Consider the following 54,283-nt stretch of genomic DNA (forward strand, 5'->3'; position numbering starts at 1 on the left):
CCGCCTCTACTTGCCTTCTACGTGGCCTTATTGCGCCGCGATTGCTCTGGCCTCATTGCGCCGCGAGTCCAGTGGCCTCATTACGCCGCCACCGAAATGGCCTTATAGCGGCGCGAATTAACACAAGAACGGGGTATGACTTTGTTCTGATAAGTTGAGAGCATTGGGGTCGGTGGAGGCGTGGAGGTATTGATGGGTTGCGGCGACGGCGAGTAAGGCGAGTAAGGCGAGTGATGCGGTGATTGCGATTGCGGTTAAGGGTCTATTCATGGGCGGTTCCTGGGTAGGGGATTGGGGATTAGCGGGAGAACAGGTTCCGGAATGCAGACGTGAAAAACCCCGCGAGCCTTTCGACTGGCGGGGTCAGAAGATCGGTATCAAGAAACGTCAGATGGCGTCGCTATTGGCTGGTACTGAGAATGGGAAACTGCGGTGCGTCCCTGGATGCATTCCGGACGCACTCCGGATGCATTCTTTCCAAACTGCTCACGTGATGACGAGAGAATCGCTTCCTACTTATCGCTGTGTAAGTCGCTTCTTCTTCAGGTTGGTGAGAAACGCCCCCTTGATTCGAGTCTTTTGGGGGCCACGATCCTCCGCAAGAACTAATGTGAGTGATTCCGCCAATAAGCCCTTGACTTTATGCTCCTCAGCGGGCCGTAGTCGCCCAAGCATGAAGATTTGGAAGAGCTTTGAGAAGACAAGCTCACAGACAAATCGGTTTTTATGGAACAGACGGAGAAAAGCCTCTAGGTTATGAGCCCAACCAGACAGTCGGAGGTCGACCATAAGAAAGACATCTAGTAGCCGTTCTACAGTGGTATCGGCAGTACTGTAGTGCTTCGCCATAACCTTCTGTAGCTTTGCGGTACCGATCGACTCCAACGCCAACGACATGATGACATTGGGGATGATTAATTTCTTTAAATATCGCGCCATTCCAAGATTGTCACCGGGCAATAGGCCCTCAAGAAGCCGCAGCACGGGGTCCTTTCTCTTCTCACCAATAGTTGGTGAAATTTCGGGGTCACCCTCGTCGTCTAATGCTGTCATAACTCTGATGAGAATGCGGCACCAACCGTCCGCAAACTCGCTATAGCTCTGCTCTTTCAGGGCTACATCTCTTACAAGTTCGGAATTCCGCAGAATTGATGACGCGATACGTAGTGCTTCAAGATAACGCCCAACCCCACTCTGCACGTACTCATTTCTATCTGAGGGCATCACAAAAGATTGCCTATGCACTTGCTCATCCACAGATTCCAGAAGGGCATTCCTTTGCTCTAGGTTTGGCCTCTGTGAAGCGGCATTTCGCAGATTCTGCGCAGATTCAATATCGATTGCTTTATCGTGAATGCGAATTGCATCAAACGCGCTGAGTTCAAAGCCAAGGTGTGCGTCCTGGAGAAATTCGCTAACCAAACCAACTACTGTTCTGAGAACTTGGTCTTGATCTCGGTGCCGGCCCGTGTAGTAATCAAGCTCTTCTCCAAGCTCTAAAAAATGCGCTTTTGAGAGCGCTTTATCCAACAGCGCTCGGTTTTCGTGAAGGCGTGTGGATAAAAAAAATGCGCGAATAGCCTCGAACATAAAGGTTACTTCATCGCCGATCTCCAACAGAATGCCTTTTGCCTTCAAGTCGACGAGGAAGGGTGCGGTCGAAGCCGGCAACCCCCTTGAATCAAAGTAATCGACCGTGAAACGCTCAAGTTCGAGCGCAGAGATCCTCTTCCTTCCCATCAGATGCAATTGCTCTGCCAACGCCGCTAGATAGTGACGCTTTATCGTCGAGTCGATATGGGACCTATCCTTCGTTTCAGATAGCTTTTCCATAACGCCATCTATGAGAACATCAAGGATTTCCGCCTGATTGACCGGAGAAAACTGCGTCCCCTTTTCTGAAATCCACAGCAACGCGGAGATCAGAAACGGCGAGCGTGGTACATTAAGCCGGACTAAAAGTGACAATATATCATCGACTTTACCAGCGCACTCCTCGGCTGACTCACCGAACCAGTTCTGCGTCAAGAGCCTAGTTTCTCGGCGGCCAAAGGGGTGGAGATAGAAAACCTCCGCATCTGCAACCAGCTTGGGGACCTGCGCCGGGGATAACGAGTAATCCACGTCCTCAAGCATCGTGAAATGGTAACGGCAGTGTTTGAACGTCTGGCAGAACTCTCTTACGGCCTTGAATTGCTTATGGCGTTGCTCATCTAAATTGTCAAAACAAACCGACACTGCGCCCTGATTGAGAAAGGTTATAATCTCACTTTTTCTATACTCTCCGCCACCAAAGGACACGACCGAGTCGACGAGCGATGCTTGGGTATCACCCGCTATACCAAGGTTGATATATGTACCAAATGGCGGCAGGCCTGCCGCACCGAACTCTAGGCTGAGCTGACAGATACGATGTAGTAGAGTCGTCTTTCCGATATCTCTATTGCCGAGAAACACCAAACTTCGTTCAAGCTGTAAGACCTCCTTGAGCGGCACGAATAGACCATCGCTTCCGTTTTTGCCACTAGCATCAATCTTTCGTTGAGACACTTTGCTTAAGAGAGGTTCGACGAATATCGATTTCAAGCTTTTCGGTGCAACGTCAGAAACAAGCGATGGTAACAGTCGTGAATTGACTGTTCTATTTATGGACTCAACGTATTCTTCAGAGGGAAGATCGGCTAGCGCTCCTGCAGTCCCGTCGCCTGTTCTGACGAAAGTTGCTTCTCCATTTGGTGCAAAACGAGGGGCGAGATCAAATTCCTGCCTGCTTTCAAAGTATTCACGAGCCTTGACAAGCCACCGCTTGTCACGTGGCATGTAGCTTATTGAACAATAGCCGTTAAAATAGTCACGGTGCTGGTACAAACACCCTGAATTGCTCAAAAAACACGCACTCGAACTACCCACCGATACCTGCGCGCTCGGCTCATGATTATGGCCGTGAAAGAGCCCATCAAAATGCAATAAAAGTTGGCGTTGAAGGTTCTGCGATTCTTTCGGTGTGAGCCAAGACACAGGATGGTGAACTAAGGCTAGCTTAAATTCGGCTGTTGAAACTGCCTCGACGACCTCATCCAGTTGCTTGCGGCTTACTCGCAATTTCCCATAGTCTCCGTCCGACTGTGCGCCAGTTGCATTCCAAGCTGAATTGAGAGCGCCAATCCCGACGTTGATTCCTTTAACATTCAAAAGATAAGCGCGATAGTGGTTATTATGCAAGACAACTGAATCATTAACGGATATTTGATCGAGAACAGAATTGAAACCTTCAAGACCAGTGGCCAGATTTGCCGTAAGAGCCGCATCCAAATACTTGCTGACGCTATCGTCGGAACCAAGCTGTTGCCGTGCCGGAGAAAGAATAGTTGACTGACTTTTCAAATCAACGTCGTGATTTCCCGGAACCAGGATTAACCTGTCTGGTTGGATTTCTGCTGCTTCAATGAGCGGCAAAATAAACTCTTTTACCAGCGCAGCTTTATTTGCGTCAGTGTATGCCCCCTTTAGTACTAAATCTCCGGTGAAAAACACCAGGTCATACGCACCCTGCGCCGCCACTGAAGCTCTTATGTCTCTAAATAGCGCGCCCAAGACCACTCGCTGGTCCCGCAGAGCCTCGTTATCAAGGTGCAAGTCTGATAGGTGAAGAATTCTTAGTATTTTGTCCATGCATTCGCCCCCTTTAAGGGTAGTCATTATGCATCACGACATTGCTCCAGGCCACAAAAATTGGTCATGTTACGCTGTGTTTGTTGGGGGGCAGGGGTGCTTGGAGGCACTAGGCAGAACCGCATTGGTGAGGTGACCAGACCTCGGGCCTGAAGTGTATGCCTAACATTGACGGCGTCGGCTATCCACGTGTAGTGCTCGTTCCAATAGGGGTCGGTGAGGCTAGCGAAGGCGGGAGCAATCGAGCGGGTAGATATAGCACACGCTGATAGCGCCCACCCAGTGAGAGCCCTCCATCGCTTGGCCTCACCGGCACGCCGCCATCAAGAGCCCTTCCCTTGCGCAATCCCCCTGCCCACACCGCCGACCCACCCCCAGGTCGGTATAGGCCCGGAAGCCCTCCCAGAACGCAAAAAGCCCAACCTCGGGGGCTGGGCTAAGCGCTTGTACTACAGGAAATTTTCTGTGGCTCCCCGACCTGGGCTCGAACCAGGGACCTACGGATTAACAGTCCGACGCTCTACCAACTGAGCTATCGAGGAACACGAGACGGCGGATTCTAGCCACTCGGTTGCTGTTCGTCAACCCTTGCGCACGGCGCGCGCGATTACCGGAAGACCACCGCAAGCACTGGCAGCGGCCTGTACTCGACACGGGCCAACCGCCGCATGGGTACGACACGGCATCCCGAGCCACCGCGACCCGGTCGGTGCTTGCGGACTCTTGCCGTCCGTGTCGAAAAGCCATCGGTGCAGGTGACGATGAGCCGAAACGATCAATACCGGGAGAAAACATCTTGCCGGCACCGCTGGCGGTGACCTGTCATCGATCAGGCCGCTTCGCCTGCCGCGATCCTTCCGGTTCCTGGCCCGACAGTGGCCATCCGAACAGCCAATTCCCAAGCGCAGCAAGTGGGACCATAGCCTGCACGGAAACAGCCGATCCGGCGTGAATCTGCAGTGGCGCAGGCCACAGCGGCTTTTCCCGCACCCCAACAAGGTGCACAATGCGATCTTGTCAAACCAAAAGCCGAACATCTCTACCCATTGTCGCCACGGCGCTGCTGAGAACATGGACCCTGAGCTGATTGACCCCGAGCTGATTTACGCAAAGACCGCGTCCGGCGAGGAGGCCATGCTGCAGAGGACGCGGGTGGTCCAGAGAAACGTGCGCATGGTACTGATCCTGGTTGACGGCAACGCCACCGTGGCCGAGCTGTGCAACAAGACCGGCAACGCACAGCTTACCGAACATGCGCTGCTCGAACTCGAAGACGACGGCTTCATCGAGCGACGTGCCGATGAGGACTCGGTGTGGATCCGTGGCCGAAAGCCTGGCCAGAAGGCCAAGGGCGGCTCGGCGCAGCCGGTGTCCGAGTTCTCCGTCTTCGGCGACAGACAGACGCCGGAATCAGGCGCTTCATCGCTGTCTGGCGAAGACGTGACGAGGATCATTCCGTTCCCGGAAGGCCGTACGGGCCGGCCCTCGACGGAGCCGCTGTCATCCAGTTCCATGCCACCGAGCGCGCTTACGCCGCCGCATTACCCGGTCGGCCCCCAGTCCGGCACGGTCTTCCTGCCGAAAGCAGAGGCCATGTCGGAGGGACCCGCCGCGGCGGGCGGGACACCGCCGGTTCCTTCACTTCGGGGTCGTCTGCGGGACTGGCTGTCGGAAGTCGGCTCGGATCTCAAGCCGATACGACGTGGTCAAGTGCGTTTGCACCTCACCTGGCCGGTGGTGATGGTCCTCGGCGTATTGTCCTTGAGCGCCCTGCTCGCGCTGCTCGTGCTGATCGCCTGGGTCTTTCCGTACGGCCGCTATCTGCCCGAGGTGGAAGCAGCGTTGGCGAGGAGCACCGGGCAGAGCGCAAGGGTCGACCAGATGCACGTCACCCTGTACCCGATGCCGGGTTTGCTGCTTACCGATGTTCGCCTTGGCGACCAGGGCAAGGGCGACGCGGTGCGCATTGCCGAACTGCGCCTGCAGCCCGTGCTTGGGACCCTCTTGTCGTCGAAGGTGCTGTTCCGGGAAATGGCACTGAGCGGCATCAGCTTGTCGGCAAAGGACGTCGACAGCCTGGCACGGATCTTCGAGTCGGCCGCGCGCCAGCTGGCCGACGCCGGCCTGCAACGCGTGGCCATCGCCCAGGCGAACGTGACCTTTGCCGGGCTTGGCTTCGACGACCTGAGCGGCGAGTTCGAACTTTCCGCGGACGGGCTCCTGCAGGCGGTGTCGCTGCATTCGCCAGACCGCAGCCTGCAGCTCGATGCCAGACCAACGGCCAACGGGCTGGCGGTCAGTGTTGACGGTCTGGGCTGGCGCCCCTCGCCTCGCTCACGATATCGCTTTGACTCGTTCAGCCTGAAGGGCACCATCGACGGTTCCGTCCTGGTCATCGACAGTATGGACATGCGAGTCTTCGACGGCCGCGTCAGCGGGGCATTGATCCTGCGCGGCGACGGGCCGCCGGCGATGGCTGGCGAGATCACCTTCGAGCGAATCAATAGCAAACGCTTCAGCGAGGCCTTGGGAATCGGTGAGCAGTTCGAAGGTGACGCCGCCGGCAAGCTGAAGTTCTCGGCGATGTCGCCCAAGTGGTCAACAGTTTTCTCCGCTGTCCATGCCGATGGCGAGTTCACGATGAGCCGGGGCAGCCTGGGCGGCATCGACCTTCCCGAAGCCGTCCGCCGGGCCTCGGCGACGCCGGCGACGCTGGGTGGCGCAACGCGCTTCGAGCAATTGTCCGGCGCGATCAGGCTGACGCCGGACAGCTATCGCTTCTCGCGTCTGGTGCTGCACGCGGGCACGATGCAATCGACCGGTCAGCTCGAAGTCAGTCGCGATTTGCAGCTGCGCGGCCGGATGGACATCCAGATGCGCGCCCGCACCGATCAGTCGGCGACTCCGGTGTCGATCAGCGGTTCGCTCAAGACCCCGCAACTGCAGATCAGGTAACAGCTTCTGCTACGCGGATGGCGAGCGTGGGCAGCGACACGCCTTGTCCGCCGCGCACCGACTGCACACCCCGCAACTGGAACACCCCTAGAGAACAGCCGCGATCGCGTCGGCGACGTAGTCGATGTTGTTCGTATTCAGCGCCGCCAGGCAGATCCGCCCGGTACTCACCGCGTAGATGCCGAGCTCGTCACGCATCCGGTCGACCTGTCCGGCGCCCAGCCCGGTGTAGGAGAACATGCCTCGCTGCCGGGTGACGAATGAAAAGTCGATGCCGACTCCCCTGCCCTGGAGCTTGTCGACCAGGCTGACGCGCATGGCGAGGATGCGCTGACGCATTTGACCAAGCTCTTCTTCCCACATCTGGCGCAGTTCGGGACTGCCCAGCACGGCGGCGACCACCGCCCCGCCATGGGTCGGCGGACTGGAGTAGTTGGCCCGGATGACGCGCTTGACCTGCGACATCACCCGCGCCGCTTCGTCCTTGCTGGCGGCAACCACCGACAGCGCGCCGACGCGCTCGCCGTACAGCGAGAACGATTTCGAGAACGAGCTGGCGACCAGGAACTGCACGCCGGAAGCGGCAAACAACTGCAGCACCTGCGCGTCCTCGTTGATGCCATCGGCAAACCCCTGATAGGCCATGTCGATGAACGGCACCAGGCCGCGCGCGCTGATCGTATCGACCACCTCCTGCCACTGCGCGCCATCGAGGTCGGCACCGGTCGGATTGTGGCAACAGGCGTGCAGGACGACTATCGACCCCGCCGGCAAGGCATCCAGTCCGGCCTTCATGGCGGTGAAGTCGACGCCGCGGCTGGCGGCATCGTAGTAGGGGTATGACTCGACCTGGAAGCCCGCAAACTCGAACAGCGCGCGGTGATTCTCCCAACTCGGATCGCTGATGTAGACCGTGGCGCCGGGCAGCAGTCGGCGCAGGTAATCGGCGCCGACCTTCAGCGCGCCCGTACCACCCAGGGCTTCGATGGTGAGCACCCGGCCCGCCTCGAGCAGTGCCGACTCCTTGCCGAACAGCAAGTTCTGAACGGCCTGGTTGTAGGCTCCAAGGCCGTCGATCGGCTGGTAACCGCGCGGCGGCATCGCTTCCAGGCGAGCCCTCTCGGCGAGTTTGACGGCAGCGAGCAGCGGAATTCTGCCGCTCTCGTCGAAATACACGCCAACGCCGAGGTTGACCTTGGTCGAACGGGCGTCGGCGTTGAACGACTCGGTGAGACCGAGGATCGGGTCACGGGGAGCCATTTCAACGGCGGCGAAGATGGAAGCGGTCATGGATCATTCCTAAGTTGGGCAGCAATCGAACACGGCGACATCCCAGACCGCCCGCTCAATTTCTTCTCGCGGCGACGGCCTGCCTGGAAACAACGTAAAATTCTAGCATGCCAGATCCCGCCCCACCGTCTGAAAAGACACCTTCGGTCAGCTTTGCCGGCAGCCCGTTTCGCCTTTATCAGCCTTTCCTGCCGGCCGGTGACCAGCCGGCGGCGATCGACAAACTGCTTGAAGGACTTGCCGACGGGTTATCGTTCCAGACCCTGCTCGGGGTCACCGGCTCGGGCAAGACCTACACCATGGCCAACGTCATCGCCCGCAGCGGCCGGCCGGCGCTGGTGCTGGCGCCGAACAAGACGCTCGCCGCGCAGCTTTATTCAGAATTCCGCGAGTTCTTTCCCGACCATGCCGTCGAGTATTTTGTTTCCTACTACGATTACTATCAGCCCGAGGCTTACGTTCCGGCGCGCGACCTGTTCATCGAGAAGGACTCGTCGATCAACGAGCACATCGAGCAGATGCGCCTCTCGGCGACCAAGAGCCTGCTCGAACGTCGCGATTGCGTGATCGTCGCCACCGTCTCGTGCATCTACGGCATCGGCGACCGCGACGCGTACCACAAGATGATCCTGACCATGCGGGTCGGCGATCGTATCGGTCAACGCGAAGTGATCAAGCGCCTGGTCGACATGCAGTACGAGCGCAACGAGACCGATTTTCGGCGCGGCACTTTCCGCGTTCGCGGCGACATCATCGACGTCTTTCCTGCCGAGCACGCCGAACAGGCGGTCCGCATCTCGCTGTTCGACGATGAAATCGATGGCCTGCAGCTGTTCGACCCATTGACCGGACATCTGCAGAGCCGCTTGCTGCGGTTCACGGTATTTCCCTCATCGCATTACGTGACTCCTCGGGAGACCGTCCTGCGCGCGATTGAAGCGATCAAGCGGGAACTGACCGAACGCACCGCTTTCTTCCACGCCGAAGGGCGCCTGGTGGAAGCGCAGCGGATCGAGCAGCGCACCCGCTTCGACCTCGAAATGCTCGATCAACTCGGCTTCTGCAAGGGGATTGAAAACTATTCGAGGCACTTTTCCGGCCGCCAGCCCGGCCAGCCACCACCAACGCTGATCGACTATCTGCCGCCTGACGCGCTGATGTTCATCGACGAGTCGCACGTTTCGATCCCGCAGGTCGGCGGCATGTACAAGGGCGACCGATCGCGCAAGGAGAATCTGGTCAATTACGGCTTCCGGCTGGCGTCGGCGCTCGACAACCGGCCGCTGAAGTTCGAGGAATACGAGGCACTGCTGCGGCAGACCATTTTCGTTTCGGCGACGCCGGCCGATTATGAACAGACGCACCAGGGGCAGGTCGTCGAGCAGGTCGTTCGCCCGACCGGCCTGGTCGACCCGCTGCTGATCGTCCGCCCGGCGTCCACCCAGATCGACGACCTGCTGTCCGAGATCAGACTCCGTGTCGGCCTTGGCGAGCGCGTGCTGGTGACCACGCTGACCAAGCGCATGTCCGAAGATCTGACCGAGTACCTCGGCGAACACGAAGTGCGCGTGCGCTACCTGCATTCGGACATCGACACCGTCGAGCGCGTCGAGATCATTCGCGACCTGCGCCTCGGCAGGTTCGACGTGCTGGTCGGCATCAACCTGCTGCGTGAAGGACTCGACATCCCGGAAGTCTCGCTGGTAGCCATCCTCGACGCCGACAAGGAAGGCTTTCTGCGCTCCGAGCGATCGCTGATCCAGACCATCGGTCGTGCCGCCCGCCATCTCAACGGCACCGCCATCCTCTACGCCGATCGCGTCACCGGTTCGATGAGCCGGGCGATTGCCGAGACCGAAAGGCGCCGGATCAAGCAGCTCGCATTCAACGAAACGCATGGCATCGTCCCGAAAGGCGTCAGCAAGCGGATCACGGATATCATCGATGGCGTCTATGATGTCGACGACGCCCGCCGCGAACTCAAGGCCGCCCAGCAACAGGCCAATTACCAGGCGATGAGCGAGAAACAACTGGCGCGCGAGATCAAGCGACTCGAGAAAGAGATGCTCGAGTACGCGAAGAACCTCGAATTCGAGAAGGCCGCCGCCGCCCGCGACGAGTTGTTCCGCATTCGCCAGCAGGTCTTCGGAATCAGTGGCGCACACTCCAGCATCGCATCTTCGTAACCGTGAACTGCCCTACCAAAGACCGCCATGCCGGTATACTTGGTCGTGACGGCATGTTCCTTCGAGCACTGAAAACAGAACCGGCAACGCAGCGGCGCCCGCCGTGCAGACAGTTCTCGCATCGCGAAGGAAGTGCACGGGGGCGCTGCGATTACTAATGAGGAGTTCGAAGATGACGGAGCAGACGTGGTGGCTGGTAGGCGTCGGCGCCGTGCTTGCCGCCGCGGTGATCGGATTCCTTTTGGGCCGCAGCAAGCTCGGCGGAGCAAACCAACGCGTCGACGCGCTTGAGGCAGAAATTTCGCGCCAGAAGGAAGCACTCGCTGGCTACAAGCGCGAGGTCGAGACCCACTTCGACAAGACGGCGAGCCTCGTTGCCTCGATGGCGGGCTCCTACAGGGAACTGTTCGAGCATCTTTCGTCAGGTCAAGAACAACTCTCCAGCGGCGCTGCGCGCCAGTTGGTCGGGGATCGTGCGGTCGGCCTGCTGGTGGGCGCGCCTGCCGCGGACGAAGCCAAGGATAGCTTGGCGGATACCCCCGAACCGCCTCAACCATCCCCCAGCAACGCGCTTGATCCTGAGGACTTGACGCCTTCATCCGTCGCCGGCCAGCCGGAGCCCGGGAACGTCGCTGCCAAGGCGAACGCGGCGACGCCGGAGTCCGACACCGGCATCGCCAACGCATCTTCGCCGCTGCCAAACGAATTGACACCCGGCGACCAGAGCAAGCCGATAGCCGACAGGCAGGGCTCGCCGGTCGAAAAAGCCGGGGTGACAGCATCGAGCGGTCGCTGATCGCATTTGCCGCCAAGTGATCGGCAGCGCCGTCTTGCGCTTGCGCGTCTGCGCTTTCCGACACCAGACGGCGTCATGGCGGGTCAAGAAAGAAACCACGCGGGCGGTGAAATACAGGGGCGTGGCGCTTCGAGCCCCACCGGCAGCGGTTCGACCGGCAGCAGACTTGCACCGACGGCCATCTCCACCGACTGTCCAGTGCATCTTCGTCACGGCTCCGGATTCCGCACGCCGATTTCGAGCACCTCACCCTCGATCGCGCGAGCGTCAACAACCCGATGCAGCAAGGCATAGGCAACTCGCCAGCGTAGCCCCCCGCACAGCAGCGTCACGGTCTTGTCGTTGAGCCGGACGACCTTGCCGCTGCGTTCCCGCTGCTCGCGGTCAAGGAAACCGAGCACCTCACCGACCGCGACCTCGTTGCGGCCAAGTCCACGGCGCACCTGTTCGCGGATCTGGACATCGGCGCCGTCGAGGTTGATCGAGGCATAGGAAATCAACCAGCGCGTCTGCGTCGCGATGTCCAGCACCAGCGCCTGCTTGCGGCGCAACTCGATAATCGTCGCCTGGCAGGCGGCATTGGCCTGACTGTCGAAATACTCGACGACCTGACCGACGCGCAGCCGCCCGCTGACGGCGTCGACCCACTGCGGCTGGTCGAGGACCCGGTTGATCGCCGCCCGCATGCGGAACAGTTCGAAGGCCGAAGCCTGATTCAGCGCTTTGAGTACATCGGAGAAATTCATCCTCGCATCCCTCGCTAACAGCCCGGTAGCGGCTCCCGGAACAACCTGCCACCGCTCACGCGATCGCGGCCTGTAACACGTAGCCCAGAACCGAGCAGCCGGCGATGACCTCGATCACGTTGCGCTTGTAGCGGAACAGCGCCAGCGCCGCCAGGAGCGCGACCAGGGCTGAAAGCCCATCGAAGCTACCCGCGAAGCCACTCGGCCACAACACGTGGTAGCCGAGGAAGATCGCCAGGTTGAAGATCACGCCGACGACCGCCGCGGCGATCGCGGTCAGCGGCGCGGTGAATTTCAGGTCGTCGTGCGTAGACTCGACCAGGGGCCCGCCGGCGAGAATGAACACGAAGGAGGGCAGGAAGGTGAACCAGCTGACCAGCGCGGCGGCGGCTGCCCCGGCCAGGAAGAGGTTTTCGGGGCCGAAAACCGCCTTGACGTGGCCACCGACGAAACCGACGAAGGCCACCACCATGATCAGCGGCCCGGGCGTCGTTTCGCCGAGCGCCAGCCCGTCGATCATCTGGGTCGCGGTAAGCCAGCCGTACTCGCCGACCGCGCCCTGGTAGACATAGGGCAGCACCGCGTAAGCGCCGCCGAAGGTGAGCAGCGCGGCTTTGGTGAAGAACCACGCCATTTGCGGCAGCGTGTGCTGCCAGCCGAAGACGGCGATCAACAGGGTCATCGGCAGCAGCCAGAGCAGGACACCGACGAGGGCGACGCGCGCCAGCCGTGGCCACCGGAATACGGCATGCGGTGGCGGTGGCGTGTCGTCGTCGATCAGCGCCGTGGCGAAAGACCGTGCCGCCTTGCCGTGACCACCGCCCGCCGTGAACTTGTCGGGGGCGATCCTGCCGCCTAAGAAGCCAATCAGTGCGGCAGCGGCGACGATCGCCGGGAACGGCAGGTCCAGCACGAAGATGGCGATGAAGGAGGCCACGGCCACCGCCCACAGGAACTCGTTCTTCAGGGCGCGCGAACCGATGCGTTGAGCCGCGTGCACGACGATCGCGGTCACCGCTGGCTTGATGCCGTAGAACAGACCGGCGACCATTGGGGTCGCGCCAAAAGTGAGGTAGATCCACGACAGGGCAATCAGGATGAACAGCGAAGGCAGCACGAACAAGGCGCCGGCGACAATGCCGCCCGCGGTACGGTGCAGCAGCCAGCCGATATAGGTGGCCAGTTGCTGGGCTTCTGGTCCTGGCAACAGCATGCAGTAGTTGAGGGCATGCAGGAAACGCCGCTCGGAAATCCAGCGGCGCTTCTCGACCAACTCCTGATGCATGATCGCGATCTGCCCGGCAGGCCCCCCGAAGCTGACAAAACCGAGCTTGAGCCAAAACAGCAAGGCTTCCCGAAAACCGGCTGGCGCGGGACCAGCGTCGTGGCCTTCGGAGCGGGCGACTTGCCTGACTTTCGGGTTGTCCATCGCGCGAGCGGCGTCTTCGAGAAGAAGGACAGCAGTGTAGCGAACCTATGGTCGCCCGGGGTTGGAAATTGGTTCTCGTCGACCACGGCGGCCATCGTCCCGCCGTGCCCTGCATCGAAGACTCCAGCCCGGTCGTATTGACATATCCTATCCTGGTGGATAGGATAAAGCGCATGACTGCACACCCGTCGCATCCGGAAATCGTCAAGCGGCTGAAGCGCGCTGAAGGCCACCTCAGGAGCATCGTGACGATGCTCGAGGATGATCGCGACTGCCTGGCGATTGCGCAGCAACTGCAGGCGGTCGAGCGCGCCGTCGCCAGCGCCAAGAAGGCGCTGGTGCACGATCACATCGATCATTGCCTGGAGCACGCGGTGCGCGAGGGTTCGCGCAGCGCAGACGATGCGATCCACGAGTTCAAGGAACTCACCAAGTACCTGTAACCATCTGGCAAGGACCTGACATGCGCAGCACCGACCTCTCACCCTGGACCCACACGCACGTCTTCGACGAAGGCAATCTCGCGGCCGAGAAGGGCACCCGTCTGGTAATGCTGATCACCGCGCTGACGATGGTCGTCGAAATCACCGCCGGCTGGTGGTTCAACTCGATGGCCTTGCTTGCGGACGGTTGGCACATGAGCTCACACGCCGTCGCGATCGGTCTTTCCGCCCTCGCTTACGCGACCGCGCGACGCTATGCGCACGACCATCGCTTTACTTTTGGCACCTGGAAAATCGAGGTTCTGGCCGGATTCGCCAGCGCCATATTTCTGCTCGGCGTCGCGGCGGTGATGGTCGCCGCGTCGGTCGAGCGCATCATTTCGCCGCAGGCGATTCAGTTTACCGAAGCGATCGTCGTCGCGGCGCTCGGTCTGGCGGTGAATGTGGCGTGCGCGCTGATTCTCAACGGCGCACACGACCATGGCCATGCACACGGACACGATCACGGGCATCACCATGCGCAGCGCGATGATCACGCCAGCCACGCCGACCAACACGGGCATGCGAGTCACGACCTCAATCTGCGGGCAGCCTACCTGCATGTGGTGGCCGACGCGGCGACCTCGGTGCTGGCCATCGTCGCACTGCTCGGCGGCATGCTCTACGGCTGGGACTGGCTGGACCCGGTGATGGGAGTCGTCGGAGCGATCCTCGTCGCACGCTGGGCGATCGGGCTGATCCGCGATACCAGCCGGGTGCTGCTCGACTGCGAGATGGATCACCCGGTGGTCGAGGAAGTTCGCCAGGCCATCGCCGAACACCCCGTCTGGCCGACCAGCCCTCAGATCGTCGATCTGCACGTCTGGCGAGTCGGCCGTGAGAAGTTTTCGGTAATCGTCAGCCTGACCACCGCCGATGCCAGCGTAACGCCGACAGCAGTCAGGCGGGTTCTCGCTCAGCACGACGAACTGGCACACGTCTCGGTGGAGGTCAATCGCGTCTGAAGCCGCGGCGAAGGAGGCTGCTGCCCGGCCATCGCCGCGTAGCGCCCCACCCGGCTGATCAACCGGCCAGCGACGAAGGCAAGCCGCGCCCGGCCCGGAAAGGCCCGCCCTACCCCACCACTGCGCGCCCGGTCGGCTTACTCGGCTGGAAACCCTGCCCGCAACTGGGCGACGATCCATTGCGCCTCGGCCTCCGTAAGGAAGCGATGCCAGGGCGGCATTGGCGTACCCGGCCGCCCCCCATGAATGGTGGCGACCATCGAGTCGACCGGCTTGTCGCGCAGCGCCTCGGGCGTTAAGGCGGGGCCAAGGCCGCCCTGCAACGTCATTCCGTGGCACGAACCGCAATCCTGGCGAACGAGGTGGACGAGCTGTTTCTGTCGTTCCGGAGACGGTTCGGCCGGCGCCAGGACGGCTTCGGCAAGCGCCACGGGAGAGGCGACCAGCAGCAACAGGGCAAACACAGAGGGCATGGCGAGAAACTCGATCGGGTGGCTGCTGCGACAGAAAATCGCATGCAGGGAAGCTGGCAAGCTGACCGGCGATCGGTGGACTCGGCAGCCGCTCAGCTCGAGCCAATTCTATCCGAAGAAGCGAGAGCCGCGCCTGCCTGCGCCAGCCGATCATCGACGACACGGACCAGGAACCCGGTGAAGACCGTCGATTGCCAGAGTCACTGGCTCGCACACAGCGATCTCCCGAGCCGCGGGTCGAAGTCGAACCTAGTGGAAACGTGGCACGCAGGAGCAAGCAATGGCGCTGCTCCCTGTATCATGTCGCCTTCGCCATGCAGCGAATCATTAGCCACCGCGGGTAATGCGACAGCGGAAAACGAGCCACCCGCTGCTCATGAAACCGGTACACTCCCGACGTCGCGTCACTGCCCGGCAAACGGCAGGCTGCCGGGGTATCCGCGCAAGCTGTGAGGAACGGTACAGGATCAGCACCCGACAACCCGCCCGGCCTGCTTGCCGAACTCGCAGCTGGCTTGTCGGGAAGTGCCTCGGTGGTCGACAGCGCGCGCTAGCCGAAAAGGATTTTCTTGCAATGACAATTTTGGGAACTCTCCGACGACTTGTCGGATTCGGCCAGGCCGACCAATCCAAACCCTCTCTTCCAGAGACCGCCGCCTCCCCCGGCATCGATTTGGGCGCTGAGCACAGAAAATGGATTGCTCTCGGCGATGAGGGACGGTTTTTCGAAGCCATCAATCTATGCCTGGCGACGGTCAGCGATCCCGACGAAAACTTTCTCGCCTCGTCGTTTCTCGGTTATGCCTATTTCCAGACAACAAGATACGATCTGGCGATCAAACACCTGGAAATCGCCCTCAAGAAGAACCCCGGTGATTATTACGCGGCTTTTTTTCTTGCCAACGGCCTGAAGGCAGTGGGAAGAAAGCAGGAGTCGCTGGCGTGGTTTACCGCTTGCTTCAGGAACCATCCCAGCCATGCGGAGGAAATATGTGATGCCGCCATGCAGACCGCTCTGGAAATCCCGGAAACGGAAGAAAGCACAAGCTTTTTCAGAGAGTTCCAGGCGGCGGCAGAAGCCGATCTCGTTTCGTCACAGCAGGTCGAGAGGTTCCTTTTTTTCCAGGGGCGGGACGCCGAGTTGCTGGAAAAGCTCAATGATGATGCAAATATCGACAGCACTCGCGTGGAGTTTCGGCGCATCCGCTCGGTAGCGGACTGGGCCGCCAGAGGACACGGCCTGATTCGCCCGCTTGGCGCGGCCGAAGTGATTCATTTCGTGACCCCTCCGGCCAACGGACAAACAGCACACCAGCAAATATTGGTTGAAGCCAACGAGCCGTATGTTGCCGAAATACCCGATGCATCGATCGTCGGCGGTTCGAGCCTGATCTTTGCCGAGCAGGATGTCGTTCTGTCCGACCTGTTGGCCGACAAGCGATACGGACGTTATGCCAGCCTCCAGTACGACAAGTCCGTGGCTGCGCAACGCCGCGATGCGCTCCTGACAAGGTCGGTTGATGCCGGGGAACGAATCGCTGAGGGGATCATGTTGTCCGGACTTGCCAGCGAATGCTATGGCCACTGGTTTGCCGAATTCCTGCCCAGATTGCTCCATCTGGAACAACATCCCCGGTTCGCCGAAATTCCGATCATCGTCGACGAGGCGATGCCGGCGTCGCATTACGACTTTCTGCGGGCGCTGGTGGCCAACCCCTTGCACATTGTCGCGCGAGGGGCGGCGCTGGAGGTTGGAACCCTGATCGTCGCACCGACCATGACTTTCTTTCCGGTGGAGTTGTTTGCCGACCATGCCGTCCCGGCAGAACACCAGGCATCATGGACTGTCGGCGCGCTGCGTTATATCGGCGACCGGATAAGGGCTCGCTTCGGCGAATGCGCCAACGCCTCCGGGCGAATTTTCCTGTCGCGCAAGAACAGCACCTGGCGCCGCTTGCTCAATGAACAGGAAATCCTCGACGATTTGCAGTTGCTTGGCTTCCGGGCGGTATATCTTGAAGAGTGCAGCTTCGAAGAGCAGGTGCGAATCTTTCAGGGCGCCGGATTTGTCGTGGCACCGAACGGTTCCGCGCTGAACAGTCTCGTTTTTGCGCGTCCCGATGTGAAGTCACTGATCATTGGCCAGAGGAATCATTTCAATTGGGGGGGCTGGCTGGGACCGATGATGGATCTGGGCTACTCGCCCGTCTTTCTCTCGGGGGAACCGGTAGGGGATGAAGGAAACAAGCATTCGGACTATGAAATCCCCGTAGCCGAAGTGCGTCAGACCATTCTGAAAATGCTCGAGAGATAGCCACCGTCATGGACAGGCCTATTTTCGTAACGCAACCCTATCTTCCCCCGCTGGAAGAATTCATTCCCTACCTGGAGCAGATCTGGAGCAACAAGATACTGACCAATTGCGGGCCGTTCCATCAGCAACTTGAGCAGGCGCTGTGCGAACACCTTGGCGTTAACCATATCTGCCTGTTTACCAACGGCACCATTGCCCTGGTCACGGCCCTGCAGGCGCTGCGGATCACCGGTGAAGTGATTACGACGCCCTACTCCTTCGTCGCCACCTCACATTCCCTGCTCTGGAACGGCATCAAACCGGTGTTCGTCGACATTGAGCCGAGCACCCTCAACCTTGATCCGACGATGATCGAAGCAGCAATCACGCCGCAGACCACGGCCATCATGCCGGTGCATTGCTACGGACACCCGTGTGACGTGGAGGCCATCCAGAAGATCGCCGACAACTACAATCTGAAGGTGATTTACGACGCGGCGCACGCTTTTGGCGTGCAATGCGATTGCGGCAGCGTTCTCATGCACGGCGATTTGTCGGTCTTGAGCTTCCATGCCACCAAGGTATTCAATACCTTCGAAGGCGGCGCCATTGTCTGCCCCGATGCCAAGACCAAGGTGCGCATCGACCAACTCAAGAACTTCGGCCACGTCGGCGAAGTCACCGTCGTCGCGCCGGGCATCAACGGCAAAATGAGCGAATTCAATGCCGCACTCGGTCTGTTGCAGCTCAAGTACATCGACCGCGCGCTGGCGCGGCGCCAAGAGATCGACGCCGCCTACCGCGAGCGGCTGCATGGTGTGAAGGGGATTTCCTGCCTGGGTGATTCCGGCGAGAAGGTCGCCAATCATGCGTATTTTCCGATTCTGGTCGATAGCCACTACCCGATCAGTCGCGACGAGCTGTACCAGAGGCTGAAGGACAACGGAATCCATCCTCGTCGCTATTTCTACCCGTTGATATCGGAGTTTTCCATGTATCGTGGGCTTCCATCCGCGCACCGAGACCATCTTCCGGTGGCTACCGCGGCGGCGCAGGCAGTCCTTTGCCTGCCGATCTATCCGGACCTGGAGATGGCGGTAGTCGATACCATTACCCGCTTCATAGCGGATCAGTGAGCGTGAGCACAGGGCAAGCGATTGGCCGTCCTGGCCTGACGGGCGCGAGACGATGAGGCTGGCGATCATGCAGCCGTATTTCCTCCCGTATATCGGCTACTTCCAGTTGATCTCGGCGGTCGATCAGTTCGTCGTGTACGACAATATCAAGTACACCAAGAAGGGATGGATCAATCGCAACCGGCTGCTGCAGAACGGGACCGACGTGATCTTCTCGCTGCCTCTGAAGAGCGGTTCGGATTCTCTTGACGTCCGCGAGCGCGAACTCGCTGCCGATTTCAGGCGCGACAGGTTGCTCAACCAGTTCACGGCAGCGTATCGACGCGCGCCGTATTTCGAGCAGACCTACTTCCTGCTCGACCAGATCGTTCGCTACGACCAAATCAACCTGTTTCGCTATCTTCACCATTCGCTCGTCCGGACCTGCGAGCACATGGGGATCGGCACCTCGATCAGGGTCTCTTCCGAAATTGCCATCGATCATCGCCTGAGGGGTCAGGACAAGGTGCTTGCGCTGTGTACGGCGCTTGGCGCCAGCACCTATGTAAACGCCATCGGCGGCATCGATCTCTATTCCCGCGAGGCATTTCGCGAGCGCGACCTGGACCTCAAGTTCATCAGGTCGAAGCCCTTCGAATACCCACAGTTGGGTGACGCCTTCGTACCCTGGCTGTCGATCATCGACGTGCTGATGTTCAATCCGCTCGACGCCGTTCAGGCTTGCGTCGCGAGCAACCATGAGTTGATTTGAAGCATGTTCAAGTGGAAGAAGTTGGGCAAGGTGTTCACCCCGCAGGAAGTGGCCGGCCGCAGCTGGCTGCAGGAGTTTGCGCAGGCCCCGGCAAGCCTGCTTTTTGACGATTTCGTGCGCATCTACTTCTCCTGCCGTCCGCCGGCAGATGCCAACGGGCAGTACGTGAGTTACTCGGCCTTTGTCGATCTGGATCGCGCCGATCTGTTCAAGCTGCGCCGTGTCGCCGAGCAGCCGATCCTCGGCCTGGGCGGCCTCGGCGAGTTTGATGAATTCGGCACCTACCCGGTTTCGCCCATCCGCGACGGTGACGAGCTGCGGGTCTACTACGCCGGCTGGACGCGTTGCGAATCGGTCCCGTTCAACGTCGCCATCGGCGTAGCCAGCAGCCGCGACGGCGGCGAGACTTTCAGAAAACACGGCAGTGGCCCGGTGCTGTCGTATTCGCCGGACGAACCCTTCGTGTTGAGCGGCCCGAAGATCCGTCGTTTCGACGATGTCTGGTACCTGTGGTACATCGCCGGCCGCAAGTGGAAGGTGGTCGACGGGCGTCCGGAACCGGTCTACAAGATTCGCATGGCGAGTTCCAACGACGGCATTCACTGGCACAAACTGAACAAGGACCTGATCGAGAGCCGCATCGAAGAAGATGAGGCACAGGCCAGCCCGGACGTTTTTTTTGCCAACGGCCGGTATCATATGTTCTTCTGCTACCGCTACAGCAGTCACTACCGCGGCAAGGAGAACGGCTATCGCATCGGCTATGCCTCCAGCAGCAACCTGACCGATTGGCTGCGCGACGATACCAGGGCCGGTATCGACGTTTCGGACGAAGGCTGGGATTCCGAAATGATCAGCTATCCGCACGTTTTTGAAGTCGATGGCCAGACCTATCTGGCCTACCTCGGCAATCAGGTCGGCCGGCATGGTTTCGGTCTGGCCGTTCTCGATGGCAAGCTGGAGTAAGCGATGGGCGCCATGCGGTGGAACAAACTCGGCAAGATATTCGATCCGACGCACTACAAGCTGCCGAACGATTGCGTGCAATTCGCCCAGGCGCCGCAGGCGCTGGTATTCGACGACTTCGTGCGGGTCTATTTCTCGACCCGCGCGGTGGACCCGGGCAACGGCAAGTACCTCAGCCATATCGCCTTTGTCGACCTGCGGAAGAATCTGCGCGAGGTGATCCGGGTCTCCGACAAGACGGTGATCCCGCTCGGCGGCCTGGGCTGTTTCGACGAACACGGCATCTTTCCGATGAGCGTCATGCGCCACGGTGACGCAGTGTACGCCTACACCTGCGGCTGGAACCGCAGAGTCTCGGTGTCGGTGGATACGGCCATCGGGTTGGCGATCAGTCGCGATGACGGCCTCACTTTCGAGCGCATCGGCGACGGGCCGGTGCTGGCAGCGTCGCTGCACGAGCCCTGCCTGGTCGGCGATGGTTTTGTGAAGCTGATCGGCGGCGTCTTTCATATGTGGTACATCTTCGGTACCGGCTGGAAGAAGTTCGCGGCGGACGAAGCGCCGGATCGGACCTACAAGATCGGCCATGCGGTTTCCAGCGATGGCGTCGAGTGGGTCAAGGAAGAGGCGCGCCAGATCATCGCCAACCGCCTCGGTGCCGACGAAAGCCAGGCGCTGCCGACGGTGGTCGAAATCGATGGTCGGCAGCACATGTTCTTTTGCTACCGCCACTCTTCCGACTTCCGGAAGAACAAGGAGCGCGCCTATCGTATCGGCCACGCCTGGTCGGACGATCTGTTGAACTGGACGCGCGACGACGAGGAGCCGCTGATCGACGTCACCCCCGGCGACTGGGATGCGGAGATGCTGTGCTATCCGCACGCGTTTGAATGCGACGGCGCGGTGTACCTGCTCTATAACGGCAACGAATTCGGACGCCACGGTTTTGGCCTGGCCGTCTTGGAACGATGAACGCCGTGGTCGACTTTCGACGCAACACCGCGTCGGCAGCGCAGATCGCCGAACACCTGGGCCGCTGCGATGCCGACTTCGTGCCGCCCCTGAGCGCCCGCGTCGACATCGGCTCGTATGCGGAAAAGATTGCCAGCAAGGCAACCCGGTTCGAGGCGTGGGCGGACAGCGTGCTGCTCGGGTTGGTGGCGGCGTACTGCAACGACCGGGAACACGGCATCGCCTACATCACCAGCGTCAGCGTGCTGAGAGCGTGGACCGGCCAGGGCGTCGCCGCACGCCTGCTCGATCAGTGCGTCGAACACGCGCTGGCATCGGGTCTGCGGCAGGTCAGTCTCGAGGTGGCGAGCGACAATACGCCGGCCATCAACTTGTACGAAAAGACCGGTTTCGTCGCCGGCCGGACCGGCACGCCTTTTCTGGGTATGGATATCTACTTGAACTACGGGCCAGAGCATGAACAGCAAGCGTGACTACAACGTCGAGATCAAGGACACGAACGACCACAGATACGCCTACGGATTCGACTTCGAGGTGATGCACCCGTACATGATCCGGTCGTTCGAGCCATTCTTCAGGGACGGAAGCCTGCTCGAACTGGGGAGCTTCAAGGGCGATTTCACGAGGCGATTCCTGCCCTATTTTGACGACGTCACCTGCGTCGAAGCGTCGGACGTGGCGGTTGCCGAAGCCCGAGGCAAACTGGGCGACCAGGTGACTTTCGTCAATTCGCTGTTCGAGAATGCCGTACTGCCCAGACGTTACGACAATATCGTTCTGACGCACGTCCTGGAACACCTCGACGATCCGGTAGCGGTGCTGAAGCGGATCAACGACGAATGGCTGGCGGAAGACGGCCGCTTCTTCCTGGTCTGCCCCAACGCCAACGCGCCTTCCCGACAGATTGCCGTGAAGATGGGACTGATCACGCATAACGCCGCGGTCACCCCGGCCGAGGCCGAACACGGCCACCGCTGCACCTACACCCTGGATACCCTTGAGCGCGATGCCGTTGCCGCCGGGCTGCGGGTCCAGCACCGTTCCGGGGTTTTCTTCAAGGCGCTGGCCAACTTTCAGTGGGATCGCCTGCTGCAGACCGACATCATTTCCAGGGAATATCTCGACGGCTGCTACAAGCTTGGCCAGCAATACCCGGATCTCTGTTCGAGTATCTTCCTGATGTGCGAACGCGGGGAGATCGAATGAAGATCTCGTTTGTTGTCGCCGTCTATCACAACGAGGGTGCTCTGGCCAAGACGCACGAAAAGATCCGTTCGGTGTTTGCCGGCGACCTCGCCGAGCACGAGTACGAAATCGTCTTCGTCGATGACGGCTCGAAAGATGGATCGCTGCAGGAGATCCTGAGCCTGAGAGAGCAGGATCCCTGCGTCAAGGTGATCACCTTCACCCGCAACTTCGGTCAGATGGCGGCGATGCTGGCTGGTTTCCAGGAAGCCACCGGTGACGCCGTGATCAACATCTCGGCCGACCTCCAGGACCCGGTCGAACTGATTCCCCAGGTGGTCGAGAAGTGGCAGGGAGGCGCCGAGATCGTCATCTGCTACCGGACCGATCGCGCCGATACGCTGGCGGCAAAGCTGTTCTCCCGATTCGCCTATGCCGTGCTGCGCATGTCCCTGCCGCAAATTCCGCCTGGCGGTTTCGACTTCGTGCTGATGGACAGGAAGGTGATGGACGCCTTCAATGCGATCGACGTCAGGCATCGCTTCTTCCAGGGCGACCTGTTGTGGACCGGCTACCGCACCTGCTTCATCCCCTACGTTCGTCTGAAGAGGACCATCGGCAAATCGCAGTACAACTTCGGGAAGAAACTGAAGAACTTCCTTGACGCCGTTCTTGACGCGTCGTACCTGCCGATCCGGTTCATCTCGTTGGTCGGCGTAATCACTTCGCTGCTCGGCGTCCTGTACAGCGTCAGCATCGTCATCAGCTGGTTGCGCGGAGAAACACCGTTCGCGGGGTGGGCGCCGATCATGATCGCCGTCCTGCTGGTCGGCGGACTGATCATGGTCATGCTCGGGGTAATCGGCGAATACGTCTGGCGGATCAACGAGGAAGTGAGGAAGCGGCCGAACTACGTCGTCAGGAACAAGTTCCTGTGAGCGAAACGCTAAAGTACACGATGATCGACGGGATCAAGTGCTTCAGTCCCGACGTCGCCAAGGATTACACCGACTATCCTGACGGTGGTTTCGACCTGACCGACAGCAACGCTGAGAACAGCTTCTGGGTGAGCTCCAGAAACCGGCTGTTCAAGAGCATCGTCCACCGCTACCGGTCGCCAAACGGAAAGACGAAATTCCTCGAAATCGGCTGTGGTACCGGCGACTTTATCCGGCAGATCGTCGAACACGACAATTTCGAGATCACCGGCTCGGAGGTCTACCTGAAGGGTCTGGTCTACGCCAGGAAGAATCTTCCCGGCGTAGACTTCGTCCAGTTCGACGTGACGCAAGGACGGATTGGCGAGCAGTTCGACATGATCGTGGCGTTCGATGTCCTCGAGCACATTGACAACGACCTTGCCGCCATTGCGAACATCAGCCAGATGCTCCGCAAGGATGGTGTATTGGTGATCTCGGTTCCGCAGCATATGTTCATGTGGGGAGAACTCGACGAGATCGTCAAGCACAAGCGCAGGTACTCCAGAAACGAACTGGTCGGCAAGCTCGAACAGAATGGTCTCGATATCGCGCGCTGCACGTCATTTGTATTTACCTTGTTTCCGGTGATGTACATCTCGCGATTGCTCGACAAGGGGCGCGACAAATCACAGTCGGACGAGGCGGCACTGGCCAAGAGAGTCACCTTCCCGCGGGTCTTGAACTGGCTCCTTGATCGCTTCATGCGCCTGGATGAGGCGCTGATCAGGCTCGGACTCTCGCTCCCTTTTGGGGGAACATTGCTGGTTGTTGCCCGGAAAAAGTGAGTTCCAGCTTCAATTGACTCTTTGCTTTTGAATCCAGCTCTTCAAACATGCCGGTCGACGAAATATGGACTACTGCCTGGCGGCACGGTGCCACGGCGCCAACCGGGCGTGACCAACAATAGACGATGAACCAACTCCGAATAGAAGTCACCAAATTCACGCTGGTCGGCGCGGCAAACTTTGTACTCACGTTCATCGTCTTTTCGGTGATGTTGAAGGTGATGGCGATAAACCACCTGATGTCGCTGGCCACCGCCTGGTTTTTCGGCATGATTTTTTCCTACGTGGCAAATTTTGTCTGGGTGTTCAAACCGGAAAAGACGATTCAGTTTCGCAGCAGATTTATCAAATTCCTGTCAACCGGTTTGCTGTCATTGGCGCTGAACATGCTGGCCCTGGACTACCTGGTCAAGAGCACTCTTCTCGATCCATTTTACCTCCAGCTCTTGCTGATTCCCCTGGTGGTAATCTTCAATTTCACTGCCACAAAATTCTGGTCCCTGCGTTGACTCGCCGCTCCGCGCAGGCCCACTTCTACTTATCATGAATCCTGCAGACCAGCACAAGGTAGTTTCCGGGAAATGGCTTTCCAGTATCGATCGTGCAGCCCGGGGCGCGATTCTTGTCAGCGCCGGGCTGGTAATCGCATTTTGCCTCTGGTCCCTCGATCGGGGGCTGGAAATCACCGACGAGGCATATTACCTCCTTCTCGCCATGCATCCGCAGGCGGTAAAGCTCTACATCAGCGCACAGCAGTGGATAACGGGCGGTCTGTGGCAACTCACGGGAAGCGTGCCGAGCTTCCGGGCAGCCGGGATGGCACTGCTGGTGGCTGGCGCGACACTGCTGGCACTTGGGGCCATCTCGGCCTTGTCGCGGACCAGCTTGAAATTTCCGGAAAGCTTTGGCGCGCGGGTCCAGGTGGTCGCCGCTTCGCTTGTCGGCGCGCTGCTATATGCCGCAACAATCAATCTCTCCCCTTGCTACAATTTGCTGGCTTCTGCCGGAGCGTACGCCGCTGCCGGCCTGCTTTTCGTGTCGTTTCGCGAGTCTGGCAACTGGCGCCGAACGGCTATGCTGTTCCTGGTCGGTGGCGCTTTGAGCGTGGAATTCATCAGTAAGCCGTCTTCCGGGATTGCTTCGATGGGCCTCCTGACCGTCTGTCTGTTTGTTTCTGGTCAAGCACTGCGGGACAAGGTCATTGGTTTACTGGCGATGCTCGGTGGCCTGGTCTCTTGTGTTTTCGCTCTGGTCGTAAGCCAAACGACCGTCGCGGATGCCGAGGCCGCCCTGAGTCTGGGCATGGAGTTGTTCAGAATGGTTCAGGTTGAACCCGTTGGTGCCAGGCTGACCAGATATCTGGTCGAGTTTTCTCGCTATGCAGTCGAGGCCTTCCACGCTTTTCTGTTCGTAATTCTGGCAGTTTCGATGTACTTGCTGACTCGCTGCCCGATCTTTGCTGGCGTCGCTATTTTGTCGCTCGCCTATACGTTAGTGACCGGTGGGTACCTGCTTGGCGGCGTCGATCAATATGTTCTGCAGATCCAGGCTGCTTTCGTATTGTTTCTGTTGGCGCTGCTGGTTTCGTTGCCGGCCTGGAGGAAAGACCGGCACGCCGTCGCGCTGGTGGCCGGACTGGCTGTTCTGCCCTACACGGTTGCCGTCGGAACGGGCAACGCGATTTTTACGCAGATCATCGTTTCTCTGGCGCCGTGGGGAGTGGCGCTGGGCGTGGTGGTCAATGGCGATTTCCATAGAAACACCGACAGGACGCTGGCCCTGACCTTGTGCGCGGCTTTTGTCCTGACTATTTCTGCGCAAATCATTAGCAGTGGTTTCAGGATGCCTTACCACTTGCAGACACCGCTTGTCTCCCAATCTCAACCGGTGATTGTCGGCGATCTGGGAACGATACGGGTAGATGCCGAGACGGCGCAGTTTGTCGGCGACCTCAAAGCGGCGGAAAGAACCTGCAACATTGTTCGCGGCACACCATTCCTCGGCCTGTACAACATCCCCGGCGTGGCGCTGATTCTTGAGGCGGTGCCGGTGCTGACTCCCTGGCTGAACAATGTTGCGCAGGCGGACGCCGTGGTGCACCACGCACCGCCCGGTGTTCTCGCTTCAAGCATCGTAGCCATCCTGTTGAACGCCGACGGCAGCAAGCCGCAGTTCCCCAAAATGCTTTCCGGATTCCCGGTCGGTTTCCGCTATTGCGGCGAGGCGACCTACCCCTTCGGTCGTCAAAGGATCCAGATCTGGCTGTCCCGGGAGGTGTGAGAGAGCATCTCGCGCACCGTGGTGGCCGAGTTGCCGTAGCGACGCTCTGCCCGAACGCGCCAGCTGCGCCAGCATCGATGTGCGCTGGCGGTCGAGCAGCCAAGCCTTCGTGTTCCGGCGCCGTCGCGCCTCGCTGCCAACGCTCGCGGTGCGGTTTGCGCGTCGCCAGCCGACAGGCCATAATGCGCGCTTTGGCCGGCACTTGCAGCGTCGGCGAGACAGGGAGGCAGTGGATGGACCTTTGGGCGTGTCCGGCGGTGGTCACCGGGGCGGCATCGGGTTTGGGCGCCGAGACGGCACGCTATCTTGCCGAGGCGGGAGCCAAGGTGGCGGTGATCGACATCGACACTGCGGGTGTGCAGAAGGTCGCCGACGAGATCGGCGCGCTGGCCATTCCGTGCGACGTCGCCGATTCGCTGTCCGCGGAGAATGCCCTGGGCATGGCACGCGACGCGCATGGGGCAGCCCGCGTGCTGGTGCACTGCGTTGGCCGCGGCCACTCCGAGCCGACCTTGGGCGCCAATGGCCCGATGCCGCTGGAGGACTTCCGCCAGCTCGTCGAAGTCAACCTGATCTCGACCTTCAACATGATGCGCCTGGCGGCTGCCGACATGGCCCGCCTGAAGCCACGCTCCAACGGCGAACGCGGGGTGATCCTGTCGACGGCGTCGGTCGCCGCCTATGACGGGCAGAGCGGCGAAGCCGCCTATTCCGCATCCAAGGGAGGTGTGGTCAGCATGATTCTGCCCGCCGCGCGTGAGCTCGGCCCGCTGGGGATACGGGTCGTCGGTATTGCACCAGGCCTGTTTGGCACGCAAACGCTGTTCGCCATGGAAAAGAACCTAGACTCCCGGCTGGCTCACCAGATCCCCTTCCCGCACCGCTTCGGCGACCCCGCCGAGTTCGCCATGCTGGTCCTGCACGTTCTCAAGAACGTGATGATCAACGGCACCGTGTTGCGGCTTGACGGTGGTTACCATCGCTGACTCGGCGCCGCCGGGCGTGATCGCCGCTTCGCCCGGCACGGCGACCAAGGCGATCGACAAGACGCTCGTGCTGCATCTGGTTTCGCATGCCTCGGGCGAGCTGGTCGAACTGCTGGCACGCAACGCTATCGCCCAACTCGCAGGCGTTCAGGTCGAGCGTCGGCTGTGGAAGATGGTCCGCCATCTCGGCCAGATTCCCGAAATCCTGGGCGCGGTGGCGCAAGCGCCGGGTTACGTCCTGCACAGCGTCAGTCACTCCGACCTTCGCCAGGCGCTGGAAGAAGGCTGTGGCCGCTTGCTGGTCCCTTGTCAATTTGCCCTCGAACCGCTGATCGGCCGTCTGGCCGAGTACTCGGGTGCCGCCGTGCAGTTCCACAACAGTTCGCGCGACGCCTTCGACGAGGATTACTACCGTCGCATCGAGGCCATGAAGTATACCCTGGCGCACGACGACGGCATCGCCAGCGACGACCTCGACGGCGCCGACGTGATCATTGTCGGCGTTTCGCGGGCGACCAAGACGCCGACCTGCATGTATCTGGCGTCGCGTGGCATCAAGGCCGCCAACGTTCCCTTGGTCCCCGGCGCGCCGCCGCCGGTCGGACTCCTGCTTGCGACAGGTCCGCTGGTCGTCGGGCTGACCGTCGACCCCGCTCGCCTCGCCAGGATTCGCTCTGCCCGTCTTAAGGCGCTTAACGAATCGGAGACCAGCGATTACACGGACTTCGCCGAACTGCGCAAGGAGGTGCTAGGAGCGCGGCGCCTGTTCGTCGCACGCGGCTGGCCGATCATCGACGTCACGCACCGCTCGATCGAACAGACGTCAGCGATGATCATCGACCTGCTCAGGGCACGTGCCAACGGCGCATCGTAGCCGACCTTCCAGCAGCGGACCGCAGCTGACGCGGCAACCGGGCGGCAGCGCGCCGCGGAACTCGATGACAGCGCGAGTCACCGCCTCGCCATCACCGCAACGACGATCAGGAGTCGGGCAGCGCAAGGATCCAGCGCACCAGGATGCGAATATTGTCCATCCCGGCACGCTTGTTGGCCGACATGTAGTCGTTGCCCCAGGCGCCACCGCCGCCATCGTGCACCTTGATGACCAGCGCCTCCTCGACCTCCGGCTTGCCGCGATAACGTTTGGCAACGTCGCGCCAGGCAGGACCGCGTACCGTGATATCGACGTCGTGGCAGAGCAGGCAACGGCTCTGGTCGGCCAGTTCGAGCATCGCCGGATCAACGGCTGGAGGCGCGGCGAAGGCCAGTTGCGAACACATCACGGCCGACAGCAGCAGGGTCTGCATCTTCATTGCTTCTTCCTTCCGGCAGATAGAGTCGCGCCGATTATGCCGGCAAACGGGACAAAAAAAAACCGGGGGGCTTGTGGAGCCCCCCGGCATCACTTCCGACGACTGCGACAGATCAGTAGATGTCGTGCTGGGTGTTGTAGACGTTGAACTTGCCGGTCGGCGTGACCAGACGCGGGTCCTTGATCACTTTCGTGACCTTCCGGGTCTTGTCGTCGAGGACCACGATCGCTGACGGCTCGGTCTTGTTGCCGGTCCAGACGGAGAACCAGATCTCGTCACCCTTTTCGCTGTACTCGCCATGCACCACGCGCTGGATACCTTTGGTCTTGCCCAGATTGGCCGCACCGGCGATATCGATCACTTGCGACTTGGCCTCGGGATTGCCCAGTTCGTCGATGTTGTAGACGCTGACCGAGCCGGCAAGCTGCGGATCCGGGTTCAGTGGTGCATCAGCCCACAGGTTCTTGGACTTCGGATGCGTCTTGACGAACAAGGAGTTGGCGCCGTGATTCTTCAGTTCCTGAACGACCTTCCAGGCGTGCTGCGGGTTCTTCGCCGGGTCGGTGCCAATCACGGTGATCACGTCGGCACCAAGGTGCGAAGTTGCCCAGACCGGACCGTACTTTGGGTGAGTGAAGTTGGCACCGCGACCCGGGTGCGGGATCTTGGCGGTGTCGACCAGGGCTGCCAGCTTGCCTTCCTTGGTATCCACCACCGCAACCTTGTTCGAGGCGTTGGCGGCGACCAGGAAGTAGCGCTTGGTCGAATCCCAGCCGCCATCGTGCAGGAACTTGGCGGAGTTGATCGTGACTTCCTTGAGGTTGGCGATGTCGGAGTAGTCCACCAGCTTGATCATGCCGGTTTCCTTGACGTTGATCACCCACTCCGGCTTGTCGTGCGAGGAAACGATCGAAGCCACCCGCGGCTCCGGATGGTACTCGCCGTCGACCGTAACGCCGCGCGTCGAGATCAGCTTCAAGGGCTCGAGCGTTTCGCCATCGAGGATCGCATACTGCGGCGGCCAGTAGGCACCGACCACCGCGTACTTGTCTTCGTAGCCCTTGTACTTCGAGGTATCGATCGAGCGTGCTTCGTAGCCGGCCTTCATGGTGGCGACGATGGTCGGCTTCTCGTACCACATGTCGATCAGGTCGTAACGACCGTCACGGCCGATCACGTGCACATAACGTCCAGACGCCGAAATACGCGAGATGTGTACCGCGTAGCCGGTCTTGACGATACCCCAGATCTCCTTGGTGTCGCCGTCGATCAAGGCAACTTCACCGGAGTCACGCAGGGTCACCGCGAAGACGTTGTTCAGGTTGACCTTGTTCATCTGCTTGGTCGGACGCTGGGCGACCGGCACATGCAGCTTCCAGCTCTCCTTCATGTCCTTCATCCCCCACTCGGGTGGGACATCGGCCGGCATCTGAACGTACTGCGCCATGTGGGCAATTTCCTTCTTCGACAGAATGTCGTCAAAGTTGGGCATGCCGCCTTCAGTCCCGTAGGACATGATCTTTTCCAGGCGCGACGAGCCGAGCTTGGCGGTGTTTGCCGGCTCGAGGTTCTTGCCGGTAGCGCCCTTGCGCAGCATTCCGTGACAGCCGGCGCAACGTTCGAAGTAGGTCTTGCCCGCGGCCGCCTTGTCCTCGGCTGAAAGCGCCGGCGTTGCCGCCGCTGCCGGTGCTGCGGCGGGGGCTGGTGCAGCAGCCTTTTCGGCCTTCGCTGCAAATGCCACGTTCATAGCGAACGGCAGCGCAGCCAGCATCAATACGTTACGAATTACCTTCTGCATGCTTGTTTCCTCTCCTCTTGAAGTTTCTCGACTGTCGCCCGGGTAACATCCGTGTCAGACTCGCCGCAGGATGACATGTCTGCAGGGCTCCGTTCCTTGACCTCCATCAAATATCCTTGCTCGCAGAATACATAAGGTGGCGTTCGAGTTGAAATAACCTGCGAGAGGCGATTATGCTTGCACCTCAGCAAGAATCGGAAGAAAAATGAGTCAACAGCCCCCTGCGCCGTCAACCGGAACCGTGTACCTCGTCGGCAGCGGCCCTGGCGACCTTGATCTGCTGACCCTGCGCGCCGCGCGGCTGATCGGCGAAGCGGAGGCCATCGTCTACGACCATCTGATTGCGGAAGGAGTGCTGGCACTGGCGCGTCCCGATGCCGAAAAGATCTACGTCGGCAAGAAGAGTTCAAATCACACCGTACCGCAAGGTGAGCTCAATCGGCTGCTGGTGACCCTGGCGCGCGCCGGCAGAACCGTAGTCCGCCTCAAGGGGGGTGACCCTTTCATCTTTGGGCGCGGCGGCGAAGAGATCGAGACTCTGGTCGAGTCGGGGATCCCCTTCGAGGTCGTACCGGGAGTGACCGCGGCTGCCGGCTGCGCGGCCTACGCCGGCATCCCGCTGACCCATCGGGATCACGCCCAAGCAGTGGCTTTCGCTACCGGCCACCTCAAGGACGGAACGATCAATCTCGACTGGCCGGCTCTGGCGCGTCCGCGGCTGACCGTCGTCTTCTACATGGGAGTCGGTGGCCTCGCCGAAATCTGCCGCCAGATGATCGCGCACGGCTTGCCAGCAGACCACCCGGCCGCGATCATCGAGAACGGTACTACCCGGCGGCAGCGGGTGGTGACCGCCAACCTGGCGACGCTGCCGGAGAAAGTGGAAGCGGCGGGCATCGCTTCGCCGGCCTTGATCATCGTCGGCACGGTCGTCCGTCTGCAAGAGAAGCTGGCCTGGTTCCGGTCCTGACACGCGTGCAAGCGCAGGCAACCACCGCTTACGCGACCAGCGCCAGGCTCAGCAGGATTCCGAAGATGAACTGCAGCCGGGCAGTACGGGCCAGCAGTTCGTTGAAAACAGGCCCCGCCAGCGCTCCGCCGAAGCGCTTGAGCAACAACAGCGCCGGTGGCAGCGCCAGCAAGGGCAACGCCATCGACCAGCCGCGTCCGGCGAGCGCGGCCAGCCAGGGCAGCAGCGCAAAGGGAAGCAGCATTTCCGCTCCATAAATCCACGCTGTCGCGCGCCGACCAAGGACCACGGCCAGGGTCCGCTTGCCGACGCGGGAATCCGTTTCGCGGTCGCGCGCATTGTTGACGGTGATCACCGCTGCCGCGAACAAGCCCAGCATCGCGCCGGCCAGCAGCGCGGTCGGGCTGATCGAAAGGTTCTGCAGGTAGTAGCTGCCGCCCACCGCCGCCAGACCGAAGAACAGCAGGACAAACAGTTCGCCGAGCGGCGTATAGGCGATCGGGCGCGAACCGCCGGTGTACGCCCACCCGGCCAGCAGTGACGCCAGGCCGATGGCCGCGATTGGCCAGCCGCCCTGGTACGCCAGGTAGATTCCCAGATTGAAGGCGAGCGCAAAAGCAACCCAAGCCCCGCGCCGTACGGCAGCGGCTGGCAGCCAGCCCATGGCGGTGGCGCGCGGCGGTCCCAGACGTTCCGGCGGGTCCGCGCCACGCTCGAAATCGGCGACGTCATTGTGCAGGTTGGTTCCGATCTGGATCAGCAACGCCGCCAGCAAGGCGACCAGCGCCACCGGCCAGTGCAGGCTTCCCGCCTGAGCCCATGCCAGGACATGACCAAGGACCACCGGAACAACGGCCACCGTCAGCGTCTTCGGTCGAATGGCCAGCCACCAGGCGCCGAAGGCGGATGGCTGCGCAGCGCAATCGTTCACCGCAAAGTAGCCTCCCGCGCGCCGGTCACCCGGTCAGCTGCTCCGGGTGGCCCGAACGCGGCGTGTTATGATGCGCGCCCTTGCAGGCGAGTGCTGTTGTGGGTGGTGCCGAGAGGGGGAATCGAACCCCCACGATGTCACCATCGGCGGATTTTGAGTCCGCTGCGTCTACCGATTCCGCCATCTCGGCTTTGGCTCGAAGTTCCCGAGCCGGAAGAGCTGCGGATTATCGCCGATTCCCTGGCCGTCGACAAGCCGCAAGACGGCCAAAATCACCCGCTTCCGCCCGCCTCGGGCCAATTCCGGCTAACATCGGCCCTTGTAGCGCCGGCGGCCATCCCTCGACAAACCATCGCTGGCAAACCCTTTCATGCTGACCCTCGACGACTTCGACTTCGACCTTCCCGACCAGCTGATCGCCCAGCACCCGAGCGGCGAACGGACCGCCAGCCGGCTGCTGCAGGTCGACGATTTCGCTCTCTGCGACCGTCGCTTCAGCACTCTTCCGGATCTGCTCGATGCCGGCGACCTGCTGGTGTTCAACGACACGCGCGTGATCCGCGCGCGGCTCTTCGGCCACAAGGAAAGCGGCGGTCAAATTGAAGTCCTGATCGAGCGCATCGTCGACGCCCGCCACGCTGTGGCGCAAATCCGGGCCAGCAAGTCGCCCAGGCCCGGTAGCCGGATCGTCCTCGAAAACGCGATCAGCCTGGTGGTTCGCGGCCGCAGCGGCGAACAAGGCGAATTCTTCGACCTGGAGCTCGAGCCGCCAATGGCGCCGGAAGCAAATCCGGAAGCGGAGCCCGCCGGCGGTCGCGACCTGTGGACCTTGATCGACGCGCACGGCCGGCTGCCGCTGCCACCCTACATCACGCACCCCGCGGGTGCCGACGATGAAGCACGCTACCAGACGGTCTATGCCCGCCACCCCGGCGCCGTCGCGGCGCCGACCGCCGGTCTGCATTTCGACGACGCACTGCTCGCCAGACTCGCGCAGCGCGGCGTCGAAGTAGCCTGGCTGACGCTGCACGTCGGCGCCGGCACCTTTCAGCCGGTACGCGCGCATCGGGTCGCCGAGCACCGGATGCACGCCGAACGCTTCGTCATTCCGGCGGCGACGGTCACCGCCATCGGCCGCACCCGCGCCCGCGGCGGCAAGATCGTCGCCGTCGGGACGACCAGCCTGCGCGCCCTCGAAGCCGCCGCGCAGGGCGGTGCGCTGTGTGCTGGCGCGGCCGAGACCGACATCTTCATCACCCCGGGCTACCGTTTCCAGGTCGTCGACCGGCTGATCACCAACTTCCACCTGCCGAAATCGACGCTGCTGATGCTGGTCTCGGCGTTCGCCGGACTCGAACCGATCCGTGCCGCCTACCGGCACGCGATCGCCCAGCGCTACCGCTTCTTCAGCTACGGCGACGCCATGCTGCTGACCAGAAGATGAGTCTCGCCCCCCGTCCGGCCGCCTGTTCCCACCGTCCTGCCTTCCGGCATCCCCACCTCTCAGCCCTCGCCCGTCAATGAACAAGCCATCCTTGAATCGCAGCGCCATCGAGCAACTCGACAAACTCGGACTAGCGCCAGACACGCATCAGGTTGCGCTGGCCTGCGCGCTGCTGTGGACCTTTCGCACCAACACCGACGTCCACCGCCTGCTGGCCTTGACCGGGCTGGCGAGCAGTGCCGGCAAGGCGTTCACCGCCAGCGACGTCAAGTCGGCAACGCAGAAACTCCGCGATAGCGGCCTGCTGGTCGACGAGCCCTCGCGCGCCACCACCTTTCACCTGGTGGACGCGCTACGCGCGCCGCTGTACCGCCAGTTGCTCGAAACCCATCCCGGCAGCACGCTGGCGCAGCTGATCGCCGACCTGGATCATTTCGATCCATCGCGATCGACCTACTACTGGCCCACCGCGAGCGTACCGACGACCATCGCCTACGTCCGTGCACGCTTCTATTCGGGCGCGCCCAGCGAGGAGCTGTCGCACCTCAAGAACGTCCTGAGCCGATCGATGGAATGGTCGCAGATCATGGTCAAAGCCATTCTGCTGCCCTTTGACGGGCCAAGTTTCGAACGCATCGAGCCACTCTGGCAATCACGCCTCGCTTACCAGGCGGTCGCCACCCTTTGCCTGTACTGGGCCCCGGAGTACCTGTCGATCGCCGAATGGGCCGGCAACCAGCTGCGACGCCACCCTGAGGACCTGTCCGACGACCTGTGCCTGACCCTCGGTGACCTGGCCGTGCAACGCGGCGACAGCGATCTGCTGCACGCTGCGCTACCCGAGCTCGAAGACGGTCTGGCGGCGGGCCTGCGCGCTGCGGCGCTGGTCGCTGAAGGCCGGTGGGCGGACGGGCAGGCGGCGTTCGAAGCGGCGTTGAAACAACGCAAGGGCGAAATCGGTGGTACCAAGAATCTGCTGCCGCTCAGTTTCGCCTGGCTCTATCCGCTGTCGCTGCTCGCCCAGTCGACCCCCAGACACCTCGAACTGGCACGCAGGTTTTGCGCTGGCGAGGCCGGCAAGCGCGACCCCAGCCCCCACGACAGCTGGGGACGCTGGGTGCACGCGATCGATGTGCGGCTCGGCAAGACGTCGATCAACCGCACGGTTTTCACTCCCGTCGGCGAACCGCAGGCGCGGTGGACGCTCGACGCGTTGTGGGCGATTCTGCTCGCCGCCTGGCTTGGCCGCGAAATGATCGCCGAAGCCGATCCGCGAGTACCGGCCACCGAGTGGCGGCCGACGATCCACTTTCTGCGCCAGCGCCTGCAGAGCTGTCGGCTGCAGACGCCGCTGCGCCTGCTCGATGGCTGCGAAGCGGTGCTCGACGGCGGCGAACCGCCCGCCGGCTTCTTTGTCGCTGGCGCTGCCGAGAAGTGGCGCGAGGTCCTGATCGCCCTGCAAGCGCTGGGCGGCAACCAACCGGCCAGCGCCGGTGGCGAGTCGTCGCGGCTGCTGTGGGAACTCGACATCGGCCGGCACGGGGATCTGCTCGGCGTCAGGCCGCTCGAACAGAAGCGCGGCCAGCGCGCCGCCTGGGGCCGGCCGCGAGCGCTGAGCCTGGCGAGAATCGCCGGCAACGAGCAGTTGGCTTCTTGCGACGCCAAGGTCGCGCGCGCGCTGCGCCCCGAGCGCGGCTACCGCAATCGCTACTACGTCGACCTGGCGGCGGCGATCGTCGCGCTGGTCGGCCACCCGTGCATCGTCCTGGCCAACGCACCCGAGCAGTTCGTCGAATTGTCCGAAGCGGCGCCGGAACTTGAACTGCTTCGGCAGGGCGAACGCTTCGTGATGCGCGTCGAGCCACCCCTGCGGCCAGTCGGCGACCAGAACGGCTATTACGCGATGGACGCCGATCAGCGTCGCGAAGCCGAGGCGCTGCGTCTGCTGACGCTCGTTCAGGACGGCCCGCAGCGCCTGCGCCTGGTGCGCTTCACGCCAGCTCAGCAGCAAGCCATTCAGCTGGTCTCGGGTCGCTTTTCGGTCCCCGCCGACGCCGCCGACGCGGCGGCCGAACTGGCCAAGACCTTGCACGCGCTGACCGCGCACTTCCAGGTCCATGCCGATTCGGCACAGGCGACCCGGCAGGTCGCCAGCGACTCGCGGCTGCGCGCCGAGCTTTCGCCGGTTGGCGACGACCTGGCGCTACGTCTGGTGGTGGCACCGCTCGGAGCCGATGGACCGCGGCTGCCGGCAGCCGCCGGCAGACTTCGCCTGATGGCCGTCCTCGGCGGCGAGACGGTCGGCACCGAACGCGACCTGACCGCCGAGCGCCGGCATCTCGAAGCGGTGCTCGACGCGCTGCCCTTCCTCGACAGCAGCGACGGCGTCAGCGAGTGGCTGATCGAAGACCCGGAACACGCGCTGGCGGCGGTCGAAGCGCTGCCGGCGCTGGCCGCGGTGGCCGCGGTCGAGTGGCCCAAGGGCAAGAGCGTGCGCGTGCTGACCCTCGACAGCCGCCAGCTCGGCGTCAGGGTAAGCCGCGAGCGCGACTGGTTCCGGCTGTCCGGCAGCGCGACGCTCGACGAAGGGCTGGTGCTGCAGCTCGAAACGCTGCTCGGCGCGGCGCGCGACAAGAGCCGTTTCATCCCCATGGGCAATGGCGTCTATGCCGCGCTGACCCGCTCGCTGAAGCAGAAGTTGAGCGACCTGGCGGCGGTGCTCGAAACCGACAAGGACGGCGGCAAGGTGCCGACCATCGCCGCCGCCTGGCTCGACGAGATTCTCGACGGAACCGAACTCGAAGCCGGCAAGGATTTTCGCCAGGCGATCGACCGCCTGCGGCAGGCGCAGGCCACCCAGCCGAAGCTGCCGAGCCTGCTGCAGGCCAGCCTGCGGCCGTATCAGGAGGACGGTTACCAGTGGGCGATTCGCCTGGCGACCGCCGGCATGGGTGGCTGCCTGGCCGACGACATGGGCCTCGGCAAAACCCTGCAAGCGCTCGGCGTGCTCCTCGAACGCGCCGCCGGCCCGGCGCTGGTCATCGCGCCGACCTCGGTGTGCGGCAACTGGCTGGCCGAAGCACAGCGCTTTGCGCCCAGCCTGAATGTCCGAATCTACAGCGAAGCGAGCGATGGCGACCGCGAGGATCTGGTCAACAGGGCCGGCCCGCAGGACCTGCTGATCGTCTCCTACACGCTGCTGCAACTGGCGCAGGAGCGCTTCGCCGGGCGCAGCTGGCACACCGTGATCGCCGATGAGGCACAGGCGATCAAGAACGCCGCCGCCAAGCGCTCGCAGGCGGTGTTCGCGCTGAATGCCGATTTTCGCCTGGCGCTGACCGGCACGCCAGTGGAAAACCGGCTGGCCGACCTCTGGTCGATCATGCGCTTCGCCAACCCCGGCCTGCTCGGCACCCTCAACCGCTTCAACGAACGCTTCGCCGGGCCGATCGAACGTAACCGCGACCGCGAGGCGCAGCACGTCCTCAAGCGCCTGGTCGGGCCTTTCGTCCTGCGCCGCAGCAAGTCGGAAGTGCTGCAGGAACTGCCGCCGCGCACCGAACTGATCCTGACCGTGACCCCGGAGGCCGCCGAAGCCGCGCACTACGAAGCACTGCGCCGCGAAGCGGCGAGCGAGATCGACGCCGGCTTCGATAGTGCGCCGCAGGCGCAGGCGCGCTTCAACATCCTCGCGCAACTGACGCGCCTGCGCCGCGCCGCCTGCGATCCGCGCCTCAGCAGTCCCGAATTCGGGATCACCGGCGCCAAGGTGCAGGCCTTCGCCGAACTCGCCGCCGAACTCGTCGAAAACGGTCACAAAGCACTTGTTTTCAGCCAGTTCGTTGATTTCCTGCAAGTCTTGCGTGAACCTCTGGACCAGGCCGGAATCACCTATCAGTACCTCGACGGGGCGACCCCGGCGGCCGAGCGCACGCGCCGCGTCGCCGCTTTCCAGGCTGGCGACGGCGACCTCTTCCTGATCAGCCTCAAGGCCGGCGGTTTCGGTCTCAACCTGACCGCCGCCGATTACGTGGTGATCACCGACCCGTGGTGGAACCCGGCTGCCGAAGACCAGGCGATGGGTCGCGCGCACCGCATCGGACAGCTGCGGCCGGTGACCGTCTACCGGCTGGTCACCAAGGGCACGGTGGAAGAGCGCATCGTCGACCTGCACCACGAGAAGCGCGCGCTCGCCGAGAGCATCCTCGCCGAAGGCGAAGCCAGCGCCTTGCCCTCGACCGAGGATCTTGTGGCACTGATCCGCGGGCGATGAGGCGGCGCTACGGCCGCGCGTCTGGCGGCACAAAGCGGCCCCCTGAGTCAAGACAAATATCAACCCAGTTGGGAGCTGTGCGTTTGACTTCGCTGCCGGCTGGCCGGCGCCGCACCCGCCTGCACGGGGCCGTCAGCCATCAGCAGCCCCTGCAACGCGCAGGCCTCGAGTTCCTGGTTCGGCGCCGTGCCGTCTGGCCAGAAGGCACAGCGCCCGCTCGATAAACGCTTCTTGCACAGCCGGAAACCCTGGCCGTCGTAGACGAGGATTTGACGGCGGTACGGGCGCTGTTGCGGACGACGAACACGCCGCCGCTGAACGGATCGGCTTCCAGACGCTGTCGACGGGCCCCTGGCCACTAGGTTCCACCCGCATGCGCACGCCGCGCATGTTCTCGAATTCAATCGCGCACTCGCAGAGAACCCGAGCGGGTGGCTCACGGTTGGGCGCATGTGGCAACTCGACGAACTGCTCTCCTCCTCTGCTGGCTGGCAATGCGCCACCTGCCGCCTCCTGCTCCTGCTGGCCCCTCTTCAAGTGATCGAAGTCAACCTGCAGCGCCCGTGCGGCGATGTTCGGCCCCGGTTCACGTGCAATCGCCACCGCCCCCACCCTTGACTCGCGATGGATGAGCTCACCGCGCCCACGGCCTACTCGCCAACACTTGAATCGCTGACGTACCTCTTCGAGGCTGTCGCCGTGGCTTGCGTGTGTCGTGTTCACGATCTCGTCCATTAGCTGCTCTCCTCGTCCGGTTGGCCTGGAAGTTAACGTTACCAAGGAAGTCAGCGATTTCACGCAGGACTGCCGGAAGGACGCGAAGTAAGACGCCAGACGCGACGGCTCAGCGACCGCTAGCCCGAAGCTGCCGTGGTCAGGGACGACTGCGCAGCGTGGCGACGCCGTATCGTCTCGAAAAGGCAGATCGCAGCGGCGGCCGCGACGTTTAGTGACTCGCTGGTGCCGGGCATCGGAATGCGCAGTTGCAGCTGCGTCGCGGCGACGACGTCCGGCCTGACGCCCAGCCCTTCGCTGCCGAATACCCAGGCCAACGGCTGACGGAGATCAGCCGAATAGAGGCTGCTCGACCCGCCCGGCACTGTCGCCACCGACTGCCCGCGATAGGCGGCGAGAAAACGGGCCAGGTCGCCGTGTTCATGGATGTCGAGCTGGAAATGCGCGCCCATCGCCGCACGCAGGGTCTTCGGCGACCAGGCCTGCGCGCAATCGACCGATAGCACGACCTGCCGAAAACCGGCGGCAGCGGCGCTGCGCAGAATGGAACCGAGATTGCCCGGATCCTGCACGCCGTCGAGCAGCACCGCATCCGCATCGCAATCGAGGCCGCATGCCGGTTGCGGCTGACCGACGATGGCCATGATTCCGCTCGGCGCGTCAACCACCGCCAGATCGCCGAACAGCGCGTCGGCGAAACAGGTGACCGTCGTAGCGGCCACCAGGCCCTCAAGATAGCGGGCGGTTTCCGGCCGGCAGGCACCGCTATCGCTGACCACCAGCTCCCCGGGGACCCCGTAGTGCTGGCTGTATGCTTCGATCAAGTGCAGGCCATCGAGCAGCACGCGGCCGCTCTTGCGCCGTTCCCGACCACTCTGACACAGCCTTTGCAGAGCCTTGTAATGCGGGTTTTCGCGCGAAGTGATCCGTTTCATGGCTGGCTGAGTCGGGCCACCGGTGCGTAACTGCGGCGATGGTGTGGACTCGCGCCGTGTTCGCGCAGCGCCTGCAAATGAAGTGCGGTGGGATAGCCCATGTGTCGATCAAAGCCATATTGGGGATAGCGGGCGTGCAGAGCAAGCATGCCGGCGTCGCGAGCCGTCTTGGCGAGAATCGACGCCGCGGCAATGGCCGCGACTTTGCCATCGCCGCCGATGATCGCTGCGACCGAACACGGCAGCCGCGGGCAATGCGTGCCATCGATCAGGGCGTGGCTGGGGGCAATCGGGCCGTGCGCGCCGGCGAGTGCCGTGACCGCGCGTTGCATGGCGAGCAGGCTGGCCTGCAGGATGTTGATTCGGTCGATCTCCTCGACGCTGGCCTCGGCGACTGCCCAGGCCAACGCCGTGGCGCGTATTTCGGCAGCAAGAACGTTCCGTTTTCCGGCAGAAAGCTTCTTTGAATCATTCAGGCCGGCGATCGGCCTGGCCGGGTCGAGAATCACCGCAGCGGCGACCACCGGTCCGGCCAGTGGACCGCGGCCGGCCTCATCGACCCCGCAGACCAGACCGTCAGACGGCAGCAGGAAAGGCTGCATGGACACGCTCAACCGCCGGCAGCTCGCCGACAATCGCCGCCGCGGCTTGCTCGGCGGCATTCTGGCGCAGTTGCAGGTGCATCTCGCGGAACAGCGCACTGATCCGTTGGCACGCGGTCTTGTCGGCGTAGAGGTTGAGCAGCGCCTGCGCGAGGTTTTCAGGTGTCGCCTCGTCCTGGATGAACTCAGGAACAACAAACTTGCCGGCCAGCACGTTCGGCAGGCCGACATAGGGCAGATAACCCATCCGACGCATGATCCGATACGAGAGCGGCGCCATTTTGTAGGCAATCGCCATCGGTCGCTTGAGCAGCGCCGCCTCGAGCGTGGCGGTACCACTGGCGACCAGGACCGCGTCGGCGGCCATCATCGCCTGGTGCGCATGGCCAAACAGCAGACGAATCGGCAGTTGTTGCGCCTGGCAGCGGTGCAGCGCCTCTTCAAACAGAACGCGCGTTTCACGCGTCGCCAGCGGCGCGAGAAAAAGCGCGTCGGGGAGCTGCGCGTGGATACGGCGCGCAGTCTCGATGAAGGTGTCCGCCATGTACTGCAATTCCGCCTGGCGGCTGCCCGGCAGGAGCGCGAAAACCGGCTCCTGCGACGGCAGTCCGAGCAGCGTCCTGGCGACATCGCGGCCGTCTTCCAGCGGCAGCATGTCGGCCAGCGGGTGGCCGACATAGCTCACCGGAATACCCTGCTGCTCGTAAAGAGCCGTCTCGAACGGAAACAGGGTCAGCACGCGGGAAGCCGCTGTGCCTATCTTGTGAATACGCGCGCCACGCCAGGCCCAGATCGATGGGCTGACGTAATGGATGCTCCGAACACCGTGCCGCTTGAGCTTTCTTTCGAGAACCAGATTGAAATCCGGCGCGTCAACGCCGATAAAGACATCAGGTGGGTCGGCCAGCAGCCGTCGTTGGAGGTCGCGGCGAATCGCGGCGATTTCACGATAGTGGCGAAGCACCTCGGCATACCCGCGGACCGACAGTTTTTCCAGCGGATGCCAGGACTGGAAACCCATGCCGAGCATTCGCGGCCCGCCAACACCGAAGAAGACGGCGCCGGGAAGCCTGGCCTGGAGTGCCTGCATCAGCTGGCTGGCGAGCAGGTCGCCGGACGCTTCTCCGGCGACCATGGCGATCCGGACCGGCACCGCCACGGTCATCGAATGATGCCGCGCTTCGATACCGCGAGAAAGTCGATCAGTGGCTTGATTTCCGGATGGGCAAGGACTTCCTGATCGAGTTTGGCGCGTGCTTCGTCGAGCATCAGGCCCGATTTGTAGAGCGTCCGGTAAGCGCGCTTCAACGCCAGCAGCGCGTCCGGCGAGAAACCGCGGCGCTTGAGCCCTTCGGCGTTGATGCCGAACGGGCTGGCGGTATTGCCGGCGGCCATCACGAATGGCGGAATATCCTGCAGAACCACCGTCCCGACGGCGGTCATGGTATGCGCGCCGACACGACAGAATTGGTGCACACCGGTATACCCACCGAGGATCGCCCAGTCATCGATGTGTACATGGCCGGCCAGCTGCGCATTGTTGGCGAACACGGTGCGGTTGCCCACCTGGCAGTCATGCGCGATATGCACATAGGCCATGATCCAGTTGTCGTCGCCGACGCGCGTGATGCCGACATCCTGGGCGGTGCCCGTGTTGAAGGTACAGAACTCGCGAATCGTGTTGCGATCGCCGATTTCCAGGCAGGTCGGCTCGCCGGCATACTTCTTGTCCTGCGGCACTTCGCCAAGCGAACAGAACTGGAAGATCCGGTTGTCCCGCCCGATGCGAGTCCGCCCGGAAATCACAACGTGCGGACCAATCACCGTATTGTCGGCGATCTGCACGTGTTCCCCGATGATCGAGTACGCACCGACTGAAACATTTGCGCCAAGCTGCGCACCAGGATCGATGATCGCACTTGGATGGATCATGGCACCGGTCACCCAGAGGTTCCGGCGACATCACGCTTGGCGCACATCAGCTCGGCTTCGGCGACGATCTCCCCGTCCACCCGCGCCTCCGCCTTGTATTTCCAGATGCCGCGCAGCTGACGCACGATCTGGACATGCAGATGCAACTGGTCGCCCGCGGTCACCGGTTTCTTGAAGCGCGCGCCATCAATGCCGACGAAGTAGAAGACGGAGTTCGCGTCCGGCTTGACGCCCATCGTCTTGAACGACAGGATGCCCGCCGCCTGCGCCAGCGCCTCCATGATCAGCACCCCCGGCATTACCGGGTGATGTGGGAAGTGGCCGACGAAAAAAGGTTCGTTGACCGTCACGTTCTTGTACGCATGGATCGCCTTGCCAAGCTCGAAGTCGACCACGCGGTCGACCAAGAGGAAGGGATAGCGGTGCGGCAAGTGCTCCAGAATATCGTGAATGCCCATTGCGTTCAAGATGATATGTCCCTTATTTCGAGTTTCTTCTCAAGTTCGGCGACCCGTTCGGCGAGTCTCGCCAGACGCTTGATGTGTGCCGCGTTGTGTAGCCATTCGTGGTGCGCCGAGAGCGGAAAGATACTGGTGTACTGACCGGCCCTGGGCAGGCTCCTGGTGACCATGCTGCCCGCCGAAATGTGCACGTCGTCGGCCAATTCCAGGTGACCGATGATCATCCCGGCCCCCCCAACCGTGCACCGACGACCGACCCTGGTACTGCCGGCAATGCCGACACAACCGGCCATCGCCGCATGGTCGCCAATGATGACGTTGTGCCCGATCTGAATCTGGTTGTCGAGCTTGACGCCATTGCCGATCACCGTGTCGTCGAGCGCGCCGCGGTCGATCGACGTGTTAACCCCGATCTCGACGTCGTCACCGATCACCACCCGCCCGACCTGCGGAATTTTCACCCACCGCTCGCCATCCTTGGCAAAGCCGAAGCCGTCGCCGCCGATCACCGCACCGGCGTGGATGATCGCCCGCTTGCCGATCAGGCAGCCACGATAGATCACGACATTCGGGTAAAGCAGCGAATCGTCGCCAATGGCGACTCCGTCGCCGATCACGCATCCCGGATGGACGATCACGTTCTCGCCGATGGTCGCACCCTCGCCGATGACAACGTTCTCGCCAACGCTCGCCGAATCGGGCAATGCCGACTTCACCACCGCGCCGGCACCAACCCCGGGGCGGCCCCGCAAGGGGGGATTGAGCAGCGCCACGACGCGAGCGTAGTACGCGTAAGCGTTTGGGTAAACGATGCGCGGCAGCGAGGTCTCAGCGGAAAACTGTGGCGGCAAGATTACCGCGGCAGCCTGTGTCCGATGCAGTTGCTGCCTGTATTTTGGATTGGCAAGAAAAGCAATGCTGCCCTCCCCTGCCGAAAGAAGGCTGCCCACCTGCCGGACCACCACCGCCCCATCACCCTCGAGCACCCCGCCGAGACGGGCGACGATTTCGTCTAGCCGCAGACCTCCTGACACCTGCACTCCATTGCTTGACCGGGTGGCGCCTACTTCGCGTCCTTGGGGTCTGACAAGGCCTTGATCACCTTGTCGGTGATATCGAGTTTCGGGCTGACCCAGACCACGTCCTGAACGATCAGATCGTATTTCTCGCTGTCTGCGAGTTGCTTGATCGCCTTGTTGGCCTTTTCAATGATCGCCGCATTTTCCTCGTTCTGGCGCAGGTTCAGATCCTCGCGGAACTCGCGCTGCTTGCGTTGGAACTCGCGCGACAACTCGCCAAGATCCTTTTCTTTGGTGCGACGATCCGCCTCGGCCATTGTCAGGCCATTCTTCTCGAGCGTCTCCTGCAAGCCCTGCACCTGTTTGGCAAGACGTTGCAGATCCTGGTCCCGCTTGGAGAATTCCTGCTCGATCTTCTTCGCAGCTCTTACAGCCGCAGGTGCGTCACGAAAGAGACGTTGGGTATTGACGTACCCGACCTTCAGTGGTTCTACCGCCGACGCGTAAGACACCGGCAGCGAGGCCATCAACGCAACCAGCAGTCTGGCAATCGTCTTCTTCAAGCTAATTCTCCCGAGTTAAAAGGTCGTCCCAAACTGGAACTGGAACTTTTGGAGTTTATCATTACTTTGTTCGTTGATCGGCTGACCGACGCTGAATTTCAACGGCCCCAGCGGCGAAAGCCAGGTCGCGGTGAGACCAACCGACATCCTCAATCCCTGGTCTGCGTAGGTGTAGTTATCGGTGAATACGTTACCGGCGTCAAAGAACGGCCCGAAACGGAATGCCTTGTCGAGCCCCGGGAAGGGCATCAGGATCTCCGAGTTGAAGACCGCCTTGCGCGTGCCACCGAGGCGCGTGTCGGGGTATAGCGGATCGACCGGACCGAGGCTCGCGGTGTCATAGCCACGCACGGATCCGACACCGCCGGCATAGAAGTTCTTGTAGAAGGGCAGCGTCTGTCCCTGCAGGCCGTTGGCGTACCCGAGATCGCCGCCAAGCATCAGAATCAGGTCCTTGGAGAGCCGGAAGTATTGCTGAATCTGATAGGTCGCGCGATAGAAAGTCAAGTCGGCGCCAGGGATGGCGACCTCCAGTCCGGCCTTCTGGGTTCCACCGCTGGTCGGAAGAATGGCGCTGTCCCTGCTGTCCCGGGTCCAGGACACCGTCGCCGGCACGGTAACGTTCGAGTCTCCGTGCTGCGCCTGGAACTGGATGTACTGGATCGGGGTTGCCAGGGTGATTGGCGTAATGTCGATGGTCGTCTGATCGACCGCCAGCCCGAAGTTGAGTGTTTGCTTTTCACCAATCGGATAGCCGAAGCGGATGCCGCCGCCGTATGAGGTGGACTGGAAGGCGTAGCCGAGAGAGGTCGGGTTGAGCGTGCGGTAGTAGACGTCGAAGCCCTGGCTGATACCGTCAACCGTGAAGTACGGATTGGTATAGTTGATGCCGACGGTACGGTTCAACTTGCCGGTGTTCAACTGCAAGGACAGGAACTTGCCGCTGCCAAAAATGTTGGACTGCGAGATCGAGCCGGAGAGGATGACTTTTTCCGAGCTTGAATAGCCGGCGCCAATGGAGATGTTACCAGTGGACTTCTCGACGACATTGACATTCACATCAACCTGGTCGATGGTTCCGGGCACCGGCGGCGTTTCAACGTTGACTTCGGAAAAATAGTCGGTCTTGTCGATCCTGGCGCGTGACGCCACGACCCGCTCGGCATCATACCAGCCCGCTTCCATCTGGCGCATTTCCTGGCGGATTACTTCGTCACGCGTCTTGGTGTTGCCGGTGATGTTGATCCGCCGCACGTAGGCTCGCTTGCCGGGGTCGACGAAAATGGTGAACGCGACCTGGCGCTTCTCCTTGTCGATTTCCGGTGCAGCGTTGACGTTGGCAAATGCGTAGCCCTGGGCGCCGAGTTTGTCGGCAATCGCCTTGGTGCTCTCGTTGAGCTTCTCGCGGGAAAAGACATCCCCGGGCTTGACCTTGACGGCTTTCCTGAACTCTTCCTCCGACAGCGTCAGATCGCCCGCGAGTTTCACCGAAGACACCAGATAGCGCTCGCCCTCGACGATGCTGATCGTGATGTAGATGTCCTTCTTGTCGGGGCTGATCGACACCTGCGTCGACTCGACGTTGAATTCCAGGAAGCCACGGTCCAGGTAATACGAACGCAGCGTTTCGAGGTCAGCGGAAAGCTTCTGCTTGGAGTACTGGTCGCTCTTGGTGTACCAACTGATCCAGTTGGGCGTCCTCAGTTCGAGCGCTGCAAGCAAGTCCTTCTCCTTCAGCGCGTGCACCCCGACAATGTTGATCTGCTTGATCTTGGCGGTCTCGCCTTCGTCGACATTGAAGTTGATCGCCACGCGATTACGGTCCAGGGGCGTGATGGTGGTAGTGATGGTCACCGCGTACCTGCCCCGCGACAGATACTGGCGCTTCAGTTCCTGTTCGGCTTTTTCCAGCGTGGCGCGGTCGAAGGTGCGCGATACCGCGATACCAACCTCCTTCAGGCCCTTGAGCAACTGCTCCTTGTCGAACTCCTTCAGGCCGACGAAGTCGATCTGGGCGATCGCCGGGCGCTCCTCGACCACGACGATGAGCACGGAACCAGCCACTTCAATCCGGACATCCTTGAAAAAACCGGTGGCAAACAAGGTCTTGATGACCTGCGCTGCCTTTTCGTCATTCATCGTATCGCCGACCTTGATCGGCAGGTAGCTGAAAACCGTCCCTGCTTCAACACGCTGAATGCCTTCGACACGAACGTCCTGGACCGTAAACGGCTCCATGGCCACGGCGCAAGAGGCAAAAAGGGTGGCAACCAGACCTGCGAGCAGGTTTCTCTTCATGAGTTCAGCCGGAAATCAGTCGATTGATGTCGTTGTAGAAAGCGAAAGCCATCAGTATGAGCAGGAGCGCCAGACCGATCTGCTGACCGATCTCCATGGTGCGCTCGGAAACTGGCCCACGCTTGATGATTTCGACGAGATAATACAGCAAATGGCCCCCATCCAGGATCGGGATCGGCAGCAGATTCAGGACGCCAAGGCTGATGCTGACCAGCGCCATGAACTTGATATAGTAGTCGAGACCGAGTCTCGCGGAGCGGCCAGCGTAGTCAGCAATGGTCACCGGTCCGCTGATATTGCGCCACGAAACCTCGCCGGTAATCATCTTGCCCATCATCAGCAAGGTGAACGCCGACTTGTCCCAGGTCTCGACGACTGCCTTGCGCAACGCTGATACCGGCCCATAGCTGACGGTAATCATCAACGCGGCTCGCGCCCGATCGCCATCGCTGACCGAAACGCCCACCCGGCCTATCTCCTCGCCCTGCTCGTCGATCGTTGCCGGGGTCAGCGCGATGGCGATCGGCTGACCATCGCGGAGCACCTCAAGAGCTAACCGTTTGCCGGGCGACTGGCGAACGATGCGCACAAAATCGGCCCAACTGTCTATCTCATAGTCATCGACGGAGAGCACCTCGTCGCCAAGACGCAGGCCGGCGTCGGCCGCCGCACTATTCGCTTTGACCGTGCCAAGCACGGGCGGCAGGCTGGGCCGGTGGAGAGCAACTCCCAGCCTGTCGAGCGCGTCACCCTCCCAGCCCGAGCGCCGGACAGCCGAGACGTCAAGGTGGCGAATGCTGATCTCCCGGCGCGGGTTGATCACTTCGAGGGCGACCTCGTCGGCGTCGACCGCTCTTTCCAGCAAGGCCCAACGCATTTCCTGCCACGTTTGAACGGGCTCACCGGCAACCTTCAGCACCAATTCGCCGTTTTCCAGTCCGGCTGCCGCGGCGGCACTCGCGGCGACCGGCGCGCCGAGCAATGGTTTGAATTCCTCCGTACCGTGCCAGAAGAGTCCCCAGTACAGCACGATGGCCAATAGAAAGTTGGCCAGCGGTCCAGCAGCAACGATCACCATCCGCTTCAAAACCGGCTGCCGGTTGAAGCTCCGGTGCAAATCCGCCGCGGGAACGTCGCCCTCACGCTCATCGAGCATCTTGACGTAGCCGCCCAGCGGGAACGCGGCAATTGCCCACTCCGTGCCATCCCGGCCAAAGCGCCGCGCCCAGAGCAGCCGTCCGAAGCCGACCGAAAAGCGCAGAACCTTGACGCCGGCCCAGCGTGCGGCTAGATAGTGCCCGTACTCGTGGACCACCACCAGAACTCCCAGAACCAGAGCAAAGGCGGCCAGGTAGTAGAGGAAGCCGCTCACCGCGAGGCCTGCGTCGTGAGGTCCGCAATGTAGGCCCGGGCGGCGTCGCGAGCCATCCGGTCGGCGGCCAGGACATCCGCCAGCGAGTCCAGTGCGCAGTTCGCAGGCAGGCGGTCCATGACGTCAGCAATCACGCGAGCGATCACCGTGAAGCCGATCCGCCCGTCGAGGAAGGCCTGCACCGCCACTTCGTTGGCGGCGTTGAGTGTGGTCGGCGCGCAACCCCCTGCCGCCAGCGCACGATAGGCAAGAGCCAGACACGGGAAACGCCCGAAGTCCGGCCTCTCGAAGTGCAGCGACGCGACCCTGAACAGATCAAGCGGCTCGACGCCAGCCGAAATGCGCCTTGGATACGCCAGCGCGTGCGCAATCGGCGTCCGCATGTCCGGATTGCCGAGTTCGGCGATCACCGAGCCGTCGGCGTACTGGACGAGCGAATGGACGATGCTTTCCGGGTGAATTACGACCTCGATGCGATCGGCGGGAACGTTGAACAGCCAGTGCGCCTCGATGATCTCCAGACCCTTGTTCATCATCGTAGCCGAATCCACCGAAATCTTTCGTCCCATGACCCAGTTCGGATGCGCGCAGGCCTGCTCGGGGCTGACCGAATCGAGGTCGTCGAGCGCGCAGGTTCGAAACGGCCCACCCGAGGCGGTGAGATACAGGCCGAGCACGCCGCTATCTGCTAAATTACCTGAATAACCCGTCGGGAGAGACTGAAAAATAGCGTTATGTTCACTGTCTATCGGCAGCAATACGGCGCCGCTATGACGAACGGCGCGCATGAAAACCGCGCCGGCCATGACCAGCGCCTCCTTGTTGGCCAACAGGATCTTCTTGCCCGCGACGGCGGCAGCCAAGGTCGGCGGCAACCCGGCGGCACCGACGATGGCCGCCATCACCGCATCGACTTCCGGCAACTGGGCCATCCGCAGCAGCGCGTCGGGGCCCCATGCCACCTCGGTCCGGCAGCCGGCTGCAAGCAGGCGCGCCGCGAGGTCTGCGGCCAGTGCCGGATCGCCAAGCACCGCGTAACGCGGCTGGAATTCGACGCATTGCGCGAACAGCAGGTCGACCTGACGATGCGCGCAAAGGGCCACCAGCCGGTAGGTCTGCCGGTGACGGCGAACGACATCCAGGGTATTGACCCCGATCGAACCCGTCGACCCCAGGATGGTGAGATTTTGCACGACGCCCCCGGAAGCGCTCAATGCGCGGTCGCCAGCCAGACCAGGGCGACCAGCGGCAGGGTCGACGTGAGACTGTCGATCCGGTCGAGCACACCGCCGTGGCCCGGCAGCACGTTGCTGCTATCCTTCAGGCCCGCCTGGCGTTTGAGCAGCGACTCGAAGAGGTCACCAAGGACGCTGATCACCGTCAACAGGATCATGATCAGCAGCAGCAGCAGGTAATTGTCAGACAGCGTCGCCGGCAGCTTCGAGGACACCAGAAAGCCGTAGGCGACGACCGCGACGCCACCGCCAACCGCCCCTTCCCAGGTCTTTCCCGGGCTGATGTTTGGTGCGAGTTTGTGCTTGCCGAAACGTCGCCCCGTGAAATAGGCGCCGATATCCGCCAGCCAGACGACGGCCATGATCGCCAGCAAGGCTGGCGGCCCGGCCTGCCGCAGCTGCACCAGCGCCAGCCAGGTCGGCAGAATCAGCAGGATGCCGATCATCAGACCGACGCCATGGTTTGACAAGGACCAGCGCCGTTTCAGCCAGATCGGCACGGCCAGCAGCCACCAGACGGCAGCCGGCAGGTAGAACCACGCCCCCAGACGCCATGCCTCCTCGGGAGAAGCAGCGGCGAGGCCGACCGCCGCCGGCTCAAGAGCGCTGATCCCCGAGCAGGTAATGGCCAGCAGGACGCCAAGAAGGATCCGTGCCGCTCCACCGAGGCGCATCAAGCCCCCCCACTCCCAGGCAGCGACAGTGGCTACTGCCGTGGCGAAGACCAGCCACCCGAGAGGCGGCAGGTAGAAGAGGGCAAGAAAGAAGGCCGCAAACAGGAAGACCGCGGTAATAACCCGCGTCCTAAGCATCGATCCGCGAGTCCGTCGGAGAGTGCGTCGCCGGCGAATGGCCGACCAACTGTTCGCTGGTTCGCCCGAATCGACGCTCACGCTGCTGATACGAGGCCAGCGCGCCATCGAAAGCCGCCGAGTCGAACTCGGGCCAGAGTACATCGGTGAAGTACAACTCCGAATAGGCGAGTTGCCAGAGCAGGAAGTTGCTGATCCGCTGCTCTCCTCCAGTGCGGATGAACAAATCAGGCTCCGGCGCGTAACTCATGGCCAAATGCGGCGCGAGGTCGCTCTCGCTCCACTCGCCGCTCGCATCCGGCTGGCTGATCAGCATCCGCCTGACCGCCTGGAGGATATCCCAGCGGCCGCCGTAATTGGCGGCAATGGTCAGGATCAGCTGTTCGTTGGCGGCGGTTCTCTGCTCCGACACCTGGATCAGCGTCTGCAGCTCTGGCTCGAAACGCGACAGATCGCCGACCACACGCAAGCGTACGCCATTGCGATGGAGCTTGCTGACCTCGTCCTTCAGGGCACGCCTGAAGAGCTGCATCAACAGCGACACCTCCTCTTCCGGCCGGCGCCAGTTCTCCGAGCTGAAGGCAAAAAGCGTCAGATACTCGATACCGCGCTCAAGGCACGCCCGAACCGTCTCGCGGACGGTCTCGACGCCGCGACGATGGCCAGCAAAGCGCGGTAACAAGCGCTTCTTGGCCCATCGTCCGTTGCCGTCCATGATGATCGCCACATGCCTAGGCACCGCTGAAGTTGCCGGGACGTTCCGCGTGGAGCTGCCAAAGAGAGCCATTTCGATTGCTCGGCCGACAGCTTCTAGATGGCCATCAACTCGGTTTCCTTGTGGCTGAGTTGCTTGTCGATCTCGGCAACGTAGCGGTCGGTGAGTTTCTGGATGTCGTCCTGAGCCCGGTGTTCCTCATCCTCCGAGCACTCCTTGTTCTTGAGCATCTCCTTGAGAGTGGCGATCGCGTCACGCCGCAGGTTGCGCACCGCAACCTTGGTCCCCTCCCCCTCGCCCTTCACCACCTTGATCAGATCGCGACGCCGTTCCTCGGTCAGCGCTGGCATTGGAACGCGGATCAACTCCCCTTGCGAAGACGGATTGAGTCCCAGGTCGCAGTCACGAATGGCCTTTTCGACCTTCGCTGCCATACCCTTCTCCCAGGTCTGTACGCCAAGCGCACGGGCATCGATCACGGTCACGTTGGCAACCGTGTTGATCGGCACCAGGGAGCCGTAGTACTCGACCTGCACGTGGTCCAGCAGGCCGATGTGCGCCCGTCCGGTCCGCACTTTGGCCAAGTCGGTCTTGAGCGCCTCAATCGACTTCTGCATCTTTACCTCGGCAGCTTTCTTCACATCAGCTATCGACATTTCGGTCTCCGTCAGCAATACACCAGGGTGCCTTCGTTCTCGCCCATCGTAACCCGCTCCAAGGCCCCATGCTTGAAAATCGAGAAGACGTTGATCGGCAACTTCTGGTCCCGACACAGGGCAAAAGCCGTGGCGTCCATCACCGCCAGATTCTGCGCGATGGCTTCATCGAAGCTGATCCGGTCATAGCGAACGGCCAACGGATCCTTCTTGGGGTCGGCCGAATATATACCGTCAACCTTGGTCGCCTTGAGCACGATTTCAGCACCGATTTCGGCGCCACGCAAGGCGGCAGCGGTGTCTGTCGTGAAAAACGGGTTACCCGTACCAGCAGCGAAAATAACCGTCCTGCCCTGTTCCAGGTAGCGGATCGCCTTGGCACGAATATACGGTTCCACCACCTGCTCGATATTCAGCGCTGATTGCACGCGGGAAGCCATTCCGGCAGCCCGCATCGCATCGTGCAACGCCAACCCGTTCATCACCGTTGCCAGCATCCCCATGTAGTCGGCCTGGGCGCGGTCCATTCCCGTGGCAGCCGGCGCAACACCGCGAAAGATGTTGCCACCGCCGATCACCACCCCGACCTGCACGCCCATGTCGACAATCACCTTGATTTCGGCAACGATCCCCGAAATGGTTTGCCTGTTGATGCCATAAGCATCGCCCCCCATGAGGGCCTCGCCGGACAGTTTGAGCAGGATACGCTTGTATCTCGGCGAGTTCTCGGACATCGGCATGGTGCTCCTTCAGTCAGGCCTGATCAGCCACTCGTGCTGGACGACTACTTCTGGGCAGCGGCGGCCTGCGCAGCCACTTCAGCAGCGAAGTCGTTGCTCTTCTTGGCAAGCCCTTCACCCACGACGAACAATACGAAGCCAGCAACCGAAGCAGCCTTGGACTTGAGCAACTGGGCAATGGTCTGCTTGCCGTCTTCGGCCTTGACAAAGACCTGACCGAGCAAAGTCACTTCGTTCAGGAATTTCTGCACGGAACCCTCGGCGATCTTCTCGAGCATCGCTTCAGGTTTTCCGGCTTCCCTCGCCTTCTCGATGGCGATCCGACGCTCGCTGTCGATCAGATCCGGCGCGACACCGCTTGCGTCGAGAGCCTTCGGCTTTCCCGCCGCGATCTGCATGGCCAAGTCCTTGGCTAGTTGATCGTCACCGCCCAGACAGTCGAGCAGAACACCAATCTTGGCGCCTCCATGCACATACGAAGCAAGCTTTCCCTTGGCCTGCATGCGAACGAAGCGACGGATCGAGAGGTTCTCTCCGATCTTTCCGACCAGCGCGGTACGCGTCGATTCGACCGTACCGTCGCCCATCGGCAAGGCCGACAGGGCAGCCACATCGGCCGGGTCGGCGGTTGCGACCAGTGCCGCGCAACTGCTGGCAAGCTTCAGGAAGTCATCGTTCTTGGCGACAAAGTCGGTTTCGCAGTTGATTTCGATCAGCGCACCCATTGTGCCATCATCCGACAAGTGGATCGCCACAACGCCTTCCGCGGTAATCCGACTGGCAGCCTTGCTGGCTTTCGAACCAAGCTTCACGCGCAAAATTTCTTCGGCCTTGCCGAGATCGCCAGCGGCCTCGGTCAGGGCCCGCTTACATTCCATCATCGGCGCGTCGGTTCTTTCGCGCAGTTCCTTCACCATGCTTGCGGTAATTTCCGCCATTTTCATTCTCCACTTGCATACGCTGCCGGAAGAGTCGGCAGCGCCTCACTGAACAGATTCAGGACGCATGTCTGGCCGGCGGCGACTCCCCGCGCACGCAGCCAGGGCGGCAGTCAATCAGTTGTCGCTTGCTTCTTCGATGAATTCGTCGCCCGAAACGGCGTCAATGATTTCCTCGACAAACTGGCTGCGCCCTTCAAGGACGGCATCCGCTACGCCACGCGCGTACAACCGGATCGCACGCGAAGAGTCGTCGTTACCGGGAATGACGTAATCGATACCTTCCGGCGAATGGTTGGTGTCGACCACGGCGACAACTGGAATTCCCAGCTTGACAGCTTCGGTGATCGCGATCTTGTGATAACCGACGTCAATCACGAACAACGCGTCAGGTAGCGTGACCATATCCTTGATGCCGCCAATCGACTTGAGCATCTTGTCCAGTTCCCGCGTGGTCATCAGCGCCTCTTTCTTCCCGAGTCGCTCAAGCGATCCATCTTCAACCATGGCCTCCATCTCCTTGAGGCGCTTGATCGACTGCTTTATGGTCTTGAAGTTGGTCAGCATGCCGCCCAGCCAACGCTGATCGACGTACGGGGAAGCGCAACGGGACGCTTCCTCGGCGACTATTTCGCGAGCCTGCCGCTTAGTTCCGACAAACAGGATGTTTCCTTTGTTGGCAGACAGTTTTCGGACGAAGGTCATCGCTTCGTTATACTTGGCAAGCGTGCTCTCGAGGTTGACAATGTGGATCTTGTTGCGCGCGCCGAAGATATAGGGCGCCATCTTGGGATTCCAGAATCGTGTCTGGTGGCCGAAGTGGACACCGGCCTCGAGCATTTGACGCATGGTTGTAGACATATGTTTTCTTACTCTCAATATCAGGGTTGGACCACCATCCGCCCAGCTACAGCCTGTCGTGTTGTCCAGACAGGCACCCTTGAACAGGCGAATGTGCGTAGTGAGGTGTGCCACAGCGGCAGACCCGGCGTACCACGAGGGCACGCTTTCCAGTTTCGCTGACACCGGCCAGCAAAACCCGACAATAGTACCATCAAGCGCCCAGAAAGTTCAAATCGCAGCCTTGTCCCAAATTCCGCGATTGAAATTCTTGCCGACCTGATGCCAGGGCTCTGCCCTACGCTGGAGCACCTCAAGGCGCGAGTTAGCCTGCGCCAGAGCGTGCTGAAGGTCGCTGAGCAGTCAACAGCGG

Annotated in this window: 46 protein-coding genes and 2 tRNA genes; 21 read left to right on the plus strand and 27 right to left on the minus strand. The window is 61.6% G+C overall.

Features of this window, described 5'->3' with window-relative positions:
* Positions 1-516: 516 nt before the first annotated feature.
* Both Q1L50_RS06585 and Q1L50_RS06590 read right to left on the minus strand, forming a co-directional pair.
* The gene (locus Q1L50_RS06585) at positions 517-3,672 is read right to left on the minus strand and encodes a metallophosphoesterase (RefSeq protein WP_300336915.1); all 3,156 of its coding nucleotides are present in this window, start codon (positions 3,670-3,672) and stop codon (positions 517-519) included.
* A 466-nt stretch (positions 3,673-4,138) separates the two neighbouring features.
* A tRNA-Asn gene (locus Q1L50_RS06590) sits at positions 4,139-4,214 on the minus strand.
* Positions 4,215-4,743: 529 nt separating this feature from the next.
* On the opposite strand from Q1L50_RS06590, the gene Q1L50_RS06595 reads away from it, so the two are divergent.
* Entirely contained in the window at positions 4,744-6,627 is a 1,884-nt protein-coding gene (locus tag Q1L50_RS06595; protein ID WP_300336916.1) for an AsmA-like C-terminal region-containing protein, read from the plus strand.
* Between the two features lie 87 nt (positions 6,628-6,714).
* On the opposite strand, the gene Q1L50_RS06600 is transcribed toward Q1L50_RS06595, so the two are convergent.
* Positions 6,715-7,917 carry an amino acid aminotransferase gene (locus Q1L50_RS06600; RefSeq protein ID WP_300336918.1) on the minus strand — a complete coding sequence of 401 codons (1,203 nt, stop codon included), beginning with the start codon at positions 7,915-7,917 and terminating at the stop codon, positions 6,715-6,717.
* Positions 7,918-8,024: 107 nt separating this feature from the next.
* Here Q1L50_RS06600 and uvrB point away from each other — a divergent pair, with 107 nt between their 5' ends.
* Positions 8,025-10,103 (plus strand): excinuclease ABC subunit UvrB, encoded by a 2,079-nt coding sequence (uvrB, locus tag Q1L50_RS06605; RefSeq protein WP_300336919.1) that lies wholly within the window; start codon positions 8,025-8,027, stop codon positions 10,101-10,103.
* 172 nt (positions 10,104-10,275) lie between these two features.
* Entirely contained in the window at positions 10,276-10,899 is a 624-nt protein-coding gene (locus Q1L50_RS06610) for a DUF1043 family protein (RefSeq protein WP_300336921.1), read from the plus strand.
* Between the two features lie 209 nt (positions 10,900-11,108).
* Here Q1L50_RS06610 and Q1L50_RS06615 read toward each other — a convergent pair whose 3' ends face one another.
* Both Q1L50_RS06615 and chrA read right to left on the minus strand, forming a co-directional pair.
* A complete protein-coding gene (locus tag Q1L50_RS06615) occupies positions 11,109-11,645 on the minus strand; it encodes a hypothetical protein (RefSeq protein WP_300336923.1) in 537 nt (178 codons plus the stop codon).
* A 55-nt stretch (positions 11,646-11,700) separates the two neighbouring features.
* On the minus strand, positions 11,701-13,074 hold the full coding sequence (gene chrA, locus Q1L50_RS06620) for a chromate efflux transporter (RefSeq protein WP_300336925.1): 1,374 nt from the start codon (positions 13,072-13,074) through the stop codon (positions 11,701-11,703).
* Between the two features lie 173 nt (positions 13,075-13,247).
* Here chrA and Q1L50_RS06625 point away from each other — a divergent pair, with 173 nt between their 5' ends.
* Entirely contained in the window at positions 13,248-13,517 is a 270-nt protein-coding gene (locus tag Q1L50_RS06625) for a metal-sensing transcriptional repressor (RefSeq protein WP_300336927.1), read from the plus strand.
* Positions 13,518-13,537: 20 nt separating this feature from the next.
* A complete protein-coding gene (gene dmeF / locus Q1L50_RS06630; protein WP_300336929.1) occupies positions 13,538-14,521 on the plus strand; it encodes a CDF family Co(II)/Ni(II) efflux transporter DmeF in 984 nt (327 codons plus the stop codon).
* Between the two features lie 137 nt (positions 14,522-14,658).
* On the opposite strand, the gene Q1L50_RS06635 is transcribed toward dmeF, so the two are convergent.
* Positions 14,659-14,994 carry a cytochrome c gene (locus Q1L50_RS06635; protein WP_300336931.1) on the minus strand — a complete coding sequence of 112 codons (336 nt, stop codon included), beginning with the start codon at positions 14,992-14,994 and terminating at the stop codon, positions 14,659-14,661.
* Between the two features lie 574 nt (positions 14,995-15,568).
* Here Q1L50_RS06635 and Q1L50_RS06640 point away from each other — a divergent pair.
* The 13 genes from Q1L50_RS06640 to Q1L50_RS06700 all read left to right on the plus strand — a co-directional run bounded on the left by Q1L50_RS06640 (position 15,569) and on the right by Q1L50_RS06700 (position 28,202).
* A complete protein-coding gene (locus Q1L50_RS06640) occupies positions 15,569-17,308 on the plus strand; it encodes a glycosyltransferase 61 family protein (protein ID WP_300336933.1) in 1,740 nt (579 codons plus the stop codon).
* Between the two features lie 8 nt (positions 17,309-17,316).
* Positions 17,317-18,423, plus strand: a complete 1,107-nt coding sequence (locus Q1L50_RS06645; protein ID WP_300336935.1) for a DegT/DnrJ/EryC1/StrS family aminotransferase — start codon at positions 17,317-17,319, stop codon at positions 18,421-18,423.
* 52 nt (positions 18,424-18,475) lie between these two features.
* Positions 18,476-19,174: a WbqC family protein gene (locus Q1L50_RS06650; RefSeq protein ID WP_300336937.1), complete on the plus strand. Its 699-nt coding sequence runs from the start codon at positions 18,476-18,478 to the stop codon at positions 19,172-19,174.
* A 3-nt stretch (positions 19,175-19,177) separates the two neighbouring features.
* On the plus strand, positions 19,178-20,140 hold the full coding sequence (locus Q1L50_RS06655; RefSeq protein ID WP_300336939.1) for a glycosylase: 963 nt from the start codon (positions 19,178-19,180) through the stop codon (positions 20,138-20,140).
* Between the two features lie 3 nt (positions 20,141-20,143).
* A complete protein-coding gene (locus tag Q1L50_RS06660; RefSeq protein WP_300336940.1) occupies positions 20,144-21,112 on the plus strand; it encodes a hypothetical protein in 969 nt (322 codons plus the stop codon).
* The gene (locus Q1L50_RS06665; protein WP_300336942.1) at positions 21,109-21,585 is read left to right on the plus strand and encodes a GNAT family N-acetyltransferase; all 477 of its coding nucleotides are present in this window, start codon (positions 21,109-21,111) and stop codon (positions 21,583-21,585) included. The genes Q1L50_RS06660 and Q1L50_RS06665 overlap by 4 nt, the downstream gene beginning before the upstream one ends.
* On the plus strand, positions 21,569-22,318 hold the full coding sequence (locus Q1L50_RS06670; protein ID WP_300336943.1) for a class I SAM-dependent methyltransferase: 750 nt from the start codon (positions 21,569-21,571) through the stop codon (positions 22,316-22,318). Before Q1L50_RS06665 ends, Q1L50_RS06670 begins: the two co-directional genes overlap by 17 nt.
* Positions 22,315-23,235: a glycosyltransferase family 2 protein gene (locus Q1L50_RS06675; protein WP_300336945.1), complete on the plus strand. Its 921-nt coding sequence runs from the start codon at positions 22,315-22,317 to the stop codon at positions 23,233-23,235. The genes Q1L50_RS06670 and Q1L50_RS06675 overlap by 4 nt, the downstream gene beginning before the upstream one ends.
* Positions 23,232-24,062: a class I SAM-dependent methyltransferase gene (locus Q1L50_RS06680; RefSeq protein WP_300336946.1), complete on the plus strand. Its 831-nt coding sequence runs from the start codon at positions 23,232-23,234 to the stop codon at positions 24,060-24,062. The genes Q1L50_RS06675 and Q1L50_RS06680 overlap by 4 nt, the downstream gene beginning before the upstream one ends.
* 125 nt (positions 24,063-24,187) lie before the next feature.
* The gene (locus Q1L50_RS06685; protein ID WP_300336947.1) at positions 24,188-24,571 is read left to right on the plus strand and encodes a GtrA family protein; all 384 of its coding nucleotides are present in this window, start codon (positions 24,188-24,190) and stop codon (positions 24,569-24,571) included.
* Between the two features lie 34 nt (positions 24,572-24,605).
* Entirely contained in the window at positions 24,606-26,342 is a 1,737-nt protein-coding gene (locus Q1L50_RS06690) for a hypothetical protein (RefSeq protein WP_300336948.1), read from the plus strand.
* A gap of 233 nt (positions 26,343-26,575) precedes the next feature.
* On the plus strand, positions 26,576-27,328 hold the full coding sequence (locus Q1L50_RS06695) for an SDR family oxidoreductase (protein WP_300336949.1): 753 nt from the start codon (positions 26,576-26,578) through the stop codon (positions 27,326-27,328).
* Positions 27,312-28,202, plus strand: coding sequence for a pyruvate, water dikinase regulatory protein (locus Q1L50_RS06700; protein WP_300336950.1), 891 nt, complete (start codon positions 27,312-27,314; stop codon positions 28,200-28,202). Before Q1L50_RS06695 ends, Q1L50_RS06700 begins: the two co-directional genes overlap by 17 nt.
* A gap of 106 nt (positions 28,203-28,308) precedes the next feature.
* On the opposite strand, the gene Q1L50_RS06705 is transcribed toward Q1L50_RS06700, so the two are convergent.
* The gene (locus tag Q1L50_RS06705; RefSeq protein WP_300336952.1) at positions 28,309-28,641 is read right to left on the minus strand and encodes a cytochrome C; all 333 of its coding nucleotides are present in this window, start codon (positions 28,639-28,641) and stop codon (positions 28,309-28,311) included.
* A gap of 112 nt (positions 28,642-28,753) precedes the next feature.
* Positions 28,754-30,439 (minus strand): nitrite reductase, encoded by a 1,686-nt coding sequence (locus Q1L50_RS06710; RefSeq protein WP_300336953.1) that lies wholly within the window; start codon positions 30,437-30,439, stop codon positions 28,754-28,756.
* A 205-nt stretch (positions 30,440-30,644) separates the two neighbouring features.
* Here Q1L50_RS06710 and cobA point away from each other — a divergent pair, with 205 nt between their 5' ends.
* The gene (gene cobA / locus Q1L50_RS06715) at positions 30,645-31,409 is read left to right on the plus strand and encodes a uroporphyrinogen-III C-methyltransferase (RefSeq protein WP_366145220.1); all 765 of its coding nucleotides are present in this window, start codon (positions 30,645-30,647) and stop codon (positions 31,407-31,409) included.
* Between the two features lie 28 nt (positions 31,410-31,437).
* Here the strand turns inward: cobA and Q1L50_RS06720 are convergent, their stop codons facing one another.
* Together Q1L50_RS06720 and Q1L50_RS06725 are read right to left on the minus strand one after the other, a co-directional pair.
* Positions 31,438-32,340: a 1,4-dihydroxy-2-naphthoate polyprenyltransferase gene (locus tag Q1L50_RS06720; RefSeq protein ID WP_300336955.1), complete on the minus strand. Its 903-nt coding sequence runs from the start codon at positions 32,338-32,340 to the stop codon at positions 31,438-31,440.
* A 103-nt stretch (positions 32,341-32,443) separates the two neighbouring features.
* A tRNA-Leu gene (locus tag Q1L50_RS06725) sits at positions 32,444-32,530 on the minus strand.
* A gap of 180 nt (positions 32,531-32,710) precedes the next feature.
* On the opposite strand from Q1L50_RS06725, the gene queA reads away from it, so the two are divergent.
* Both queA and Q1L50_RS06735 read left to right on the plus strand, forming a co-directional pair.
* Positions 32,711-33,784 (plus strand): tRNA preQ1(34) S-adenosylmethionine ribosyltransferase-isomerase QueA, encoded by a 1,074-nt coding sequence (gene queA, locus Q1L50_RS06730; protein WP_300336957.1) that lies wholly within the window; start codon positions 32,711-32,713, stop codon positions 33,782-33,784.
* A 76-nt stretch (positions 33,785-33,860) separates the two neighbouring features.
* Positions 33,861-38,057, plus strand: coding sequence for a DEAD/DEAH box helicase (locus Q1L50_RS06735; protein ID WP_300336959.1), 4,197 nt, complete (start codon positions 33,861-33,863; stop codon positions 38,055-38,057).
* Positions 38,058-38,189: 132 nt separating this feature from the next.
* Here Q1L50_RS06735 and Q1L50_RS06740 read toward each other — a convergent pair whose 3' ends face one another.
* The 17 genes from Q1L50_RS06740 to rpsB form a co-directional block, all read right to left on the minus strand.
* On the minus strand, positions 38,190-38,792 hold the full coding sequence (locus tag Q1L50_RS06740; protein ID WP_300336961.1) for a hypothetical protein: 603 nt from the start codon (positions 38,790-38,792) through the stop codon (positions 38,190-38,192).
* Positions 38,793-38,911: 119 nt separating this feature from the next.
* Positions 38,912-39,727 carry an RNA methyltransferase gene (locus Q1L50_RS06745; RefSeq protein ID WP_300336963.1) on the minus strand — a complete coding sequence of 272 codons (816 nt, stop codon included), beginning with the start codon at positions 39,725-39,727 and terminating at the stop codon, positions 38,912-38,914.
* Positions 39,724-40,329, minus strand: a complete 606-nt coding sequence (gene rnhB, locus Q1L50_RS06750) for a ribonuclease HII (protein ID WP_300336965.1) — start codon at positions 40,327-40,329, stop codon at positions 39,724-39,726. The genes Q1L50_RS06745 and rnhB overlap by 4 nt, the downstream gene beginning before the upstream one ends.
* Entirely contained in the window at positions 40,304-41,494 is a 1,191-nt protein-coding gene (gene lpxB, locus Q1L50_RS06755) for a lipid-A-disaccharide synthase (RefSeq protein WP_300336967.1), read from the minus strand. Before lpxB ends, rnhB begins: the two co-directional genes overlap by 26 nt.
* Entirely contained in the window at positions 41,491-42,261 is a 771-nt protein-coding gene (gene lpxA / locus Q1L50_RS06760; RefSeq protein WP_300336968.1) for an acyl-ACP--UDP-N-acetylglucosamine O-acyltransferase, read from the minus strand. The genes lpxB and lpxA overlap by 4 nt, the downstream gene beginning before the upstream one ends.
* An 8-nt stretch (positions 42,262-42,269) precedes the next feature.
* Positions 42,270-42,719: a 3-hydroxyacyl-ACP dehydratase FabZ gene (gene fabZ / locus Q1L50_RS06765; RefSeq protein WP_300336987.1), complete on the minus strand. Its 450-nt coding sequence runs from the start codon at positions 42,717-42,719 to the stop codon at positions 42,270-42,272.
* 5 nt (positions 42,720-42,724) lie between these two features.
* Positions 42,725-43,756 carry a UDP-3-O-(3-hydroxymyristoyl)glucosamine N-acyltransferase gene (gene lpxD / locus Q1L50_RS06770; RefSeq protein WP_300336970.1) on the minus strand — a complete coding sequence of 344 codons (1,032 nt, stop codon included), beginning with the start codon at positions 43,754-43,756 and terminating at the stop codon, positions 42,725-42,727.
* A 29-nt stretch (positions 43,757-43,785) separates the two neighbouring features.
* Positions 43,786-44,268: an OmpH family outer membrane protein gene (locus Q1L50_RS06775; protein ID WP_300336971.1), complete on the minus strand. Its 483-nt coding sequence runs from the start codon at positions 44,266-44,268 to the stop codon at positions 43,786-43,788.
* Positions 44,269-44,319: 51 nt separating this feature from the next.
* On the minus strand, positions 44,320-46,602 hold the full coding sequence (bamA, locus tag Q1L50_RS06780) for an outer membrane protein assembly factor BamA (protein ID WP_300336973.1): 2,283 nt from the start codon (positions 46,600-46,602) through the stop codon (positions 44,320-44,322).
* Positions 46,603-46,606: 4 nt separating this feature from the next.
* Entirely contained in the window at positions 46,607-47,974 is a 1,368-nt protein-coding gene (rseP, locus tag Q1L50_RS06785; protein ID WP_300336974.1) for an RIP metalloprotease RseP, read from the minus strand.
* Positions 47,971-49,188, minus strand: coding sequence for a 1-deoxy-D-xylulose-5-phosphate reductoisomerase (gene ispC, locus Q1L50_RS06790; protein ID WP_300336976.1), 1,218 nt, complete (start codon positions 49,186-49,188; stop codon positions 47,971-47,973). Before ispC ends, rseP begins: the two co-directional genes overlap by 4 nt.
* Complete coding sequence (locus Q1L50_RS06795; protein ID WP_300336978.1) at positions 49,185-50,021, minus strand: phosphatidate cytidylyltransferase; 837 nt, start codon at positions 50,019-50,021, stop codon at positions 49,185-49,187. The genes ispC and Q1L50_RS06795 overlap by 4 nt, the downstream gene beginning before the upstream one ends.
* Positions 50,014-50,808 carry a polyprenyl diphosphate synthase gene (gene uppS, locus Q1L50_RS06800; protein ID WP_300336980.1) on the minus strand — a complete coding sequence of 265 codons (795 nt, stop codon included), beginning with the start codon at positions 50,806-50,808 and terminating at the stop codon, positions 50,014-50,016. Before uppS ends, Q1L50_RS06795 begins: the two co-directional genes overlap by 8 nt.
* A gap of 23 nt (positions 50,809-50,831) precedes the next feature.
* On the minus strand, positions 50,832-51,392 hold the full coding sequence (frr, locus tag Q1L50_RS06805; protein ID WP_300336982.1) for a ribosome recycling factor: 561 nt from the start codon (positions 51,390-51,392) through the stop codon (positions 50,832-50,834).
* An 11-nt stretch (positions 51,393-51,403) separates the two neighbouring features.
* Entirely contained in the window at positions 51,404-52,126 is a 723-nt protein-coding gene (gene pyrH / locus Q1L50_RS06810) for a UMP kinase (protein WP_300336984.1), read from the minus strand.
* Between the two features lie 50 nt (positions 52,127-52,176).
* Positions 52,177-53,070, minus strand: coding sequence for a translation elongation factor Ts (tsf, locus tag Q1L50_RS06815; RefSeq protein WP_300336986.1), 894 nt, complete (start codon positions 53,068-53,070; stop codon positions 52,177-52,179).
* 117 nt (positions 53,071-53,187) lie between these two features.
* On the minus strand, positions 53,188-53,931 hold the full coding sequence (gene rpsB, locus Q1L50_RS06820) for a 30S ribosomal protein S2 (protein ID WP_300336989.1): 744 nt from the start codon (positions 53,929-53,931) through the stop codon (positions 53,188-53,190).
* Positions 53,932-54,283 lie beyond the last annotated feature (352 nt).

The sequence above is a fragment of the Accumulibacter sp. genome (assembly GCF_029255145.1).
In the GTDB taxonomy this organism is placed as follows: domain Bacteria; phylum Pseudomonadota; class Gammaproteobacteria; order Burkholderiales; family Rhodocyclaceae; genus Accumulibacter.

Coding starts and splice junctions, on each gene's coding strand:
- Q1L50_RS06675 (WP_300336945.1), top strand. CDS start 22,315: ATGAAGATCTCGTTTGTTGTCGCCGTCTATCACAACGAGGGTGCTCTG.
- Q1L50_RS06795 (WP_300336978.1), bottom strand. CDS start 50,021: ATGCTTAGGACGCGGGTTATTACCGCGGTCTTCCTGTTTGCGGCCTTC.
- Q1L50_RS06710 (WP_300336953.1), bottom strand. CDS start 30,439: ATGCAGAAGGTAATTCGTAACGTATTGATGCTGGCTGCGCTGCCGTTC.
- uppS (WP_300336980.1), bottom strand. CDS start 50,808: ATGGCTCTCTTTGGCAGCTCCACGCGGAACGTCCCGGCAACTTCAGCG.
- rnhB (WP_300336965.1), bottom strand. CDS start 40,329: ATGCAGCCTTTCCTGCTGCCGTCTGACGGTCTGGTCTGCGGGGTCGAT.
- Q1L50_RS06655 (WP_300336939.1), top strand. CDS start 19,178: ATGTTCAAGTGGAAGAAGTTGGGCAAGGTGTTCACCCCGCAGGAAGTG.
- Q1L50_RS06610 (WP_300336921.1), top strand. CDS start 10,276: ATGACGGAGCAGACGTGGTGGCTGGTAGGCGTCGGCGCCGTGCTTGCC.
- uvrB (WP_300336919.1), top strand. CDS start 8,025: ATGCCAGATCCCGCCCCACCGTCTGAAAAGACACCTTCGGTCAGCTTT.
- lpxA (WP_300336968.1), bottom strand. CDS start 42,261: ATGATCCATCCAAGTGCGATCATCGATCCTGGTGCGCAGCTTGGCGCA.
- cobA (WP_366145220.1), top strand. CDS start 30,645: ATGAGTCAACAGCCCCCTGCGCCGTCAACCGGAACCGTGTACCTCGTC.
- Q1L50_RS06650 (WP_300336937.1), top strand. CDS start 18,476: ATGAGGCTGGCGATCATGCAGCCGTATTTCCTCCCGTATATCGGCTAC.
- bamA (WP_300336973.1), bottom strand. CDS start 46,602: ATGAAGAGAAACCTGCTCGCAGGTCTGGTTGCCACCCTTTTTGCCTCT.
- pyrH (WP_300336984.1), bottom strand. CDS start 52,126: ATGTCCGAGAACTCGCCGAGATACAAGCGTATCCTGCTCAAACTGTCC.
- fabZ (WP_300336987.1), bottom strand. CDS start 42,719: ATGGGCATTCACGATATTCTGGAGCACTTGCCGCACCGCTATCCCTTC.
- Q1L50_RS06740 (WP_300336961.1), bottom strand. CDS start 38,792: ATGGACGAGATCGTGAACACGACACACGCAAGCCACGGCGACAGCCTC.
- tsf (WP_300336986.1), bottom strand. CDS start 53,070: ATGGCGGAAATTACCGCAAGCATGGTGAAGGAACTGCGCGAAAGAACC.
- dmeF (WP_300336929.1), top strand. CDS start 13,538: ATGCGCAGCACCGACCTCTCACCCTGGACCCACACGCACGTCTTCGAC.
- Q1L50_RS06695 (WP_300336949.1), top strand. CDS start 26,576: ATGGACCTTTGGGCGTGTCCGGCGGTGGTCACCGGGGCGGCATCGGGT.
- Q1L50_RS06600 (WP_300336918.1), bottom strand. CDS start 7,917: ATGACCGCTTCCATCTTCGCCGCCGTTGAAATGGCTCCCCGTGACCCG.
- frr (WP_300336982.1), bottom strand. CDS start 51,392: ATGTCGATAGCTGATGTGAAGAAAGCTGCCGAGGTAAAGATGCAGAAG.
- Q1L50_RS06705 (WP_300336952.1), bottom strand. CDS start 28,641: ATGAAGATGCAGACCCTGCTGCTGTCGGCCGTGATGTGTTCGCAACTG.
- Q1L50_RS06585 (WP_300336915.1), bottom strand. CDS start 3,672: ATGGACAAAATACTAAGAATTCTTCACCTATCAGACTTGCACCTTGAT.
- Q1L50_RS06660 (WP_300336940.1), top strand. CDS start 20,144: ATGGGCGCCATGCGGTGGAACAAACTCGGCAAGATATTCGATCCGACG.
- Q1L50_RS06640 (WP_300336933.1), top strand. CDS start 15,569: ATGACAATTTTGGGAACTCTCCGACGACTTGTCGGATTCGGCCAGGCC.
- Q1L50_RS06690 (WP_300336948.1), top strand. CDS start 24,606: ATGAATCCTGCAGACCAGCACAAGGTAGTTTCCGGGAAATGGCTTTCC.
- Q1L50_RS06635 (WP_300336931.1), bottom strand. CDS start 14,994: ATGCCCTCTGTGTTTGCCCTGTTGCTGCTGGTCGCCTCTCCCGTGGCG.
- Q1L50_RS06735 (WP_300336959.1), top strand. CDS start 33,861: ATGAACAAGCCATCCTTGAATCGCAGCGCCATCGAGCAACTCGACAAA.
- Q1L50_RS06625 (WP_300336927.1), top strand. CDS start 13,248: ATGACTGCACACCCGTCGCATCCGGAAATCGTCAAGCGGCTGAAGCGC.
- queA (WP_300336957.1), top strand. CDS start 32,711: ATGCTGACCCTCGACGACTTCGACTTCGACCTTCCCGACCAGCTGATC.
- Q1L50_RS06745 (WP_300336963.1), bottom strand. CDS start 39,727: ATGAAACGGATCACTTCGCGCGAAAACCCGCATTACAAGGCTCTGCAA.
- rpsB (WP_300336989.1), bottom strand. CDS start 53,931: ATGTCTACAACCATGCGTCAAATGCTCGAGGCCGGTGTCCACTTCGGC.
- Q1L50_RS06595 (WP_300336916.1), top strand. CDS start 4,744: ATGGACCCTGAGCTGATTGACCCCGAGCTGATTTACGCAAAGACCGCG.
- Q1L50_RS06685 (WP_300336947.1), top strand. CDS start 24,188: ATGAACCAACTCCGAATAGAAGTCACCAAATTCACGCTGGTCGGCGCG.
- lpxB (WP_300336967.1), bottom strand. CDS start 41,494: ATGACCGTGGCGGTGCCGGTCCGGATCGCCATGGTCGCCGGAGAAGCG.
- chrA (WP_300336925.1), bottom strand. CDS start 13,074: ATGGACAACCCGAAAGTCAGGCAAGTCGCCCGCTCCGAAGGCCACGAC.
- Q1L50_RS06645 (WP_300336935.1), top strand. CDS start 17,317: ATGGACAGGCCTATTTTCGTAACGCAACCCTATCTTCCCCCGCTGGAA.
- Q1L50_RS06665 (WP_300336942.1), top strand. CDS start 21,109: ATGAACGCCGTGGTCGACTTTCGACGCAACACCGCGTCGGCAGCGCAG.
- Q1L50_RS06775 (WP_300336971.1), bottom strand. CDS start 44,268: ATGGCCTCGCTGCCGGTGTCTTACGCGTCGGCGGTAGAACCACTGAAG.
- Q1L50_RS06615 (WP_300336923.1), bottom strand. CDS start 11,645: ATGAATTTCTCCGATGTACTCAAAGCGCTGAATCAGGCTTCGGCCTTC.
- Q1L50_RS06670 (WP_300336943.1), top strand. CDS start 21,569: ATGAACAGCAAGCGTGACTACAACGTCGAGATCAAGGACACGAACGAC.